This window comes from Halobacterium bonnevillei, assembly GCF_009831555.1.
GTDB classification, from domain to species: domain Archaea; phylum Halobacteriota; class Halobacteria; order Halobacteriales; family Halobacteriaceae; genus Halobacterium; species Halobacterium bonnevillei.
The window spans coordinates 1-41,444 of sequence record NZ_WUUU01000010.1; the positions used below are offsets into that span (position 1 = coordinate 1).

Annotated in this window: 31 protein-coding genes and 3 pseudogenes; 24 read left to right on the forward strand and 10 right to left on the reverse strand. The window is 68.4% G+C overall.

The window, feature by feature from the left end; translation table 11 throughout:
* From GRX66_RS02920 to GRX66_RS03000, 17 genes and pseudogenes are all read left to right on the forward strand, one after another.
* Positions 1-505 (forward strand): annotated as a pseudogene (locus GRX66_RS02920) (hypothetical protein); the annotation flags it as partial.
* 96 nt (positions 506-601) lie between these two features.
* Positions 602-1,984 (forward strand): hypothetical protein, encoded by a 1,383-nt coding sequence (locus GRX66_RS02925; RefSeq protein ID WP_159525192.1) that lies wholly within the window; start codon positions 602-604, stop codon positions 1,982-1,984.
* 341 nt (positions 1,985-2,325) lie between these two features.
* Positions 2,326-2,898: an acyltransferase gene (locus GRX66_RS02930; RefSeq protein ID WP_159525193.1), complete on the forward strand. Its 573-nt coding sequence runs from the start codon at positions 2,326-2,328 to the stop codon at positions 2,896-2,898.
* Positions 2,895-4,013, forward strand: coding sequence for a DegT/DnrJ/EryC1/StrS family aminotransferase (locus GRX66_RS02935; RefSeq protein WP_159525194.1), 1,119 nt, complete (start codon positions 2,895-2,897; stop codon positions 4,011-4,013). The genes GRX66_RS02930 and GRX66_RS02935 overlap by 4 nt, the downstream gene beginning before the upstream one ends.
* On the forward strand, positions 4,010-4,984 hold the full coding sequence (locus GRX66_RS02940) for a Gfo/Idh/MocA family oxidoreductase (RefSeq protein ID WP_325063924.1): 975 nt from the start codon (positions 4,010-4,012) through the stop codon (positions 4,982-4,984). The genes GRX66_RS02935 and GRX66_RS02940 overlap by 4 nt, the downstream gene beginning before the upstream one ends.
* The gene (locus tag GRX66_RS02945) at positions 4,981-6,384 is read left to right on the forward strand and encodes a nucleotide sugar dehydrogenase (protein ID WP_325063925.1); all 1,404 of its coding nucleotides are present in this window, start codon (positions 4,981-4,983) and stop codon (positions 6,382-6,384) included. Before GRX66_RS02940 ends, GRX66_RS02945 begins: the two co-directional genes overlap by 4 nt.
* Before the next feature lie 160 nt (positions 6,385-6,544).
* Positions 6,545-7,336: a hypothetical protein gene (locus tag GRX66_RS02950; protein ID WP_201292897.1), complete on the forward strand. Its 792-nt coding sequence runs from the start codon at positions 6,545-6,547 to the stop codon at positions 7,334-7,336.
* A gap of 9 nt (positions 7,337-7,345) precedes the next feature.
* On the forward strand, positions 7,346-8,914 hold the full coding sequence (locus GRX66_RS02955; protein WP_159525195.1) for an alkaline phosphatase family protein: 1,569 nt from the start codon (positions 7,346-7,348) through the stop codon (positions 8,912-8,914).
* Positions 8,914-9,945: a DUF354 domain-containing protein gene (locus GRX66_RS02960; RefSeq protein WP_159525196.1), complete on the forward strand. Its 1,032-nt coding sequence runs from the start codon at positions 8,914-8,916 to the stop codon at positions 9,943-9,945. The genes GRX66_RS02955 and GRX66_RS02960 overlap by 1 nt, the downstream gene beginning before the upstream one ends.
* Complete coding sequence (locus GRX66_RS02965; RefSeq protein ID WP_325063926.1) at positions 9,942-10,943, forward strand: polysaccharide deacetylase family protein; 1,002 nt, start codon at positions 9,942-9,944, stop codon at positions 10,941-10,943. The genes GRX66_RS02960 and GRX66_RS02965 overlap by 4 nt, the downstream gene beginning before the upstream one ends.
* A gap of 312 nt (positions 10,944-11,255) precedes the next feature.
* Complete coding sequence (locus tag GRX66_RS02970; protein ID WP_201292898.1) at positions 11,256-12,521, forward strand: carboxylate--amine ligase; 1,266 nt, start codon at positions 11,256-11,258, stop codon at positions 12,519-12,521.
* 103 nt (positions 12,522-12,624) lie between these two features.
* Positions 12,625-13,632 carry a GNAT family N-acetyltransferase gene (locus GRX66_RS02975; protein WP_159525198.1) on the forward strand — a complete coding sequence of 336 codons (1,008 nt, stop codon included), beginning with the start codon at positions 12,625-12,627 and terminating at the stop codon, positions 13,630-13,632.
* A gap of 5 nt (positions 13,633-13,637) precedes the next feature.
* Positions 13,638-14,575, forward strand: a pseudogene (locus tag GRX66_RS02980) (glycosyltransferase).
* 183 nt (positions 14,576-14,758) lie between these two features.
* Positions 14,759-16,645 carry a hypothetical protein gene (locus tag GRX66_RS02985; protein WP_159525199.1) on the forward strand — a complete coding sequence of 629 codons (1,887 nt, stop codon included), beginning with the start codon at positions 14,759-14,761 and terminating at the stop codon, positions 16,643-16,645.
* Complete coding sequence (locus GRX66_RS02990) at positions 16,646-18,115, forward strand: flippase (RefSeq protein ID WP_159525200.1); 1,470 nt, start codon at positions 16,646-16,648, stop codon at positions 18,113-18,115.
* Positions 18,116-18,190: 75 nt separating this feature from the next.
* Positions 18,191-19,612: an NAD-dependent epimerase/dehydratase family protein gene (locus GRX66_RS02995; RefSeq protein ID WP_159525201.1), complete on the forward strand. Its 1,422-nt coding sequence runs from the start codon at positions 18,191-18,193 to the stop codon at positions 19,610-19,612.
* The gene (locus GRX66_RS03000; RefSeq protein ID WP_159525202.1) at positions 19,515-20,426 is read left to right on the forward strand and encodes a carboxylate--amine ligase; all 912 of its coding nucleotides are present in this window, start codon (positions 19,515-19,517) and stop codon (positions 20,424-20,426) included. The genes GRX66_RS02995 and GRX66_RS03000 overlap by 98 nt, the downstream gene beginning before the upstream one ends.
* A 4-nt stretch (positions 20,427-20,430) precedes the next feature.
* Here the strand turns inward: GRX66_RS03000 and GRX66_RS03005 are convergent, their stop codons facing one another.
* The 5 genes and pseudogenes from GRX66_RS03005 to GRX66_RS03030 form a co-directional block, all read right to left on the reverse strand.
* Positions 20,431-21,282, reverse strand: a complete 852-nt coding sequence (locus tag GRX66_RS03005) for a hypothetical protein (protein WP_159525203.1) — start codon at positions 21,280-21,282, stop codon at positions 20,431-20,433.
* Between the two features lie 22 nt (positions 21,283-21,304).
* On the reverse strand, positions 21,305-22,435 hold the full coding sequence (locus tag GRX66_RS03010) for a Gfo/Idh/MocA family protein (protein ID WP_159525204.1): 1,131 nt from the start codon (positions 22,433-22,435) through the stop codon (positions 21,305-21,307).
* Between the two features lie 126 nt (positions 22,436-22,561).
* Entirely contained in the window at positions 22,562-23,140 is a 579-nt protein-coding gene (locus GRX66_RS03015; protein ID WP_159525205.1) for a metal-dependent hydrolase, read from the reverse strand.
* A 1-nt stretch (position 23,141) separates the two neighbouring features.
* A pseudogene (locus GRX66_RS03020) lies at positions 23,142-24,204 on the reverse strand (DUF1616 domain-containing protein).
* Positions 24,205-24,505: 301 nt separating this feature from the next.
* Positions 24,506-25,870, reverse strand: a complete 1,365-nt coding sequence (locus tag GRX66_RS03030) for an MBL fold metallo-hydrolase (RefSeq protein ID WP_159525206.1) — start codon at positions 25,868-25,870, stop codon at positions 24,506-24,508.
* A gap of 232 nt (positions 25,871-26,102) precedes the next feature.
* Here GRX66_RS03030 and GRX66_RS03035 point away from each other — a divergent pair, with 232 nt between their 5' ends.
* Positions 26,103-27,614 carry a right-handed parallel beta-helix repeat-containing protein gene (locus tag GRX66_RS03035; protein ID WP_159525207.1) on the forward strand — a complete coding sequence of 504 codons (1,512 nt, stop codon included), beginning with the start codon at positions 26,103-26,105 and terminating at the stop codon, positions 27,612-27,614.
* 163 nt (positions 27,615-27,777) lie between these two features.
* Here GRX66_RS03035 and GRX66_RS03040 read toward each other — a convergent pair whose 3' ends face one another.
* On the reverse strand, positions 27,778-30,990 hold the full coding sequence (locus tag GRX66_RS03040; RefSeq protein ID WP_159525208.1) for a PKD domain-containing protein: 3,213 nt from the start codon (positions 30,988-30,990) through the stop codon (positions 27,778-27,780).
* A gap of 245 nt (positions 30,991-31,235) precedes the next feature.
* Here GRX66_RS03040 and GRX66_RS20480 point away from each other — a divergent pair, with 245 nt between their 5' ends.
* Positions 31,236-32,471 carry a glycosyltransferase family 2 protein gene (locus tag GRX66_RS20480; RefSeq protein ID WP_159525209.1) on the forward strand — a complete coding sequence of 412 codons (1,236 nt, stop codon included), beginning with the start codon at positions 31,236-31,238 and terminating at the stop codon, positions 32,469-32,471.
* Between the two features lie 194 nt (positions 32,472-32,665).
* On the opposite strand, the gene GRX66_RS03050 is transcribed toward GRX66_RS20480, so the two are convergent.
* Positions 32,666-33,271: a DUF7344 domain-containing protein gene (locus GRX66_RS03050; RefSeq protein ID WP_159525210.1), complete on the reverse strand. Its 606-nt coding sequence runs from the start codon at positions 33,269-33,271 to the stop codon at positions 32,666-32,668.
* Between the two features lie 797 nt (positions 33,272-34,068).
* Here GRX66_RS03050 and glmS point away from each other — a divergent pair.
* From glmS to GRX66_RS03065, 3 genes are all read left to right on the forward strand, one after another.
* The gene (gene glmS / locus GRX66_RS03055; protein WP_159525211.1) at positions 34,069-35,889 is read left to right on the forward strand and encodes a glutamine--fructose-6-phosphate transaminase (isomerizing); all 1,821 of its coding nucleotides are present in this window, start codon (positions 34,069-34,071) and stop codon (positions 35,887-35,889) included.
* A 118-nt stretch (positions 35,890-36,007) separates the two neighbouring features.
* A complete protein-coding gene (locus GRX66_RS03060; protein ID WP_159525212.1) occupies positions 36,008-36,517 on the forward strand; it encodes a DUF7344 domain-containing protein in 510 nt (169 codons plus the stop codon).
* Between the two features lie 78 nt (positions 36,518-36,595).
* A complete protein-coding gene (locus tag GRX66_RS03065) occupies positions 36,596-36,874 on the forward strand; it encodes a winged helix-turn-helix domain-containing protein (RefSeq protein WP_325063928.1) in 279 nt (92 codons plus the stop codon).
* A gap of 154 nt (positions 36,875-37,028) precedes the next feature.
* On the opposite strand, the gene GRX66_RS03070 is transcribed toward GRX66_RS03065, so the two are convergent.
* Positions 37,029-37,397, reverse strand: a complete 369-nt coding sequence (locus GRX66_RS03070) for a hypothetical protein (protein ID WP_159525213.1) — start codon at positions 37,395-37,397, stop codon at positions 37,029-37,031.
* Between the two features lie 501 nt (positions 37,398-37,898).
* Here GRX66_RS03070 and GRX66_RS20250 point away from each other — a divergent pair.
* Positions 37,899-38,021, forward strand: a complete 123-nt coding sequence (locus GRX66_RS20250) for a hypothetical protein (RefSeq protein WP_267903049.1) — start codon at positions 37,899-37,901, stop codon at positions 38,019-38,021.
* A gap of 364 nt (positions 38,022-38,385) precedes the next feature.
* Here GRX66_RS20250 and GRX66_RS03075 read toward each other — a convergent pair whose 3' ends face one another.
* Positions 38,386-38,790: a CBS domain-containing protein gene (locus GRX66_RS03075; RefSeq protein ID WP_159525214.1), complete on the reverse strand. Its 405-nt coding sequence runs from the start codon at positions 38,788-38,790 to the stop codon at positions 38,386-38,388.
* 159 nt (positions 38,791-38,949) lie between these two features.
* Entirely contained in the window at positions 38,950-40,053 is a 1,104-nt protein-coding gene (locus tag GRX66_RS03080) for a hypothetical protein (RefSeq protein ID WP_159525215.1), read from the reverse strand.
* A gap of 102 nt (positions 40,054-40,155) precedes the next feature.
* On the opposite strand from GRX66_RS03080, the gene GRX66_RS03085 reads away from it, so the two are divergent.
* Positions 40,156-41,427: a DUF7405 family protein gene (locus GRX66_RS03085; RefSeq protein WP_159525216.1), complete on the forward strand. Its 1,272-nt coding sequence runs from the start codon at positions 40,156-40,158 to the stop codon at positions 41,425-41,427.
* Positions 41,428-41,444: the final 17 nt, after the last annotated feature.

The following is a 41,444-nucleotide window of genomic DNA, read 5'->3' on the forward strand; positions in this document are numbered from 1 at the left end:
GTCCAGGCTCGCGTCGCTCTACGAGCGGGGGGTGCCCGACGGCGTGCACGCGGTTCGCGACGCCGAGTTCCTCGAGTGGCGCTACCAGAACCCCGACTGGAGGTACGAGGCCTACACCGCGGCGATGGCCGGCGACCCAGTCGCGGGCGTCGTCACCGGGACGCAGACCGAGGACGGCGTCACCACGACGAACCTGGTGGACGCACTCCCGCTGGCCGGCGGCCGGGATCGCGACGCCGGACTGCACGAGATACTTCGCACCGTGACCGACGCGTACGCGGACAGCGACCTGCTGGCGTACAACGGCACTGCGATACCGGAGTCGGTGCTTCGCGCGCACGGCTTCCACTACGACGGCTCGGCACCGCTGTCCCGCGTCACCTCCCCCACGAAACTCGTCGCGTACGACATCACGAGCGGCGACGGGGCGTGGTGCACGGGCGGCCTGGACCTCCGGGACAGTTCCAGCTGGGCGCTGTCCTACGCCGAACTCGACGCCCGATAGCTCGGGTGGTACTGTTCCCCTACTCCCGTCCTCGACCGGGACGGCGTCTCCTTCGCCGACCATAACAAAGCGTCCGGGGTGCCTGAAAGGCAACGAATGCATCGCCGCAGATTCCTTCGGAGTGCTGGCCTCGCCGGGTCCCTCCTGGTTGCCGGCTGTGCTCGTAGCGGGACGTCGCCGGAACGCGGCGGACAGCCGGACGAGTCGCGCCCTCCGGACGCACTCCCGGCGGATGCCCCCGAACACCCCGTCACTACCATCGCGGACGAGCTCGGGCTGGACACCATCGTGAACCTCGAGGCCGAAGGCGCGGACGCGACCGGCACCGAACCCATCGACGATCTGCTCGTCGCTCACGCCACCGACGGCACCCTGATCCACCTGCCGACGGGACGGTACGCAGTTTCTACCACGTTCTCGCTCGGGAGTGACGCGCGCCTCGCCATCGTCGGCGAAGGCGCCACTGTCGTCCCGCCGGACGGCTTCAGCGAACCGATCTTCGTGCTCGGGTACCCCGAGCCGATGCAGTCGGCGACGGTCCGCGGCGTCACGTTCGACTTCACGGCCGCGGACACCGGCTCCAGACCGGTATTCGCGAACGCCACGGACAGCGTCCACCTCGCGGACCTCACGGTTCGCGGGGAAATCGACACCGACCAGGACCAGGTCAGAATCGACGTCACCGACCCCGACGGCACCGGACTCGTCGAACGGCTGTCGCTGCCGGACGGCGCTGAACGGGGATCGAACGTCACTGGCTGTGAAGTCGGGGACGGGAACCGCGGCGACCTCGAGTTCGTCGACTGTCACATCGAGGGGTTCACCGACAACGGCCTGTACGCCGACCCGCCCGAGGGCTCCGTCACGGTGGACGGCGGGTTCTATCGGAACAACGGCATCGCGGGCGTCCGCATCCAGTCGAGCGAGTCCAGCGTCGTCCGGAACGTCCGCGTCGTCTGCGACGACGCCGACGGCGGCTACGACAACATGCGCGGCATCCGACTGCGGTCCGGCGAGTCGGTGCTCGTGGAGGACTGCGTCGTGGAGATGCTCGCCGTCTCCGGCAGCGACGGCGCCGTCACGTTCTCGTCGGAACTGGAGTCCGCGACAGTGCGGAACTGTCGACTGCGCGTCGACGCCGACGGCGTGAACGCGATCCGCGTGAAGAGCCCGGACGAAGACAGCGGTCCGGCGACGACCAGCGGACCGTTCCGCTGCCAGAACATCACCGTCACGGGCACGGCGGCGACGGGGGCGGCCATCCTCGCGTCGGACCGCGACGGCTGCCAGTTCCAGAATCTCTGCGTCCACCAGTCCGGCGACGACAGGGACGGTCTCCGCGCGGAGAACGTCGACGGCGAACTGCGGGACACGCACCTCGCAGTGACGGGAAACCCGCTGTCCCTGCGCAACTCCTCGTTCGAACGACACAACGTCTCGATGACCCGTAGCCCGGCGGAGCGCCACGATTGTGGCTAGCAGCCGCACCGACCCGACGGCACAGTCGCCGCGTCCCCACCGAGCACCGTCTCTGAAACCCGGGTGCGGGCGACGGCTATCTCCACCGAGGTCCCTCAGACCTGGGCGCAGCCGACAGTTAACCCCGATACGTTTCGACAATTTCCGGCGCAAGCGGCAGCTAACCCCCGCAAGTTCGTCCATAACAATGGGTCACTCACGGAATACGCCAGACACCCGCCACCAGCGGCCCCGACTCATGTCTCAGGAACCACGCTACTCGATTCGGTCGGCTGAACTGTCGCGTTGGCCCCACTCGCGCCCGACCCCGGACGCAAGACGCGTCACGGAGGTCGACGGCAATGAGTGACGCCGCCCTCGGCCCGGAAGCCGACGTGTCCGCGGACGCGACACTCCGCGAGACCGACGGCCACTCGCCGACCATCGGTCGCAATCCCACGATTCGCAGCGGCACTGTCGTCTACGCGGACGTGGAGATCGGCGACCGATTCGCCACCGGGCACGGCGCGCTCGTCCGCGAAGCCACCACGATTGGCGACGACGTGCTCGTCGGCACCCACGCTGTCGTCGACGGTCAGTGCACCATCGGCGACGAGGTGACTCTCCAGACCGGCGTCTACCTCCCCCAGCACACGACAGTCGGGAACCGCGTCTTCTTCGGCCCGCACGCGGTCCTCACGAACGACCCGTATCCGCTCCGGACGGCGGCCGACCTCGCTGGACCGACCGTCGAGGACGACGTCTCAGTCGGCGCGAACGCCACCATCCTCCCGGACGTCACGCTCGGCGAACGCGCGTTCGTCGCGGCGAACGCCGTCGTCACCGAGGACGTGCCGCCCGAGACGATGGCCGTCGGCGCGCCCGCCGTCCACGAGCCCCTACCCGACGACCTCGTGGGGAGGAACGACAAATGATTTCGATCGCGAGCCCGGACCTCGGGGACGCCGAACGCGACCGCGTCGATGCCGTGATCTCTGACGGCCAGCTCGCCGACGGGCCGGTCGTCCGCGAGTTCGAGTCGGAGTTCGCCGCGTTCTGCGGCGCCGACCACGCGGTCGCGACCACGAACGGCACGACCGCGTTACACGCAGCCTTCGAAGCGCTCGGCGTCGGCGACGGTGACACGGTCGTGACGACGCCGTTCTCGTTCGTCGCGAGCGCGAACGCCGTTCGGCACGCGGGCGCCGAACCCGTGTTCGCGGACGTCGACCCGCAGACGCTGACGCTGGACCCCGAGAGCGTCGCCGACGTGGTAGCCCGCCATGACGACGTCGCCGCCATCCTCGCCGTCCACCTCTACGGAACGCCCGCCGAAATGCGGCCGCTGCGAAACATCGCTACCGATCACGGGCTGCCGCTCGTCGAAGACGCAGCACAGGCCCACGGCGCGACGTACCGCGGCAGCACCGTCGGCACGCTCGGCGACGTGGCGTGCTTCTCGTTCTACCCGACGAAGAACATGACCGCGGGCGAAGGCGGCATGGTCACGACGAGCCACGACGGCGTCGCCGAGCGCGTCCGCCGGTTCTGCGACCACGGCCGGACGAGCGGCTACGAGCACGCGACGGTCGGCCACAACTTCCGGATGACCAGTCTCTGTGCGGCCATCGGCCGCGCGCAACTCGAGAAACTCCCCGCGTTCAACGAGGCGCGCCGCGAGAACGCTGCCGCCCTCACCGACCGCCTCTCGGCGACCAGCGTCGAGACGCCTGTCGACCCGGCCCACGTCCGCTCGGTCTACCACCAGTATACGGTCCGCGCGGACGACCGTGAGGCGCTCCGCGACCACCTCGCCGACTGCGGCGTCGACACCGGCGTGTACTACCCCGTCCCGATTCACAAACAGCCGGCCTACGCGGACGTTCGGGCGTCGCTCCCGGTCGCGGAACGGGCGGCCGACCGCGTGCTCTCACTGCCGGTACACCCCGGGCTGTCGCCGGAGGACCTGGACGTGATCGCGGACGCCGTGGCGTCCTTCGAGCCCGCGCGCTCGGACGCGGCCACTGAACGGACGGTGATAGACTCGTGACGCGGACACCACTCAGGACTGGCGTCGTCGGCGTCGGGAGCATGGGTCGCAACCACGCCCGCGTCTACCGCGAACTCGCGGGCACGACGCTGGTCGGCGTCGCCGACGCGGACCCCGCCGCTGCCGACAGCGTCGCCACCGAATACGAGGCCGAACCGTACGCGACAGCCGCGCTCCTCGACCACGTGGATGCGGTGTCGGTGGCAGTACCGACTCCCTTCCACGCGTCCGTCGTCGAACGCTGTATCGAGGCTGGCGTCGACGTGCTCGTCGAGAAACCGTTCGTCGAGGATCCCCAGCGCGGCCGCGAACTCGCGGCCGCTGCCGAAGCGGCCGGCGTCGTTATCCAGGTCGGGCACGTCGAGCGATTCAACCCCGCCGTCCGGACGCTGGCCTCCATCGTGCCGGACCTCGACGTCATGGCCGTGACTGCCGACCGGCTCAGCCCGCCCGACGACCGCGACATCGGCGACGGCGTCGTCTACGACCTGATGATCCACGACATCGACGTGGTCTGCTCGCTGCTGGACGCCGACCCGGTGTCGCTGTCGGCCACGAGGGCCGCCGACGGCGAGTACGCGACCGCGACGTGTCAATTCGACGGGGGCGTGCTGGCGTCGCTGACTGCCAGCCGCGTCACCCAGCAGAAGGTCCGGAAACTCGCGATTACGGCCCGCGAGTGTCGCGTGACCCTGGATTTCCTCGACCAGTCCGTGGAGATTCACCGGAGTTCCACCCCGGAGTACGTCTCCGCGAACGGCGACCTCCGGCACCGCGTCGAGAGCGTGATCGAGCGCCCGCTGGTCGAGCACGCCGAACCCCTGAAGCGGGAGCTGGCGGCGTTCGCCGACGCCGTCCGGGACGGCACCGACCCCGTCGTGACCGCCGACGACGGCGTTCGCGCCGTCGAAATCGCGAGCCGCATCGCCGACGGCATCCCGGCCGAGGACCACAGGGAGGTGCGGCAGTGAGTCGCACACTGTACGGGTCGCGGGCCGCCCCCGCGGTCCAGCGCCAGTGGTTCAAATCCGGGGCCGTCCCGGTCGCGGTCTACGGGCTCGGGAAGATGGGGCTGCCGCTGGCGGCCGTCTACGCCGAGAACACGGGCAACGTCACGGGCGTCGACATCGACGAATCCGTCGTGGCTGCGATCAACGACGGGGACTGCCCCGTGGCTCGCGAACCCGGGTTGCCGTCGCTCGTCGAGTCGCTGGCCGCGCGCGACGCACTCCAAGCGACGACCGATTCCCGGCGCGCCCGGGAGGCCAGCGTGCACGTCCTCATCGTTCCGACGCTCGTCGACGACGACAACGACCCCGATCTCTCGGCGCTCACCGACGTCGCGGGAGACGTCGCTGCCGGCCTGGACCCGGGCGACGTCGTGATCGTGGAGTCCACCGTGCCGCCGCGTACGTGCGTCGACGTTCTCCGCCCGCTGCTCGAGGACGCCAGCGGCGTCCCGCGGCACTCGTTCGGCCTCGCGTTCTGTCCGGAGCGGACGTCCAGCGGCCGCGCGCTCCGGGACGTCCGCGGCTCCCACCCCAAAATCGTCGGGGGCGTCGACGACGAGAGCACCCGGGTCGTCGGACTCGTCTACGGCGTCTTGGTCGACAACGACGTCATCCCGGTCGCGGACGCGACGACCGCTGAGGCCGTGAAAGTGTTCGAGGGCCTCTACCGGGACGTGAACATCGCGCTGGCGAACGACCTCGCGCGGCTCACCGACGAACTCGACATCGAGGTGCGCGACGCCATCGACGCCGCGAACACCCAGCCCTTCTGCGACATCCACACGCCCGGTCCCGGCGTCGGCGGGCACTGCATCCCGTACTACCCGTACTTCGTCTTGCACTGGCTGCAGACCGAGACTCCCACGCTCTCGACGGCGCGCCGGGTGAATGACTCGATGCCGGGGTTCGTCGCAGACCGCGTCGCCGAGGGCCTCGCAGCGAGCGAGCCGAACGACGGCGATGCGGCCGACGCTCGCGGCACCGTCGACGCGTACGTCACCGACGGCGGCGCAATCGAGGACACGACGGTCGCAGTGCTCGGATTGACCTACCGGTCGGGCGTCGCCGAGACCCGTGCGAGCCCCGGGGTCGACGTCTGCGACCTCCTCGCGGACCGCGGCGCCACCGTCTACGCCGCAGACCCACTCGTGGAGGCGTCTGGCGTCCGAGCGGAGCACGTCGCAATCGACGAACTCCGGGACTGCGACCTGGACGCCGCAGTGCTCGCGACGGCGCACGACGAGTTCGACGCCGTCGACTGGTCGGCCTTCGACCCGCTGGTCGTGGTCGACGGCCACGACGCACTCGACGTCGCCGGCACCGACCACCGAGTGTACACCGTCGGGAGGGGGTGGCGATGACCACCGGCGGCAGGGCTGGCCCGGCGATTCCGATTTGCCCGACCTCTTCGACTGACTCGACTGGTCCGATTAGCCGGACCTCTCCGACTGACTCGAGTGGTCCGATTCGCCCGACTCCGCCACCTGTCTCGGATGACCGGGGAATCCCGGGGTGGTCGTTGTGAGCGCCGAATTCTCCACGGCGGCGTACGTCGACCTCCTCGACGCCATCCGCCAGGCAGGCTACACGTGTCTGCCCGTCCGCGAGTACCTCGCTCGCGACAGCCTCCCGGAGCGATTCGTCGTGTTGCGCCACGACGTCGACCGGAAACCCGGGAACGCCGAACGGATGGCTCGCCTGGAAGCGGACCGCGGCGTCTCCAGCACGTACTACTACCGCACGAGTACGTTCACGCCCGACCGCGTCGACGTGGTCGAATCCCTCGGCCACGAAGTCGGCTACCACTACGAGGACTACGTGGAAGCCGACGGCGACGTCGGCCTCGCGCACTCGCTGTTCGCGAACAACCTCCGCGTGTTCCGCCGGGACTGCGACGTCGACACCGTCTGTATGCACGGCAACCCGCTCTCACCACACGACAACCGCGAGATGTGGACCGCGCCCGCCGCGCCGGGGTTCGGCGAGTACGACCTCCTCGGGGAGGCGTACCTCTCGATGGACTTCGCGGACGTGACGTACTACTCGGACACGGGCCGGACGTGGCGCGACGGCCCCCTCAAGATCAAAGACCACACCATGGACGACGGCCGGAAGACCGTCTCCGCGGACACCACGACAGACCTCGCCGCGCTCTTCCGCCGCCGGGGCGTCGACCGGGCGTGCGTGCTCGCACACCCCGAGCGGTGGGCGGACTCGCTACCGGAACTGGTGGCCGCGCGCTCCAAGGACCGCGCGGTCAACCTCGTGAAACGCGGCATGCACCTCCTCGACTACGGCGCGTCGAACTCCTGACACACCACTATGACGACACTCACAATCGGCCTCGACGGCGCGAACTGGGACCTGATCGGCCCGTGGCTCTCAGCGGGCCGCCTTCCGAACCTCCAGCGACTCGTCGACGACGGCGTCGGCGGCGTCTCCGAGAGCTGTCTGCCGCCGCTGACCGTGCCGAACTGGAAGTGCTACGCCACCGGCAAGAACCCGGGGAAACTGGACGTCTTCCGGTTCGACCGCATCGACACCGCGAACCGCGACCACGTCTTCCACGACGCCACGGACTTCAAGAGCGCCGAACTCTGGGACTACCTCAACGACGACGGCCTGACCGCGGGCGTCATCAACAAGCCGTCGACGTACCCGCCGAAGGACGTCGACGGGTTCGTCGTCGCGGGCGGCCCGGACGCCTCCGAGACGACGTACCGCTCGCTGGAATCCGGGTTCGCGACGCCGCCGGACGTCGAGGCGTTCCTCCGCGACGAACTGGACTACGCGGTCCATCCGAGCCCGATGATTTCGCCGACACAGACGGGGGCGGCGGAGGTCGAGGCTGTGCTGGACCTCGTGGACCTCCGGTTCGAGGCGGCCGAACGCCTGCTGGAGCGCGAGGCCCCGGACTTCCTCCACCTGACGGTGTTCTACAGCATGGCGCTCCAGCACTACTTCTTCAACACCGACCCGGTGCGCCGGGCGTGGGAGCGCATCGACGACCACCTCGGCCGCTTCCTCGACGACGGCCACGACGTCCTCGTGATGAGCGACCACGGCACCTGGCCGGTCGAGACGGTGTTCTACCTGAACGTCTGGCTCGCGGAGCACGGCTACCTCGAGACGCAGGCGGGCGTCGACTCCGCGCTTTGCCGCGCCGGCATCACGAAGGAGCGAGCGCTCGCGGTGGCGAAACGCCTCAGCATGGCCGACACGCTCGGCCGCGTCGTCCCCGAGCGCATCCAACGGCTGGTGCCGTGGGCGGAGGGCGTGAAACGCGACCGCGTGCTCTCCGTTCTGGACTGGGAGCAGACGACCGCCGTCGCCAGCAATCAGGGGCCGCTGTACCTCACGATTCCCAGCGACGACCCGCGATACGACCACGTTCGGGACGGCCTGATCAGAGACCTGGAGGCGGCGACCCATCCGGAGACCGGCGCCTCGCTCGTGAACGCAGTCCACCGCGGGGAACAGTACTACAACGGTCCCTACGCCGAGAACGCGCCGGACCTGATCGTCGACCAGGGCGAGAACGTCCACGTCAGCGACGCCATCGGGCCGGACGAGGCAGTCGCCGACAGCGGCGTCTGGAAGGGCGGGAACATGCCAGCGGGCATCTTCCTGTTCTCCGGTCCGAGTTTCCGCGCGGAGGGACTGACGCGGCGCGCGTCCATCACGGACCTCGCGCCGACGCTGCTGCACTCGATGGGCTCGGCAGTCCCGACGGACGTCGACGGCGACGTCCTGGACGTGTTCGCGCCCGACTCGGAGCCAGCGAACAGGGACGTAGCGACCCGGCCGCCGCTCTCGGGCACACGAGAAGACGACGCCAGCGACGCGGCGGCGGTCGAACAACGCCTCGCGGACCTCGGTTACCTGGAGTGATGCGCGTCCTGGTCGATGTCACGCACCCGGCGCACGTCCACCTCTTCCGGAACGCGATTGACGCGTTCCGCGAGCGCGGGCACGCGGTCCACGTGGCGTCCCGCGAGAAGGACGTGACGACCGACCTCTTGGACGCCCACGGCATCGACCACACCGTCCTCTCCCGGAAACGCGCCGGACTGCTCGGCGTCGCTCGCGAGTGGAGCGGGCGCGAATTCCGCTTGCTCCGGTTCGCGGCTCGCTTCGACCCGGACGTCGTGCTCAGTCGCCTGAACCCGGCGGCCGCACACGTCTCCTCGGCGCTCGGAACACCGAACGTGGTCTTCCACGACACGGAGGTCGCGGGGCTGCTCGACCGCGTCACCGCACCGTTCGCGGCGGTCGTGGCGACACCCGCCTGTTTCGACCGCGACCTGCCCGCGCCACACGTCCGCTACGAGGGGTTTCACGAACTCGCGTACCTCCACCCGGCGCGGTTCACGCCCGACCCCGACGTGCTCCGGGAGGCCGACGTCGACCCAGCGGAACCGTACTCGGTCGTCCGCCTCGTCGCCGGCGACGCCCACCACGACGGCGGCACGGCGAGTTTCTCTCGAGACGCCGTCGAGGAACTCCTCGGACGCCTCGCTGCCCACGGCGAAGTCTACGTCTCCAGCGAGGGGTCGGTCCCGTGGGGGGACGACGCGTCCGCTCCGCCGGTGTCCGTCGACGGGCTGCACGACCTGCTGGCGTTCGCGGACGCCTACGTCGGTGACTCCTCGACGATGGCGACGGAAGCCGGCGTGCTCGGGACGCCCGCGGTCCGGTACGACCCCCTGGACAGCGACATGGGGAACTTCCGCGCGCTGGCGGAGTACGGTCTCGTGGAGTCCACGACCAGCGAACGGACCGCCGTCGACCGCGCCGTCGAACTGGCCGCCGACTCGGACGCGTCGCGGCGGTGGCGGCGGCGCCGACGCCACCTGCTCGCGGACAACGTCGACCTCACCGCGTTCGTGGTGGAACTCACCGAGGAGGTGGGGGCGCCGTGAGCGGGAACGAATCCGGCGCGGCGGACTATCCCGGCCTTCAGGCCGACGAGCGGCCGATTCCGGACGGCTACGAGTTCGCGCTGCTGCTCACGCACGACGTCGACCGCCCCTACAAGACCTACCAGTCGCTGTACTACGCGCTCACCGACGCGGGGAACCGTCGCTACCACCTCTCGTCGATGCTTCCGAGCACGGACCCGTACTGGCAGTTCGACCGCGTGATGGCGATCGAGCGCGACCTCGGCGTGCGGTCGGCGTGGTACTTCCTCGTGGAGCAACGGCTCCAGGACCGCCCGCTCCGGGAGTGGCTGACACTGGACGCCTGGCGGCTGTACGCCGGCCGGTACTCGATGGACAATCCGCGGATCCGTGCGGTGGTCGACGACCTGGCGGACGGCGACTGGGAGGTCGGCCTCCACGGGTCCTACCACTCTCCGCGGGACCGCGACCGCCTCCGTGCGGAGAAGCGCGCCGTCGAGGACGTGCTCGGCGACAGGGTCACTGGTGTCCGCCAGCACTACCTCAATCTCGCGGTTCCCGAGACGTGGCACCACCACCGCGCGGTCGGCCTCCAGTACGACGCGAGCCTCGGCAGCAGCGACGACTACGGGTTCCAGCACGGCTACGGCGTGAAGCGCCCGTTCGACGACGATTTCGTCGTCTTCCCGCTGACGATCATGGAGCAGTCGCTCCCCGACCCCGGCGCGGACTTCGACACGGCGTTGGCGGCCTGCGAGTCCGTGCTCCAGGAGGCCCGCGAGAACGACGCCGTCGCCTCGGTGCTGTGGCACCCGCGTCACTTCAGCGAACGCGACTTCCCCGGCTACGGCCGCCTCTACCGCACGCTCGTCGAACGCGCACTCGACCTCGGAGCGTGGGTGGGGTCGCCGGGCGCGTTCTACGAGGTCGCCGACCTGTCGTCCCCGCCCGGTGGCACCGAGAACGACGCCGGTGGATCGGCCCTCCGGACGCACCGTCTCGAGGACAGCACCACGTAACGATTGGCGCGGCCTCCAGGAGCGGCCGGAGGGAATCGGCTGTCGGGCGGAGTAGGTGGAACCAACTACTGGGACGCTGCGAGTGAGCCGCGGACGGCGGCGATGAAGTGGGGGTGGTGGTGCTATCGACGCCTGAAACGCTGTCCGGAGCTCTCTGCCGGCGGAAATATTGTATTAATTATATAACAGTTGGGGAAAGTCGCGTAAGCCGGCCGTACTAGCCACGAAACGGCGTATGGTGCCTATTACTTTAGCTGACACACATCAACGATGGCGTGGATTGTGTGCTCCCCGACTGCCCCAGACGCTCGCGTGCTCGTTCTCGACGGCGACAGCCAGGCGTCCCTGAGCGTCGTCTCGTCGCTCGGGTCCCGCGGCGTCGACGTCACGGTCGGTGCTGCGGCCGAGAACTCGATCGGGCGCTACTCGCGGTACGTCGACCGGGAGTACGTGCATCCCGAGCCTAGCGAGCGACCTGTCGCGTTCGCGAACGAGCTATTCGACTTCCTGACGCGGACCGACCACTTCGCGGTCATCCCCACGCGCGACGACACTACCACAGTCGTCTCCCGGAACAAACAGCGACTCGCAGACACCGGCACGCACGTCGGCGTCGAGGACTGGGAGCGATTCCAGCGCGTCGCGAACAAAGCCCGCACCTTCGCGTTCGCCACCGACCTCGACGTCCCCACGCCGGAGACGCACGCACCCGCTTCGCTGGCCGACGTCGAAGCAATCGCCGACGACGTCGCCTATCCCGTCATCGTGAAGTCCCGGAGCAAACACGTCGCGGACAGCCACGGCCGCCTCTACACGCACGAAGTCGGCAGCAACGACTACGCCGACTCCCCGGCCGACCTCCTCGAAACGTACGAGCGACTGCGCAACGCTAGCGAGGGCACCCGGAACGAACCACCGCTCGTCCAGGAGTGCATCCCCGGACAGACCACCACCACCGTCGGTCTCGCCCGCGAGGGCGAACTGCTCGCGCACTTCCAGGAACGCCGCCTCCGCACCACGCCCGCGTCCGGGGGGAGTTCGACGCTGATTCGCGGGTTCCGCGACGACAGGATGCTCGCGTACGCCCGCACCGTCGTCGCCGAAATCGACTGGACCGGGCCGATCCAGGTGGAGTTCATGTGGACGCCCGACGGGGAGTTCTACCTCGTGGAAGTCAACGGCCGGTACTGGGGGTCGCTGCCGCTCGCGGTCGCCAGCGGCGTCGACGTCCCGTGGCTGCACTACTCGCTGCTCGCAGGCGAGAAGCCGTGCGTCCCGGGTTGCTACCGAGACGACGTCGTCCAGCAGCGACTCCTCTACGGCGACCTGAAGTGGCTCGCCGAACAGCTCGCTGACGGGAATCCCGCGGCCATCGGGCCGTTCCTCCAGGCGCTCGCGACGACTAGTCAGGTGTTCGTGCGGCCGTCGGACCCCCTGACCACGCTCGCGGCGCTCCGGCAGGCGGCCGAGCTCGGCGTCGAAGCGCTGCAGGCGGAACTCCGCGACGTCTTCCCAGACCGCGAGCCACCGAGCACGCCGGATGACAAGCCAATTCAGGTCGAACAGGGTCGTCGATAGAGCACGTCCCCGACGGAAAGCGCGGCGTCGTGCCCGCCGTTCGGACGTGTTCCGGTGGGTAGGAAGGTGATAACAATTGAGCCACGGGAACCCACCGCTGGCAATGGAGATTCGACAACTCTCGCTGGCCGAGTGGGGGGACGCCCTCCCCGACTCGGGGTTCGAGGTGTTCCACACGCCCGCGGCCCTCAGCGTGCTCGCGGACCACTCCAACGGCGAGCTGCGGCTGTACGGCGGCTTCAAGGGAGAACAGCCCGTCGGCTTGTTCCCGGTCGTAGTGCAGGACCGTGCCGTCGGGCGCGCCACGCTGTCGCCGCCGCCCGGGTTCGCCGTGCCCAGGCTCGGCCCGCTGGTGATGCCCGTCAGCCCGAAACGACGGAAACGCGAGCAGGTCAACGGCCGGTTCGCTGAACGGGTCCTCGCGGAACTCGACGTGGACGCGTCGACGACGCTGTTCCGGACGGTCTGCCCGACGTCGTACCCCGACCCGCGGCCGTTCGTGTGGTCTGACCTCTCGCTGGACACCTCGTTCACGTACCACCTCGACGTCGACGAGGACCCTGACGCGATGTTGTCCTCGTTCAGCAAGAGCCTCCGGCGGGAAATCCGGGACGGCCTAGACCTCGACGTCACTGTCGCGGTCGACGGCGAGGACGCCGTCCGCCAGGTGTTCGAACAGACCCGCGCCCGGTACGAGGAACAGGACCGCGGCTTCACGCTGGAGTGGTCGTACGTCAGCGACCTCGCGCGTGCACTGGCCGCAGACGACCGCTGCCGCACGTACGTCGTGCAAACGGCGGACGGGGACTTCCTCTCGGGGATGATCGTCCTCTACAGCAACGACGCGGCGTACTACTGGCTCGGCGGCGCGCGCACCGTCCACGAGGGCACGAGCGTGAACAGCCTCCTCCACTGGCGCGTCATCTGCGACATCGCGGACGGGGACCCGCGTGAGTCGGTGGACACCTACGACCTGATGGGGGCGAACACGGAGCGGCTCTGCCGGTACAAGAGCAAGTTCGGCGCGGACCTCGCGCCGTACTACGCCCTCGAGTCCAGCGGTCCGGGGATGACCGCCGCAAAGACCGCCTACCGCCTGGTGAGCAGGTAGCCGCCGTGCGAGTGCTCAACCTCGTCCCGAACAGCGACTCGCGGTTCTTCCAGCAGCAGGTCGCCGTGCTCGGGGAGCGCGGCGTCGACCAGACGACGCTGACGGTTCCGGGCCGCCGGGACTACGAGGACGGCGAGACGTCGGGCAGGTCCCCGCTGGCGTACGCCCGCTTGTACCCCAGCGTCCTCGGCGCGTCCTTCGACGACTACGACCTGGTGCACGCGAACTACGGACTGACGGCGCCGCACGCGGTCCTCCAGCCGAACCTCCCGGTGGTCGTCTCCCTATGGGGGACTGACCTGTTCGGGAAGTACGGCTGGGTGAGCAAGCTCTGCACGCGGCTCGCCGACGAGGTCGTCGTGATGTCCCCGGCGATGGCGGCGGAACTCGATACCGACGCCCACGTCATCCCGCACGGCGTCGACCTCGCCCGGTTCCAGCCAGCGCCCCAGGACGACGCCAAGAACCGCCTCGGGTGGCGCGACGACGTCTACCACGTCCTGTTTCCGTATCCGCCCGAACGCAGCGTCAAAGACTATCCGAGGGCGGACCGAATCGTTGACACCGTCGACGGCGAACTCGACGCCCCCGTCGTGTTGCACACGGTCACCGGCGTCCCGCACGACCAGATGCCGACGTACATGAACGCCGCAGACGTCCTTCTCGTGACCTCGCGACGGGAGGGATCACCGAACGCGGTGAAGGAGGCCCTGGCGTGCAACCTCCCCGTGGTCTCCACCGACGTCGGCGACGTCGACGCGCGACTCGACGGCGTCACGCACTCTCACGTCTGTACCTCCGACGCCGGCCTCGCCGCCGCCGTCGCGACGTCCTCCGAGCGAACGAGCGGTCGAACGGCCGGAAGGCCGCCCGCGAAATCAGCGTCGAACGGACCAGCGAACGACTCCACGGAGTCTACGAGACGGTCGTCGATGCGGCCTGACCACAGTCGTCGGGGGCGAGCGTCTTCCCAGACGCGACGGATAGCACGCCACTCCCGGCACCGCAGTCTCGCGCGGGAATCACCGGACTGCGGGACGTCGGCGGCGGCGCCTGCCGGCTATACGGTCCGCATAACAATCCTCGCAGCCGTGCGACTGCAAGCCACGACTCGTGGAGGTCTCACGTGAGCACCACTGACCGCGTCCGGAAACTCGCGCTCCTCGCAGGGTCCGTGGCGCTGACTGTCGCCGTCCTCGCAGCCCACAACAGCCCCGCCGCCGCCTACGAGCTGTCCATCTACGCGTCGACTCCCGCGATGGTCTGGGGCGGCGTGGCTGCGGCGTTCCTCTCGGGGGCGCTCGTCGCCTTCACCGCGCGCGTTCGGAGCGGCGTCTGGGCCGCTGCCGTCGGCCTCGTTGGCGGCGCCACGCTCACCGTCTTCGGGTTGCCGCTGCTCCGCGGTTACGAGTTCTACGGCGTCGGTGACTCCCTGAGCCACGTCGGCTGGGCCCGGGAGATCGCGGCCGGAGCCCACGACCCCACGAACCTCCTCTACCCAGGCGTCCACTCGCTGACCGTCTTCGTCGGGCGCGTCGCGGACGTCCCGATGACCCAAGCGAACATGGTCGTCGCATTGGTCGCGATTCCGTTCGTATTCCTGCTGTTCGTCCCGCTGGCAGCCGAACTGATCGCAGCCACGCCGCGGGCGTACACGGTCGGCTTGCTCGTCGCCGCGCTGTTCGTCCCCATCAACAACGTCTCCGTCCACCCGAACACGCACCCGGCGAGCCAGGCAATCCTGTTGTTCGCGTTCCTGCTGTACCTCGCGCTCGCGTACACCACCGGCGATCTCGACGCCGGACGCGGGGACGAGTCTCGTGACTCCGCCGGTGGACGCGGGGACAGAATCCACAGGTCCGCTGGTGGACGCGGGGACTCGACAGCGTCACCCTGGCTAGTCCTCGGGACCGGGACGGGCGTCCTCCTCGTGCTCGCGTCGGCCGCTGTGGTCTTCGTCCACCCACAGCAGGCGCTGAACGTCGCGCTCGTGTTCGCCGCAATCGCTGCCGTCCAGTTTCTCGCCCGGCGATTCGCCGCGAACCGGGCCCTCGCCGCTCACCGGCCGCTGTACGTTCACACGGCCGTTCTGCTGGCCGTGTTCTTCGCGTGGACGCCGCGGTTCGACCGCGCACAGGGAGCGTTCACCGGGACCATCGAGAGTCTCGTCCAGTCCGGCCCCTCCGCGGGCGGAGTCGTGTCCCAGCGGTCGGCGTCGCTGACTGTCGTCGGCGGGAGCCTCCCCGAACTGTTCGGGAAACTGTTCGGTGTCGCGACGGTGTGCTCGGCGCTCGCTGCGGGGCTGCTCGGTGTCGGCCTCTACCGCCGCTACCGCGATTCCGACGCCCTCGTCGGCTACGTCGGGGCGGGCCTCGTCCCGGTCGTCGGTGTCTTCCTCGTGGTGCTGGCGTCGAATGCCGGGGACATGTACTTCCGCTATCACGGGTTCATCATGGTGCCCGTGAGCATCCTGGCCGCCGCCGCGCTGGCCCGCGCCCGGAACTGGGCCGCACACCGAGGCGCCGCGCGCGCCGGCGCGGCCATCGTCGTCGTGCTCCTTCTGGGGCTGGCACCGGTCGGTGCGGTCGCGATCCACCCGTCGCCGTACGTTTACCAGCCGACCAAGCACGTCACGGCAGCCGAACTCGACGGCTTCGGGTCCGCGTTCGAGTACCGCGAGGACGGCGTCGAGTTCGCGGGCGTGCGCGGCGGACCGCGGCGCTTCGTGGACTACCACTACGGCACGGAGCGCGCGCGGACGACGCTCTCGTTCCCCGGCTACAGGGACGCCATCCCGCCGGGAGTGTTCGCCGCGGGGAACTACACGGACGCGTTCGGCGACCCCCGATACATCGTGCTCACCGAGCGCGACTACGAACGCGAAGTCGGCCTCTACGGCGGCTTCAGGCACCCCGAATCAGGGTTCAGTGCGTTCGAAACCGCGCCCGGCGTGAATCACGTCCGCACCAGCGACGGGGTCGACGTGTACGTCGTCCGGGAGGACGACGCGTAGATGTCGCTCGTCGACCGCATCGCTCGCGGCGTGAAGGCAATGCTGGGGGCGAGGGTGCTCAACCTCGCGTCGAACGGCGTCCTCATCGTGTTGTTGACCCGGGTGCTGTTGGACCCCGAGCAGTTCGGCCAACTGAACTTCGTGCTGTCCGCGCTCGGCGTCGTCACCATCCTCGCCACCCTCGGCCTGCCGAAGTCGGCCGCGCGGTACGTCACCGAGTTCTCGGAGACCGACCCCGGCCAGGTCCCGCACGTCGTCCGGAAGTCCCTGACGTTCATTCTCGCGCTCGTCGTCGTCGTCGCCGGCGGCACGCTGCTCCTGGGTCGACCCGTCGCGAACGCGCTCGGGACGCCCTCCCTCGTGCCGTTCCTGCTCGCGGGCAGTCTCTTCGTCGCTGCGCGGGCGCTCACCAAATACTTCTCCGCGCTGTTCCAGGGATTCAACCGCGTCACGTACAGCGCGACGGTCTCCGCGGTGACCAGCGTCAGTCGCCTGCCGCTGGTCGCCGGGTTCGTCGTCCTCGGATTCGGCGTCGGCGGCGCGCTCTACGGGTACGTCGCGAGCTTCGCGCTCGCGGCCGGCGTCGGCGGGTACCTCGCGTACACGCGCTTCTACACCGGCTACGAGGCGGCTGACGCGCCCGCCGACGACCTCTCGAAGCGCCTGCTGGAGTACAGCGTCCCCCTGACGGCGACCCGCGGCGCGAACGTCCTCGACAAGAAAGTCGACACGCTGCTCGTGGGCGTCCTCCTGAACATGACCGCGGTCGGCTACTACACCATCGCCAAACAGGTCTCGGACTTCGTCTCCGCGCCGGCGTCGTCGTTCGGGTACACGGTCTCCCCGGCGCTCGGCGAACAGTCCTCGAAAGACCAGACCGAGCGCGCGGCGAAGCTCTACGAGCAGTCCCTCCAGTACGTCCTGCTCGCGTACGTCCCCGCCGTCGTCGGCCTGATTCTCGTCGCCGACCCGATGGTGCGCTACGTCTTCGGGAGCGATTACCTGGGCGCCGTCCCGGTCCTCCAGGTGTTCAGCGGGTTCATGCTCGTCAACGCCGTCAACAAGGTGACCAGCGACGGCCTCGACTACCTCGGTCGGGCGCGCTCCCGCGCCGTCATCAAGTCCGCGATGGCCGTCTCGAACGCCGGCCTGAACCTCCTGTTGATCCCCGTCCTCGGCGTCGTCGGCGCCGCCGTCGCCACGGTCATCACGTACACGGTCTACACGCTCTCGAACGTCTACTTCATCCACCAGGAGCTGACGATTCGCTTCGGCTTCGTGCTTCGACGGCTCGCCGTCACGTGCCTGGTCACGGTCGCGATGGCGGCGGCCGTCTGGCTGGCGCTGCCCTACGTCACGGGGCTGTTGACGCTGTTCGGCGCTGTGTTCCTCGGCTTCGGCACCTGGGCCGCGCTCTCCGTCGCTGGCGGCATCCTCGACGTGAAACGGGTCGCGAAACTGCTCACGTAGCCCCGACGAACGACCAGCGGGAACTCCGGGGCTAATCACTCCATAACAAACCCCGCGTTCGGCGAGCCAACGGATATGTCACTGCCGGGCGCAGCCCACCTCGACACGCCATCCGATCAGCCGGCGCTCTCCGGCGAGACAGTTCTCGTCACCGGAGGCGCCGGGTTCGTCGGCAGCCACATCGCCGACGCGCTCGCGGACGCCTGCGACGTGCGCGTCCTCGACGACTTCTCCACCGGTGACCGCGAACACGTCCCGCCGGCCGCGTCCGTCGTTGAGGGCGACGTCCGGGACGCCGATACCGTCGCGGAGGCGATGGCTGACGTCGACGTGGTCTTCCACGAGGCGGGCCTCGTGAGCGTCCCGAAGTCAGTCGAGCAGCCGGCAGTCAGCCACGACGCGAACGTCGCGGCGACGCTGAACGTCCTGGAGGCGGCACGCCGCGAGGACGCCCGCGTCGTGGCGGCTTCCAGCGTCGCCGTCTACGGGACCCCCAGCGAGGTCCCGATTCACGAGCGAGCCCCCAAGGAGCCGACGTCGCCGTACGGCATCGACAAGCTCGCCCTGGACCACTACACGCGCCGGTATCACGACCTCTACGGTCTCGAGACGGTCGCCTTGCGGTACTTCAACGTCTACGGGCCGCGGCAGTCCGGCGGCCAGTACAGCGGGGTCGTCACGGCCTTCCTCGAACAGGCCCAGTCAGGGCAGCAGTTGACCGTGCACGGCGACGGGACCCAGACGCGGGACTTCGTGCACGTCTCCGACGTCGTGCGCGCGAATCTCGCGGCCGCGACCACCGACCACGTCGGCCGCGCGTTCAACGTCGGCACCGGCCGGAGCATCCAGATCCGGGCGCTCGCGACCCTGGTCCGCGACGTCACCGGGTCGCCGTCCAGCGTCGTCCACACCGACCCGCGGACGGCTGACGTTCAGCGGAGCGAGGCGGACGTCACGCGGGCACGCCGCCAGCTCGGCTTCGAATCGGCGGTCCGACTCGAGGAGGCCTGCGGGACCTCGTCGAGCGAGCGGCCCCAGTGCAGTGACCGCCTCCAGGCTGTCCGCGGCGTATGGACGGTTCGCGGCGGCTTCTCGAGGCGGCAGCGACTCGACAGGCGGCGTGGAGTCCACGTCGAGTGGGACGACTGCGCTCGTTCCCACCGGCCACGAGGCGGCCAGCTACGTGACCGTCAGGTCGCTGGCGCGCCGCGGCGTCGACACCATAATCGCGTCCGAGAAGGACGGCGTCCCGGCTGCGGCGTCCCGCTTCTGTTCGGAGTCGGTCTCGCTTCCGGACCCCCGCGAGCACCTGCTCGTCTACCGGAACGCCCTCCTCGACCTCGCGGAGCGCGAGGACGTCGCCACGGTCATCCCCGTCCGTCCCGAGGACGGCTACCTATTGTCCAGGTACGACGACGCGTTCGCGAACTTCGTCTCGCTGCCGGTGCCGTCGATGCGGCAACTCGAGCGCGTCCACGACCGCCTCGCTCTCGCTGACGCCGCAGCGACCGCCGGCGTCCCCGTCCCTGAGACGCGGCCGCTGTCGGCCGTCTCCGACTGGACGGAGCCGCTGCTCGTGAAGTCCCGGTTCAACGTCCTCGCGGACGCATACCTCGAGGACCTCGGCCCCGAGGACGTCGACGTGGTGAAGGACCTCGTGCACGTGGACGCCGCTGAACCTCCGGAACGGACGGTGCTCAGACGAACGATGCGCCACGAACCAATCGTCCAGGAGTTCATCCCGAAGGACGGCGAGTTCGTGGTCGGTGCGCTCTACGACCACGGCACGCCCCTGTTGACGTTCCAGCACGAGCAGATCCGCGGAACGTCGTACACGGGCGGCGGCGGAGTCTACCGGAAGTCGATGTACGACCCCGAACTGGACGCGGTCGCCCGGGACCTGCTCGCGGAACTGGACTGGCACGGCCTGGCCTGCATCGAGTACATGCGGCACGCGAGGACGGGCGAGTACGTGCTCACCGAGATCAATCCGCGGCTCTGGCAGTCGCTGCCGGTCGCGGTGCGTGCCGGTGCCGACTTCCCGTACGCCTACTGGCTGCAGGCGACAGGTCGCGGCGACGAGATCGTCGACGACTACGAATTCGGCGTCGGCAGCCATCTGTTGCACGGCGAACTCGGCTATCTCCTGAGCGTCCTCACGGAGGCGTCACCGCACGTCGAACGGCCGTCGGTAGCGCGGACGTTCATGGACGTGGCGTCGTCGTGCATCAGCGACCCGCACTTCGACTACGCGGCTGCCGACGACCCGGGGCCGTTCCTCGCGGGTGTCAGGTCGAAACTCCCGTTCTGAGGCGTCACGCGACCCTGCCGGTGCGCCGTCGCAAGGGGCCGCCGGACCCGACGCTGCCGAACTCGAGTGCCGCCACGTCGGGGTGGTCGCCGAGGTGTTCGACGGCGGGGTCCCCTCGGACGTAGGCGTCTCTGGTGGCCTGCCAGTCGGCGTGCCGCCGGAGCACGCGAACCGGCACGGCGTCCAGACCCAGGAGTTTCACGATGGACAGCCGGTTCCGGCCGTCGTCGAACAGGAGTTCGCCGTCGCGGGCGACGTGCACCGATATCTCGTGTTTGAACCGCTCGGTCTTGAGCGTGTCCTGGGTGGCCAGTGGGTCGACGGCCTCGCCGGCGGCGAGTTCGGCCTGTGTCTTGTAGCCCTCCTCGGCGATGGTCTCGTAGAGCGCGTCGAGTTGCTCGCAGCGCCGCTCGAAGTCGGCGCGCGTCGTACAGCCCCACTGTTCGCGGCCCGCCTCGATGTCGCCGACGATGCGGTCGTAGAAGTCGGTCTCGGCCCACGGAACGCCGTCCTCGAAGTGCCGCTCGTACGCGCGATACACGTCCATGTCCTCGAAGCGCGTGTCCGTCTGGTCCCAGTCGCCGGCGACGACCAGGCCCGCGTGCCGGAACTTCGGCGCCGAGAACCCCCGAACGCGCTCCACGTCGTCTGGGTCCACGGTGAGCAGGCGGTAGGGTCTGATCGGTGCGTCGTACCGCAGCCTGTTGGCCGCGACTCTCGCCGCAACGTGTCCGCGTGCGTACGCGTCTCGGAGACGAAGCAGGACCCGCTCTAGTTCCGGTTGGCGGTCCACGAGACGCTTACCGAACGAGCGCACGAGCCCGTCGACCGTTTCGCCGATGCCGTTCGCTACCATCGGTTCCAGTGTGTCCGAGTGGTCACTCGTCGTCCCGGCCGAGTGTCGGTTCGACGGGATGGCTCCCCCGCGACTCCGGGCTGGCGGCGGCATTCCGAATCTCCCCCATGAGGTACATCGTCCAGCGGGACTCCGAGAGCGGCACTGGCAGCTGGTCCGGGTCGCCGCCGAGGAGGGCTCGCGACTCCGCGTCGTTCTGGTAGTAGTGCGCGTTCAGGAGGCGCAGCGTGTGCCAGTCGTCCTCGTTGCGCTTGCGCTTGAGGACCGCGCGAGCGTTCGCGACGGTGCCAGTCAGGCGGTCGCCCGCTTCGTCGAGGTTGTTCATCGCCCGGGCCGCCGCGGACGCCTTGTAGTCGCGGTCGTGCTCCACGAGCGTCTGCGAGATCAGGTCCGCCGTGAGCGACTTCTCAGAGCCGTGGACGAGCACGCGCCTGACGGGTCGCGTCCCGCCGAGGACCTTCGTCGTACACAGCACGTCGTTCTCGGTGACGTACTGCAGTTGTGCGCTGTCGTAGGCGAACTCCCGGTCGTAGTCGCCGAACAGCGCCGTCGTCGCTGTGACGGCGCGCTCGCTGCGCGGGTAGCCGCCAGCGCGCAGCGTGAGGTAGACGGGGTGTGGGACGCCCTCCTCGAATTCGCCGCCCGCGAGTTCGAAGTTCCACGGGCCGCGGTTGGCGTCGTCCGGGCGACTCGACCCCGTGTAGACGACGTCGACGCCACGGACCTCGCCGAGTTCGCCGCTGCGGCGCTGGGCCATCGCCGCCCGCATCACCGGGTCGAAGTTGTGGTTGTGTTTCTCGGTGACGACGACGTCGTGGCGGTCGGCGCACGCGGCCAGTTCCTCGAACTCCTCGTAGGTCTCCGTGATTGGTTTCTCGATCTGGATGGGGACGCCGGCCTCGATGAACAGCTTCGCGAGCGGGAGGTGAGTCTGAACTGGGGTGCAGATGTGTGCCCAGTCGAGGTCGGTGTCCGCGAGCATGGCTTCCGCGTCGACGTAGGCGTCGATGCCGTACTCCGCGGCGATGTCGCGTGCGGCGTCTTTGTCGGTGTCACAGATCGCGGCGAGCGACGTGCGGGGATTCTTCGAGAGGCCGTCGAGGTGGACGCCGGAGACGGTGCCGCCGCCGACGACTGCTGTTCGCAGTGTCATCGACGGCAGGTCACCCGCGCACCGGATTGTTATACTGCGGCTACTGTCTACCGCGGCCTCCGGCCGCCCGCGACCGGTCGACCGCCCTGTCGCTGCCAGCAACGCTCTGCCCGCGCGACCGACTCGTCAGTCGCTGACGGGGTCGGCTCCGCCTGGCCAGAACAGCGAGGCACCGGGCCGGCCGTCCGCCAGCCAGAGGCCGAGCGCCAGCACGAGCAAGCCGACTTCTCCCGCGAGGTAGGCGGCGCCGCGCGGGGTGGACAGGAACGCCAGAAACGCGCCGACGAGGTCCTGGAGGTGCGGGAGTGCTTGTGTTGGTTCGCCGGCGGGCGCCGCGGCGAGCGGCCACGCCAGGAATCCGACGCGGAGTTCGCCCTTGACGATCAGGGGGTAGACCACGTCGCCGGCGAGATGCGAGAGGTGACCGATGACGTACGCGACTGCGATCGGTCGCTCGTCGACGAGCGCGCCCGCGACGAGCACGACCGCGACGACCGGAGCGGCGACGAGCAGCGAGTGGCCGAGCGACCGGCCCGCCGGGAGGACAGTCACCCACCAGGCCAGCGGCTTGTCGACGAGGTCGGGCAGCGCGCTCGCAACTGCGAGGACGAGCAGCGCGCGCGTGGTCGGCGGGCGCTGCCAGCGGATGCGACTCGAAAGCGAGAACAGGACGTACGCGAATGCCAGGTGCTCCCACGGCCACATGTTACGCGCCCGCCGTCCAGACGCCGCTGGCTGGGCGGTCAGCGACGCGCTCGGTCGAACCGTCGGGCCGCTGGACGTCCAGCCAGATGTAGAGGTGGTGCGGCGCGGTATCGGCAGTCGCGCTGGCGGGCGCGTCGCCCTCGTACACGTAGACGCTCAGCCGGAGGTCGTCGCCGAGCATCGCCGGCTGGACGGACAGCGCCTCGCGGACGGTCTCCCCGTCTGCAGCGTCGACGTCGACCCGGGTGAGTTCCTCGCGCTCCAGCACGACGGTCTCGTCGGTGTCAGTGTCGAGCCGTTCCAGAACCACGACTGACGTGTACGTCGTCGATTCGCCTTCCTGGTTCTCCACGGTGAGCGTGGTCGTCACGTTCTCCCCGCGCTGGACCGCGGTCGTGTAGTCGCCCGCGACGAGCTCGTCGCCCTCGTCGGTGAGGAGCGCGACTTCCGTGTACGCCTCGCCGCTGTCGGGCGCAGCGAAGCCGACGGCGAGCGTGCTCGCTGCCACAACGACGGCGATCGCGAGGGCGACGTTCAGGGCTGCGTCGACTGGGGCCGCCTCCACAGTCCCCGCCCGGATCCGGTCGGCGACCGCGGAGAGCGGTACGGCGAACCGTTCGCCTGCGGGGAGTCGCTGGCGACGAGCCACACCGACCAGTGCCGGGGCGGCGGTGAGCGCGACAACGGTCGTGGTGACCTCGGTCGTCTGGAACGGCACGCCCGCCAGCGACAGTCCGATCGCGCTCAACACCAGCACGACCAGCGACGTGCCGACTGCGAGGCTGATTCGTTCGAGCCACGATGGCCCGCGAGCCCACCCGCTCGACGAGCGCGGACTCGGTCACCCTGCGTGCGGGAAACAAAACGGAGACGACGGCGTACCCGGGTGCAAACCCGACCAGCGGCGCAGCGACCAGCACGCGGGCCGGACCGGAAATGACGCCCGTCAGGATCGCCGCACCTGCGACGACAGCGTAGCCAGAGACCACCGCGAGGTCACCCGCGACGACGAGCACGCCGGACGCCTGCCACTGACCGGTGCCGACGTCGGTCGCGCCCGCCATCAGGCGCCCCTCTGTCGGCCCGCCTCGAGGCAGTCGTCCGAACTGCGGCCACCCGCCAGTTCCCCGCACGGGTGGCCGCTGTATTCGCTGTCCGGATTCGTCGGTAGCCGGGACGTAGTCGCTCCCGTGCGGCCGTACTCGTCCATCAGTCTGGTCTCACCCAGGGAACCACTGGGCATTGTTAGGCGGTGCGTAGCCCGCAGCCACGGAGCAGCGCGGATGGTCGTTGCAGACCGGTTTCGAAGCGAAGCCGCGTGGGAGGCCGTTGCGTGCCGGTTTCGACGCGGGGCCGAGGTCGCGATCAGGCGTGGAAGAAACTCAATGCGTAGTACAGGGGGCGCTCGTAGACGTCGGGTTCCTTTCGGAAGCCGATGTGGGAGCCGATCTGGGCGTTGTTGAAGTGGGCGTACTGCGGCCCGCGGAGGATGCGCGCCAGTAGCCGTTCGTCCATGGAAATGCGGACGTAGCCGTTGTCGGTGTCGGCGTCCTCGACGGGTTTGATCTCGTGGCCGTCGCCGTTCATCGTGAGCGCGGCGACGTGGTCGTCGACGAGGTCGACGAGGACCACCGTGTCGCTGGCCCAGTCGATGTCCGCCCGCTTGGCGTCCATGTGCTCGAACGCCGGACCGACCAACTCCGTCAGCTCGGACAGCGACGGGTCGTCGTCGTTCTCGTACGGGAACGTCCGGTGCTGGAGTTCGCGGCGAACGTACGCCTCGCGAGCGCCCTCGTCGATGGGCGTGTACGGTTCGGACGGCGACTCGGTCTCCAGGTCGAAGACGGCCTCGCTGTTCAGGAGCACGGGCTCGCTGTGGTCGGGTTGGATGGTGTCGCTCTGCTCGAAGTGCCGGTAGGCGTCGATGCGGCGCGGTGACGCGACGTACTGGTTCCGGTCTGCCAGTGACCCCGCGAGGGTGTAGCTGCCGGCGAACGGCATGAAGTAGTCCGGTTCGAGCGCGTTCACGAACCCCTCGGCGTCCCGGTACATCTCGTAGATGACTTCGTCGCGCGCGCCGAGTTTCTCCTCGTGCGTGTAGTCCTCCATGCACTGCGGGTAGAAGTTCGCCGCCGCGTACTGCATCAGCAGCACGTCGATGTCCTCGTACTGGTCGGCGACGACGGCGCACGCGCGCTCTGACAGCGGCCACCTGCAGTCGTTGGCGTTCACGAGCACGTGTTCGCCGTCGTCGAAGACGCCCATCGAGTCGATCTGCGTCGAGCCGTCCGTGCTGCGGTCGCCCGCGGAGTCCGTCCACCACCCGCAGCCGAAGTAGTTCCCGCAGACCGACGGGTCGCAGTTGTCCGCACCGAGCACGTTGACGTGCAGGTCGCCAGCGAGGTGGGTGCGTTCGGCGTGCGGGAGTTCCACGACGTCGAAGCCCAGGCGCTGGACGTTCCGCTTCAGGAAGTCCGTGGCGTAGTCGTGGATGAGCACCGGGACGTCGGTGTCCAGGCGCTCCATCGTCGGTCTGTGGAAGTGGTCGGGGTGGATGTGCGAGACGTAGATGTAGTCGACGTCGGCGTAGTCCTCCGGTTCGAAGTCGAGTGGCGGGTAGTGGGCCCACGAGCCGTAGAACGCACCGTCGAGCAGCCACGGGTCACAGAGCACCGAGGTGTCCCCCGATTCGACCACGACGCTGGACGATTTCAGGTGCCGGAGTTGCATACAGCCGTTCACTCCCCCGCCGCCACTTTGTTAGGCGGCGACTCCCGGGACGCCGTGTGCGGTTCGGCACTCCGTTCTCGAAGTATACCGCTCCGAGGACGCCTGTAGCCGGACATTTTCTCGCACTTCCGGTGCGCCGATTGCTGGCTATCCGTTCGACTAGAACCCTCGCGACTGCCTGCGGAAGGCGCTGGCTTACAATGGGGTCGTACGGTGTCGGTAGGCGACGAACATGCAACAAACAGGTAGTAACTTCGCCACCACGTCGCTCGTCGCGCTCGTGGTGGGGGTAGTCGTGGCGGCCGGCGTCGTCGGCCCCGCGGCCGCCGGCACTGCGGCTGGAACCGCGATGCCGGAGTCAGAGCCAGGGCACACGCTCGATTCCTGCGGCACCATCGACGAACCAGGCGTCTATCGGCTCACGGCGGCCATCCAGAACGAAGGAAGCGCTCACTGCTTCGAAGTGACCGCCAGCGGCGTGACGATTCTCGGCGACGGCTACACCGTCACCGCAGAGACGCCCGGCGGAGCGGCGGTGACCGCCAGCGGCGTCGACGACGTCGTGGTCCAGAACCTCGTCGTCGAAGACTGGCAGACCGGCGTCGCCTTCGAGGACGTCGACGGTGGCGAAGTCACCGGGTCGACGTTTGGGAACGTCTCGCTCGTCGGCGTCGCACTCGACGACGGCACCAGCGGCGTCGTCGTCGCCGACAACGCAGTGGCGGACTCGACGGACGGCGTCCGGGTCACTGGCGGAACCGGCAACGTGGTCGCGGACAACGCGTTCAGCACTCTCCGGGGGACTGCGGTCAGCGTCGAGGCGCCGGAGACAGACGTCCTGAACAACTCGGTCACGGAGGCCAGCGGTAGCGGCGTCACCGTCAACGGGACGCACTCCGTGCTCGTCGCGGGGAACGCCATCACGGCGAGCAACGGCAGCGTCGTCGTCGACGACTCGGGCAGCGTGACGGTCCGCGAAAACACGTTCGAGGCGGCGACCGACCACGCTGTCCAGATTCTCGGCGAAGCGCCCGAGCGGGAGTCACAGCGGCAGTTCGTGACGCTGGACCTGGCTGGCCACCAGTTCGGCCGGGCGGCCGACGGCGGACGGCTGTTCGGCGTCCAGCAGTACCCCGCTGTCAGTGACACCAGGCAGGTGGACGCCACCAACCACGTTCAGAACAACACGGTGACCGGAACCAACGGCCACGGAATCTACCTCTCGGAGACGATTGACGTGACCGTCGACGGAAACGACCTGACGGCGAACCGCGACGGCGTTCACGTCCTCGAATCCGCGAACGTGAGCGTCCACGCGAACGCGGTCTCCGACAACCGCGACGACGGCATCCACCTCGCGAACGCCTCGGCTAACCGCGTCGCGGAGAACAACGTCTCCCGGAACGGCGACGACGGCGTCTACGTCGTCGGGTCCCGGAACACGCTCGCGAACAATACCGCCAGTCAGAACGGCGACGACGGCATCGACGTCCACAATGCGACGGGCGTCACGGTCGAAGCCAACGCGCTCCGGCAGAACGCCAACGACGGCCTGTTCTTCCGCTCGGTCCACAACAGCACCGTCGTCTCGAACGTCGTCGCCGACAACCGCGACGACGGCGTCGACATCCGGGGGTCCACGAACAACCACGTGGGGTCGAACAGAATCTACTGGAACGAACACCACCAGGTCGTCGAACGCCAGGGATCGTCGGGCAATCGCTTCGAGAACAACTCGAACTGACGGCCCTGGCGTTCGGAGGAGCGGGGACGGACCATTCTTCGTCGAGCACAATCGGAACATACGGCTCGGCGCCGGACCCAATCGGAACTGGCCGTTCTGTTTCAGAGATACCACAAACCGCCGCCCCCGGCGGGTAGTGAGCGACCCGTGGGCTTGATCGGCGCTACGACCGGTGCCGTCGCAGGATTGTTATCGCGGCGACAGCGATCGCCACCACCGCGAGGGCCAGGTCGAAGCCCGGGACCTCCGCGCCCGTGGCCCCGTCGCCTGTCGTTTCTGCCGTCGTCGAGTTGGTCGCGTTCCCAATCACGTCCACGGTCGTCGTTTCGTTGCCGACGACGACGTCGTACGACCCGGCGGACTGGATCGCGCGCGTGAACGTCACGCGCGTGGATTCACCGGTGTCCAGGGAGACGGTCTCCGCGTCGACCACCTGCCCGAACAGTACCAGTTCGACCGTGCGTTGGCCCTCGGCCTCCCCCGTGTTCACGACGACCGCCGAGACGTCGAAGGACTCCCCGGCCGTCACCGACTCGTCGACCTGGAGGCGATTGATTCGGATGTCCGGCTCGAGCGGATTGACTGTGACGTAGTGCTTGTCCTGGAAGTCGACCTTGATGGTCCTGGTCCCGGGTGTCGTGAACTCCCGGGTTAACGACACCGTCCGCGTCTCGTTCGGGGCGAGTGTGAGGTGGCGGTCGCGGACGATCTCGTCGTCCACCTCGAACTCCACTCCCTTCGTCCCGGTTGCGTTCCCGGTGTTCGACACCGTCGCTTCGACCACCAGCGTCTCCCCGACGAGTAGTTCCTCGGCGGACAGCGACACGTTCACGCGACTGAACTGTGGTTCTCCGGACGTCTCGGTGTCGTCGTCCTGGCCGCCAGCGCCGTCGTCGGCGTCGCCGTTCGCCCCGCCGGTTCCGCCACTCCCGCCATTGTTCCTGTCGCTTCCGCCGGTGTTCGCGCCGCCACCGGTACTACCGCCACTGCCACCGCTACTACCGCTGTTGCCGCCACCGCCGCCGCTGGACCGTGCCGCGACGGTCAGCGAACCGCTCGCCGCTGCGGTCAAGCCGTCGGTGTCGACGACCGTCACGCTCGGTGTGACTTCGCCGGCGCTCTCGTAGGTGTGGTCAAGTACCGGGCCGGTGGTCTCGCGCTCGACGGTGCCGTCCCCGTCGACGTCCCACTCGTAGTGGTCGATGCCGCGGTCGTCGCCGGACGCACTCGCGTCGAGCGACACCGCGTCGCCGACCGTCGCCTCGGCGGGCGTGTTGAGCGAAGCGTTCGGCGGGTTACCGGCCGAAACTACCTGCACGGTCGCGGACGCGGTCGCAGTCACGTTGTCGTCGTCGACGACGGTCACGCTCGGTTCGAAGTTGCCCGCCGTCTCGTAGGTGTGGGCGTACGTGGGTTCGCTCGTCGTTCCGTCGACAGTCCCGTCGCCGTCGGGGTCCCAGCGGTACTCGACGATGGTGCCGTCGTCCGTCGAATTACTCGCGTCGAACGTCACCTCGCTACCGACGGTCGCGTTGGCTGGCGCGGTCAACGCCGCCGTCGGCGAACTGTCGCCTTGCTCCACTCTGATGTTCGCTGTCGCCACGTTGGCGTTCCCGTCCGTGTCCACGACAGTCACGCGCGGACTCACGAACCCGGTCTCGTTGTATGCGTGCTCGAACACCGATGCGTTCGTGTTGGCCTCCGCGCTGCCGTCGCCGTCGACGTCCCACTCGTAGTGGTCGATGCCGCGGTCGTCAGTGGAGTTGCTGGCGTCGAGGGTCACCGGTTGGCCGACGAGCGCGCTTTCGGGCGCCTCGATGCGAGCGTCCGGCGGGTCGCCGACCGGTTCGACGGTGATCGCCTGGCTGGTGGTCGCCGTCGCGTCGTCCGTGTCGACGACCGTCACCGTCGCCGTGACGGTTCCCGGACTCCTGTACGTGTGCGTGGTCCGGGGTTCGGCTGTCTCTGCGTCCACTTCGCCGTCGCCGTCGACGTCCCACTCGTAGTGGTCGATGCCGCGGTCGTCAGTGGAGTTGCTGGCGTCGAGGGTCACTGCGTCGCCGGCTGCCACAGACGACGGCGCATCGAGGGTCGCGTTCGGCGGCTGGTTCGGCTCTCGGATCGTGAGTGTCGTCGCGTCGGAGTTGATGGTCCCGTCGTCGTCGACGACAGTCACCAGCGGCGACACCAGGCCGACGGTTTCGTACGTGTACTCGATGGTCGCGTCCGTGGTGTTCAGCTCGTAGACGCCGTCGCCGTCCGCGTCCCAGCGGTACGCGACGATTTCGCCCTCGTCGGTTGAACTGGTGGCGTCCAGGGTCACGGATTCGTTCACGACCGCCTCCGCCGGCGCCGCGATGCTGGCGTTCGGCGGCGACGCGGGCACACTCACCGAGACGTTCATCGTCGCTGTGTCGCCGTTCCCGTACCTGTCGAACGCGGTCACCGTCACCGTGTGGGTGCCCGCCTGGTCGAAGACCTGCGAGACCCCGGGGTCGGTCGTCACCTGGTCGACCTCGCCGTCGCCGTCGAAGTCCCACTCGAAGCCGCCCAGCGCCTCGTCGTCGGTCGAGTCGCCGGCGTCGAAGGTCACGCTCTCACCGGTCTCGGCGGACGTCGGCCCGTCGACGGCGGCGTTCGGCGGCGTCACCTGACACGTTCCACCGTGGACGAACGTGCGCCGGTCGCGGTCCAGTTCCACGTCGCTGCCGCCCGCGTCGACGACTGTCCAGCTGTCGATGCGGTATTCCGAGCTTCCCGAGTAATTCCAGTCCCCCCATGCAGCGGCGTCCTCGTTGAATCGCGGGGAGAGGATCACGGGGTCGCCGATGTCGCCGATGCCACGGAACACGCCGCCGTCAGTCCGGTTCTCTGCCCACATCCAGTCGACGGTCGTCGTGGTATCGCCGACGGTCCATTCGTCGTCGCGCCCGGGGTACTCGTCGTCCTCGACGACCCACTCTCCGTCGCTCGGCAGTCCGCTGAACCGCATCGAGACGGTGCTCCCACCGTCCTCGTCGCCGAGACGGTCGTGCACGAGCACCAAGCTCGCGCCGTCCGCGCCCTCGTAGAACAGCAGTTTGCTTGTACTCGTCTCCTGGTACGCCTGGGTGCCGTACGAACTGTACGTCGACGCGAACGGATTCCCTGTGATATACGGGTAGGGGTTCCGGTAGTCGTAGAACGACGAGGCGGTCTGGCTCGTGTTCGTCACTGGGTCGACCACAGAACACGTGGTCCCCTGGGCCACGGCGTACGACGAGTGTTGGGCTTGCGCGCTCGCAGTGATTGGAATCACGCCCACGACGGGCGCGAGCACGACGAGTGTGACGACTGCGGCGGCGGCGACGGCGCCGAACGAGAACCGGGCGGACATTGGTAGCCGAGTCGCTTCGACGCGTCCTTTGTTATGTACGAATTTCCCGACACCACGTGCAGAGAAATCCTGCATTTGGCGGTCTAAGCACCCGGCTGAAGGCGTTCTCCGTTTGTGTTCGCATCCGACAGTAGCGCGGGCTTGCTGCCCCCTCCCGGCGGCGGCCCGCCGGGACAGGGGACGGATAACAATACTCCGAGTCCGTTTACCCCACTACGAACCGCCGGAGCGCCGGCGTCACGACAATGTACCGAGGACACACCACGGCAGTCGTCATTCCGGCGTACAACGAGGCCGGCTTCGTCGGCGACACCATCGAGTCAGTGCCCGCGTTCGTCGACCGAGTGTACGTCGTCGAGGACGGATCGACAGACGACACCTGGCAGGAGATCCGCGAGACCGCGAGTGCGGTCAACGAGTCCCAGAGCGGCCAGTTCCCGGACCGTGTCGTCCCGATCCGGCACGAACGGAACCGTGGCGTCGGCGGCGCGATCAAAACCGGCTATCTCCGCGCACGAGAGGAACGTATCGACGTCACGGCAGTCATGGGCGGGGACGGCCAGATGGACCCCGAGGTCCTCGGCGACCTCTTCGACCCGATTCTGGACGGGCGGGCGGACTACACGAAGGGCAATCGGTTGCTCGGTCGGACCGACCGCGGGGACATGCCGCGGTTCCGGTTCGTCGGCAACGCGATCCTGACCGCTCTCACGAAAATCGCCAGTGGGTACTGGGCCGGCGGGGACTCACAGAGCGGGTACACCGCCATCTCGTTGCACGCGCTCGAGCAGGCGGACATCGAGTCGATGTACGAGTTCTACGGCTACTGCAACGACATCCTCGTGAAGTTGAACGTCGCGGGGATGCGCGTCGTGGACGTCCCCCGGCCGATCAGGTACGCGGACGAGGACAGTCACATCAAGTACCACACCTACGTCCCGCGGGTGTCGCTGATGCTCGCGCGGAACTTTCTCTGGCGACTGAAGACGAAGTACCTCGTCTTCGACTTCCATCCGCTCGTGGGGGCGTACGCGGCAGGCGGGGTGGCGTCGCTGACAGCTGTCCTCGCGGCTGTCTGGGCGCTCCCGGGCGTCGGCCGGTTCGGGACACCGACAGCCAGGGCCGGCTTCGCGGTGGTGTTCGGCCTGCTCGGCGTGCTCTCGTTCGTGGCTGCGATGGTGCTGGACGCGGCTGCGAACGACGAACTGAACGACACGGAGACGCCCGACGACAGTGCGCCGACTCCCACCGAGCCCGCCGTGGCCACCGACGCGTCCGCCAGTCAGCGACCCGCTTCGGCGGTCGACGGGAATTCCGGTTCCGGTGCGTCCAGAGAGCGAGCGGTGTCCGTCACACTCGAGCCCCGGGAGTGGCGGTACGTCCTCGACGCGGACCCCGGCGAGGAACCGTCGTCGATAGCCGCCAGAATCCGGGAGCGGATTCGCGAGCACCGCCAGCAGGCGGACACCGCGGCGGACTGAGGGCCCGGCAGGCGGCTACTGGCGGCTGACTCGCGTCGGTCGGGCTACGCGAGGGTGACTGTGTACGGAACTCCCTGGCAGGTGGCCAACCTACGGACTATGGCTTCGCCTGACAGTACGTTTTGGGGGAAGACTTCGGGTGTACGCTGGGAACCAGCGACACCCGCGCCGCGAGAAATGTAGACGTGGGAGAACTACCGACGGTTGATGCGGTACGTGACCCACAGCGTTGCGAGCAGGAAGAGGACCACGATGCCGCTGGCGACGGCGTACGCGTTCGACAGCTGTGCGACGAAAAACAGCGTCGCGAACGCGACGTACCCCCCGGCGTGGACCGTGGAGAACGCGGCTTCGTCGTCTGTGGCGTCGTCGATGTCGAGGTACTTGTACAGCGGCTCGACGTTCTCGCCGAGGGCGACGTGGCCGCGGTCCTGGTTGAACTCGACGACCCCGGCGTCGTCCATCTTCGGCAGGTGGCATTGGTAGAGACCGATGTAGACGCGTTTCCGTTGCTGTGCGTTGAGCTGTTGGACGGTGGTGTCGTTCTCGATGGCGGCGATGTGTTCGGCGAGCTCTCCGATCGTCGTTTCCGCGGCGTCCCGCAGATACTCCAGCACGAGCCTGCGGCGGCGGTTCTTCAGTATCTCGAAGGTGACGTCGAGCGGCAACGCTTCCGCTGCGCCCTCCTCCGCGGGCGGTTCGGCGTCGATGTCAGGTTCGGGCGGCTTCGTTGCGCCCCCTGCTGCGTCTGAACCGACGTTCGTGTCGGATCTGTCGCCAGACTGAGTCGCTTCTATCATTTTGGTGGTTGGCGAGTGCCGTGTGTTGTCGCAGTGTGTTGCCCCCGTTTGGATGGTGTGTCGGTACGTGCTGGACTGGTCCCCCAACGTGTCGGTGCGTCGTTCTCATCGCGAGTACTGGCAACGCTCCCGTAGGCATGGCGACCCATCGGCGAAGTGACTGGTTCGCGCCCGTTTGGCTCGTCCCTCTCCGTGTCGCTTGCTTCCAACGTAGTCAATTTGTTTGTAGAATCATAATACTTTGGCAATCGTTGGCATGTTGCATTTTCTCCTGAGCTGATTGGAACCTCCACAGTGGGTCCGCTCCGATCCAGTGTTTCGACTGACGTCCGGTAGCGGACGCCTGTCCGCGATACTTGTCGGTTCGGTACCGTGGCGAGTGGCTGGACCCACCCCCCTCGTCGCCAGGGCACGGTCATTTCTGTCAAGAAAACCACGGGCTACCCCCTTAGTTATGGATTAGATACCGCCGAGGCGCGTGACCCGCGTGCTGAGTAGGCAGTTTCGGGGGTCGCTTTCGGTTCCAGTATTTGTGGATTACGCGGCATAACGCCGTCAAGCGACTGGCAACTGCCGAATAACAATGCCCGGATGACCCGATTGGCGTACGTTACCGCAGTAGGTACCCCGCAAACACCAATGACTCTACATACTTCGCCACCAGGCAGCCGGCCACGACAGACGACCCGGAACGGACACCCCCCCGGCGGCCACACCGGTCGTCGGCGACCCGACTCCAGCGTCCCCACGCACACCGACACTGTCGGACGACGCTCACTGACCGCGGGAGGCACGGCATGTGTGGAATAACGGCGTGCGCGGGACCAGCCCGCGAGAACGTCGTCGACACACTCCTCGACGACCTCCGCAACCTCGAGTACCGCGGCTACGACTCGAGCGGCATCGCCACGCCCGGTGAGGACACCGTCTCCGTGGTGAAACGCGAGGGAGAAATCGAGGAGCTCGCGAAGACACTCGACGTCGTCAAACCCTCGGGGTCGGTCGGCATCGGCCACACCAGGTGGAGTACCCACGGCGCACCGTCCGACGCCAACGCACACCCCCACACGGACTGCGACGACCGCGTCGCAGTCGTCCACAACGGCATCATCGAGAACTACACCGCGCTCCGCGAGGAACTCACCGAGCGCGGCCACACGTTCACGAGCGATACCGACACGGAAGTCGTCCCGCACCTCGTCAGCGAGCACCTCGCGGACGGCCGCTCGGTCGAGACCGCGTTCCGCGCGGCACTCGACCGCCTCGACGGACGATTCGCCGTCGCGATGGTCGTCGCCGGGTCGGACGCCATCTACGCGGCCCGCAACGGGTCGCCGCTCGTCGTCGGCGTCGACGACGGCCGGCGGTTCGTCGCCAGCGACGTCCCGTCGTTCCTCGAACACACCGCCGACGTCATCTTCCTCGAAGACGGCGACGTCGTCCGCATCACAGCCGACGACCACGAGGTCACCGCCATCGACGGCAGTTCGGTCGACCGGAGCGTGACCGCCGTCGACTGGCAGCCCGAGGACGCAGAACGCCACGGCTTCGACCACTACATGCTCAAGGAAATCCACGAGCAGCCGGCAGCGCTGGAGCGCGCAATCCGGGGCCGCGTCACCCCGGACGGCGACGTCGACCTGGAGGCGTTCCCGCCGGGCTGCTTCTCTGACGTCGACGACGTCCAGATTGTCGCGTGCGGGACGTCCTATCACGCTGCGCTGTACGCCAGACAGCTGCTCGCCGAGCGCGGCGTTCCGACGCAGGTGTTCAGCGCGGGCGAGTACGCGACGACGCCGGCGCCGGTCTCCGAGCACACGCTCGTGATTGCCGTCACCCAGAGCGGTGAGACGGCGGACACGCTGGCCTCGATTCGGCTCGCCAGCGAGCGCGGCGCTCGCACGCTCGCCGTGACGAACGTCGTCGGGTCGACGGCCGCGAGGGTCTGCGACGACGCGGTGTTCATCCGTGCCGGCCCCGAAATCGGTGTGGCCGCGACCAAGACGTTCTCCTCGCAGGTCGCGGTCCTGACGCTGCTCCGGGAGCGCCTCGCGGAGGACATCACCGGCCAGCGGGGCGCGGACCGCGAGCGCGTGCTTCGCGCCCTGGAGCGACTGCCCGGCGACGTCCAGCAGGTTCTCGACCAGTCGTCGGTGGAGTCCCTGGCGGCGCGATACCGCGACAGGGACGGCCACTTCTTCATCGGCCGCGGCGTGGCCTTCCCCGTCGCCCTCGAGGGGGCGTTGAAGTTCAAGGAGATCACGTACGAGCACGCCGAGGGGTTCGCAGCCGGCGAACTCAAGCACGGCCCGCTCGCGCTGGTCACGCCCGACACGCCGGTGTTCGCGGTGTTCGCGGGCCAGTACGACGACAAGACGCTGAACAACGTCGAGGAGGTCGTCAGCCGGGGGGCGCCGGTCGTCGGCGTCGGTAGCGAGGAGTCGACGGACGTGGCGGCGACCGTCGACGAGTTTCTCCCCATCCCGGACACCCATCCCGTGGCCGCTGGCGTGCTCGCGAACGTCCAGTTACAGCTGGTGTCCTACCACGTCGCCGACCTGCTCGGGCGATCCATCGACAAACCACGCAACCTCGCGAAAAGTGTGACCGTAGAGTGACCGTTCCAGTACGACGCCAGCAGACGAACTGCTCGCTCTATCCCGCGCGATCCGGGGGCAGTAGCGCCGCCCGGAATTCGGGCGGTCGCCGGGTGCCGACAACCCACGGCAACAACAGATGTCTCAACAAGACTCCCTGACGCAGGACACGGTCTACGACCTGCTGAGCAACGCTCGCCGACGGTTCGTGCTCTCGTTCCTTCGGGGCCGCGACGAGCCGATCGAGCTCAGTGAGCTCTCCAAGCGGGTCGCCGCGTGGGAGAACGAGACGGACGTCGACGACCTCACGGACCAGCAAGTGAAGCGCGTCTACGTGTCGCTGTACCAGACACACATCCCGAAGCTCGCCGATTCGGGGCTCGTCGACTACGACAAGGACACCGGCGAGGTATCGCTGACGTCGAACATCGAGGAGCTCGACACGTACCTCCCGGAGGGCGACCAGCGAGAGATTCCGTGGCAGTACGTGTACGCGGCCGTCGCCGTCGCGGGACTCGCCGCGTACGTCGCGATGGCTCTCTTCCCGGCGGCGTTCGACGCGATATCGATGACTGCGGTGAACGTCGTCATCATCGCGGCCTTCGGCGTCGTCGCGGCAGTCCACTACTGGATGCGGTCGAGGCGGTGATACCATGCAAGACAGGACGACACGCGGACGCGCGACGACTGGTCCCGAGACAGCGGCGGGTGCCGGGGGGTGGCGGTCGTGACGGAGGACTGGGACGTCGTCGGGTACGTCATCAGCTCTGACCACCGGACGGTCGTCCTCGGTCGGCTCGCCGAGGGGCCGGCGACGCCGACCCAGATCGCGTCTGACGTCGACCTCGCGGCCACGCACGTCTCGCGGGCGCTGAACTCGCTGCGCGACCGCGACCTCGTGGAACTTCTCGTGCCGGAGGAGCGCCGGAAGGGACGCGTGTACGGCATCACGTCGAAGGGAGCGGAGACGTGGGACCTCATACAGGCGAAGGACCTCGCCGAGTGAGAAAAGCGGAGAACGGGGATGGGGTGGGGGGTGGGCTGTTCCGGGTCCGAACGGGGCTGGGGAGCAGACGACCGCGCGTTCTGCGCGGGCCGTGGTTCGGCTCCCCAATGGGGGAGAGGCGCCGTTGCCCCTTTGTTAACTGGAACGTATTCGGTCACGCGGAGACCAGCAGTGCGACGTTCGCCGCCGCGACCGAGAGGTGGACCGCGGACCCCAGTCCGTACCCCGTCAGTCTGACCGCCTTCGGCCCCCAGGGCGGCGTCCGGTCCGTCGCCTCGACCGCCGCAGCGCCGGCTTCAGTCACGACGGTAATACAAACGACGGCGGCGACGCCGAGCGCGAGCACTGCGACCGGAACGCCGACGGCCTGCGTCGCTCCGGCGACGAGGGGGTTGACCTCCCGAACACCGGGGACTGTCCACAGCCCGACCAGCGTCGTGGCAACGTCCGCGCTCTTCGTGGCGGCGAGCACACCGACGAGCGACCACTCGACGTCGCGGGCCGTCAGGCGTGCGCACTCCATCGAACTGTCGTCCGTCCGTCGAAGAGTTTGTTATGCGTCCGGTGGTTGGACGGCCGAAGAGCGACGACACCGGAACCGACTGCATAACGAAGCGCTGCAACTCGTAGTGTCGAACTGTGATGCGAAGCAAGCTACTCGCGGCCGTCGTCTTCGCGACGGCGGCGCTGGCTGCACTGGCTATCGAACGAACTACTCGGCCGAACCTCGTGGACGAGTACGCCGACTGATCGCGCCCGGCACTCGCGCGAATTCCACCGCTGTTTTCACTTACGGCGCTCACCGAACACTACGACTCAGCCAGTGAGGGCGGCCGCTTCGCGCGGATATTTGATTGCAGTGCTTCGCGAACCGTGGGTTCGACCGCAGCGTCTCCGGATCGGTGGCACTGCACTGGGGAGGCGTCCTGTGTCGGGGCGCGATTCGTCGCGTGAACGTTTAATGCAATGCTTATCGGGATTACGAGCGCCATTACTTTGCTGACCCCGTGCAAGAAAATCAGTGATGGCACATCGTATCACCGAGGCTGACCAGCGGCGGATGACCGAGTTCGCGAACACACCGAAGTACCGGCGCGGCCCCCACCTGCTCGAACCGGAGGATACTGCCGACGCGGACGGCGATTGATCGCAGACGATACCCCCTGCCAAACTCGCGCGGGTTCCGGGGTGGACCCGCGTCCGTTCGCTCTTTTCGGAACGTACGGTCAGCTTATCATCGCAGAATCGCGTTCTCGTTCAGTTCCGACGCGCGCGGCGTTCAGTCTGCTCAGGCGACGCTCCGTGTGGTATTAGGCACCTCTTCCGCGACAGAACGAGCTTCTTTACCGGACGCGGCGGCGGGAGCACCGCGACGTTATTGGTCGAGTTACAGACAGTATCGCGATGGGAAATCGTCTCGATTCGGCGGCGTTGGCGTCTGCTCCGGAGCACACCGACCGGAGACGTCGAGAACGTACTGACACAACTGGCGTCGGCAAGCGGACCGAGCGCTACGCGGGACTCGGCGTCTGGACGGTCGAGATGTACGACGCGAGGTCTTTCGTGGTGATGATGCCGATGACGTTCTCGTCCTCGTCGACGACCGGCATGTGGTGGAAGCCGTGTTCGAGCATCGCGTCGGCAACGTCGCGGATCGAATCCTGGGCCTGCGTGGTCTCGACGTCCGTCGTCATGTAGCGCTCGACGGTCGTCCGGGCTTTCGGCTTGCTCTTCGCGACGATCGTCACGAAGTCGGTGTTCGTGAGGATGCCCTCGAGGTGGCCGTCGTCGTTCACCACGACGACAGAGCCGATTTCGTTGTCGATCATTACCTGGGCGGCGTCCTCGACGAACGTGTCCGGCGTGACCGTGTGGAGGCTGTCCGACATCAACTGGCCGACGAAAATATCGTCCATAGATACACTGCTATTCCCCGAGGTGTTAAGCGTTGTCCGACGCGGTTGGCGGGCGGCGATGGGACCCACGTCGACGATACGTCTCGCAGCGCGGACTTTTATGGGGCTCCCGGGAATCTTCGGCCGGCCGCGACCTGCCGTTGCAGGCTTCGGTGCTCGTCAGGCGACCGACGCGCTTCCGCCCGTCGCGCGCACGACGCTGCCGAGCAACAGCACGACGCTCGCGGCGAAGAACACGCCGCCGACGGGAGACGTCGGGTCGAGGAACGCCCAGTACGCGGGCGTCGCGGCCGCGCCGAACAGCACGGACAGCACGCCGTAGAACGCGGGGGCACAGCAACAGCACGCCGTCGCGCCCGACGTCGCCGCCATCCCGAGCGCGGACGTCCGGCCGCCGCTGGCGCTCTCGGCGCGCGCCTGCTGGACGAGCACGCCGACGTTGGTCGCGACAAGCGACCCGAGCAACGCCAGCAACGCGAGCGTGCCGAGGGAGACGAACCCCGCCATCGGGACGGACGGGAAGACGAACTCCACGGCCGGCCACGCGACCAGCGGGTCCGCAACCGGGAGGAAGACGACGGTCGTGTCGGTCGGCGCACCGATTCCGGAGTCCGGATTGAACGTCACCGTGCCCGCGGAGAACGCGAAGAAGACGGCGAACAGGACACCTGCGAGGCCGCCAGCCGTCAGTGGCCGTCGGTCCCTGCGGAGGCTCTGGACGACCCCCCAGGCGTCGCGCTTCAGAATGTACGCGACGGCGAACAGGACGGCGGCGACGAGCGCGTACCCCGCGGGATGGTAGGTGCCGCCGTTCGGCATGATGACGGGGTAGACCACCCAGGCGGCCAGCAGGATGCCGAGCCCGGCGTACCGGGGCCGGTTCGGCCAGCGCAGTCGACCGGCGACGAGACTCCCGACAGCCATCGCCGCGCCGACTACGAGGCTCAGCGTCGGGTAGACGTCCCGAATCTGCGGCCCGGTCTCGGCGACGACCTGCAACTCGACGAGGCCGACGAGGCCAAACGCGCCGACGAGGGCGGCGAGCAGACCGACCGGGGCAGCGACCGGTCCCGCGAGGCGTCTGCGGCGATACGCTGTGAGTGCGCCAACGGCGCTCGCGAGGCCGAGGACAGCGAGGACGAACAACAGCCAGTGTGGGGTGCCAGCGTGTGTCGTCCCGGTGTGGGCGGCCACCGACCCGGAGACGGCGCCGAGTGCGACGGCCGCACCGAGCGCTCGGGAGGCCGCTCGAAGGGGTGCCATTGGTGGGAGTTACGCCTCGGTGCTCTTTCGGGTTCTGGTTCACCCCTCGAATTCGACGGGCGCACCAGAACGGCTTTTCGCGTGAGCCCGTAAGTTCCGGGCATGCATCGCGAGAACCGCGGCGTCAGTCGCCGCGCCTTCCTCCAGTCCGCCGTCGCCATCGGGGGCGCGAGCGCGCTCGCTGCCTGCATGGACCGCGAGGACGTGTCCGTGCCGGCCGGGGTCGAGGACCCCGGGTCGCTGCCGTCCCGCCAGCACGCGTGGAACGAGCATCTCGACAGGGACGACGCCGGGAACGCGCTGCCGCCGCGCCACCACGCGCTCCTCCACCTGGAGTACGACGGCCTGCCCACGGACGCCGACCGCGAAACGGTGACGTCGGCGCTCCGGACGCTCGAACGCGCCTACGAGTGGTCCAGCGACGGGCTGCTGTTCACTGTCGGGTACTCGCCGGCGTACTTCGAGCGCTTCGACGCCGACCTGCCGGACGCCGTGGACCTCCCGGAGCCCCGACCGCTGTCGGACTTCGAGGACCCCGTTCTCGATGACCCGGACGCCATCGTTCACCTCGCCAGCAACCACGCTTCGGTGGTTCTGGAAGCCGAGGAAGCCCTGCGGGGGAACCGCGACGCGGCCAACGACGTCGCCGTGGACGACGCGCTCACGGACGTGTTCTCGGTCGCCGAACGCCGCAGCGGCTTCGTCGGTGAGGGGCTGCCCGCCGACAACCAGGACACCGGCGGCGTCCCGGATTCGGAGCCAGTCCCCGAGGACGCCCCGCTGTACATGGGTTTCAAGTCCGACTTCGAGAAGAGCCAGGCCAGCGAGGACCGCGTCACCATCCAGTCGGGCGCCTTCGCGGACGGCGCGACCCAGCACGTCTCACACATCGACTTGAACCTCCAGCAGTGGTACGAGCAGGACGACCGGGACTCCCGGGTCGCGCAGATGTTCTGCCCGGCGCACGCGGACAGCGGCGCCGTGGAGAGGACCGGTGAGAACCTCGGCGACAGCCCGAGGCTCGAGGACTGCGGCGACCCCGCGGAGACCGCCAGCGAGCGCGGCGTCGTCGGGCACGCGCAGAAACTCGAGGGGACGCGCGAGGACGGCGAGCCACTGCTGCTCCGCCGGGACTTCGACTCCACGGACGGTGGGAACGCGGGCGTCCACTTCCTCGCGCTCCAGCGGGAGATCTCGGACTTCGAGCGCGTCCGCGAGGCGATGAACGGCGACGACGTCAGCGACTCGACGCCCGTCGGGCGCCGCCAGAACAACGGCATCCGCCAGTACCTCTCGGTCACCCACCGCGGCAACTACCTGCTCCCGCCGCGCCAGCGTCGGGCGCTTCCGACGCCGGAGGGCGCCGATGCCTGAGGACCGCTCGCGCGGCG

Excerpts from the sequence above, each read along its gene's own strand:
- GRX66_RS02925 (WP_159525192.1), top strand. The coding sequence starts at position 602 with ATGCATCGCCGCAGATTCCTTCGGAGTGCTGGCCTCGCCGGGTCCCTC.
- GRX66_RS02930 (WP_159525193.1), top strand. The coding sequence starts at position 2,326 with ATGAGTGACGCCGCCCTCGGCCCGGAAGCCGACGTGTCCGCGGACGCG.
- GRX66_RS02935 (WP_159525194.1), top strand. The coding sequence starts at position 2,895 with ATGATTTCGATCGCGAGCCCGGACCTCGGGGACGCCGAACGCGACCGC.
- GRX66_RS02955 (WP_159525195.1), top strand. The coding sequence starts at position 7,346 with ATGACGACACTCACAATCGGCCTCGACGGCGCGAACTGGGACCTGATC.
- GRX66_RS02960 (WP_159525196.1), top strand. The coding sequence starts at position 8,914 with ATGCGCGTCCTGGTCGATGTCACGCACCCGGCGCACGTCCACCTCTTC.
- GRX66_RS02975 (WP_159525198.1), top strand. The coding sequence starts at position 12,625 with ATGGAGATTCGACAACTCTCGCTGGCCGAGTGGGGGGACGCCCTCCCC.
- GRX66_RS02990 (WP_159525200.1), top strand. The coding sequence starts at position 16,646 with ATGTCGCTCGTCGACCGCATCGCTCGCGGCGTGAAGGCAATGCTGGGG.
- GRX66_RS02995 (WP_159525201.1), top strand. The coding sequence starts at position 18,191 with ATGTCACTGCCGGGCGCAGCCCACCTCGACACGCCATCCGATCAGCCG.
- GRX66_RS03005 (WP_159525203.1), bottom strand. The coding sequence starts at position 21,282 with ATGGTAGCGAACGGCATCGGCGAAACGGTCGACGGGCTCGTGCGCTCG.
- GRX66_RS03010 (WP_159525204.1), bottom strand. The coding sequence starts at position 22,435 with ATGACACTGCGAACAGCAGTCGTCGGCGGCGGCACCGTCTCCGGCGTC.
- GRX66_RS03015 (WP_159525205.1), bottom strand. The coding sequence starts at position 23,140 with ATGTGGCCGTGGGAGCACCTGGCATTCGCGTACGTCCTGTTCTCGCTT.
- GRX66_RS03030 (WP_159525206.1), bottom strand. The coding sequence starts at position 25,870 with ATGCAACTCCGGCACCTGAAATCGTCCAGCGTCGTGGTCGAATCGGGG.
- GRX66_RS03035 (WP_159525207.1), top strand. The coding sequence starts at position 26,103 with ATGCAACAAACAGGTAGTAACTTCGCCACCACGTCGCTCGTCGCGCTC.
- GRX66_RS03040 (WP_159525208.1), bottom strand. The coding sequence starts at position 30,990 with ATGTCCGCCCGGTTCTCGTTCGGCGCCGTCGCCGCCGCCGCAGTCGTC.
- GRX66_RS20480 (WP_159525209.1), top strand. The coding sequence starts at position 31,236 with ATGTACCGAGGACACACCACGGCAGTCGTCATTCCGGCGTACAACGAG.
- GRX66_RS03050 (WP_159525210.1), bottom strand. The coding sequence starts at position 33,271 with ATGATAGAAGCGACTCAGTCTGGCGACAGATCCGACACGAACGTCGGT.
- glmS (WP_159525211.1), top strand. The coding sequence starts at position 34,069 with ATGTGTGGAATAACGGCGTGCGCGGGACCAGCCCGCGAGAACGTCGTC.
- GRX66_RS03060 (WP_159525212.1), top strand. The coding sequence starts at position 36,008 with ATGTCTCAACAAGACTCCCTGACGCAGGACACGGTCTACGACCTGCTG.
- GRX66_RS03070 (WP_159525213.1), bottom strand. The coding sequence starts at position 37,397 with ATGGAGTGCGCACGCCTGACGGCCCGCGACGTCGAGTGGTCGCTCGTC.
- GRX66_RS20250 (WP_267903049.1), top strand. The coding sequence starts at position 37,899 with ATGGCACATCGTATCACCGAGGCTGACCAGCGGCGGATGACCGAGTTC.
- GRX66_RS03075 (WP_159525214.1), bottom strand. The coding sequence starts at position 38,790 with ATGGACGATATTTTCGTCGGCCAGTTGATGTCGGACAGCCTCCACACG.
- GRX66_RS03080 (WP_159525215.1), bottom strand. The coding sequence starts at position 40,053 with ATGGCACCCCTTCGAGCGGCCTCCCGAGCGCTCGGTGCGGCCGTCGCA.
- GRX66_RS03085 (WP_159525216.1), top strand. The coding sequence starts at position 40,156 with ATGCATCGCGAGAACCGCGGCGTCAGTCGCCGCGCCTTCCTCCAGTCC.